The 57397-nt window shown below is 59.6% G+C and carries 53 protein-coding genes; 22 read left to right on the top strand and 31 right to left on the bottom strand.

The window, feature by feature from the left end:
* Nucleotides 1–149: 149 nt before the first annotated feature.
* The 3 genes from J3361_RS06955 to J3361_RS06945 form a co-directional block, all read right to left on the bottom strand.
* Nucleotides 150–707: an L-threonylcarbamoyladenylate synthase gene (locus tag J3361_RS06955; RefSeq protein ID WP_014335849.1), complete on the bottom strand. Its 558-nt coding sequence runs from the start codon at nt 705–707 to the stop codon at nt 150–152.
* 61 nt (nt 708–768) lie between these two features.
* A complete protein-coding gene (gene dprA / locus J3361_RS06950; RefSeq protein WP_207963506.1) occupies nt 769–1863 on the bottom strand; it encodes a DNA-processing protein DprA in 1095 nt (364 codons plus the stop codon).
* Between the two features lie 80 nt (nt 1864–1943).
* Entirely contained in the window at nt 1944–2969 is a 1026-nt protein-coding gene (locus tag J3361_RS06945; protein WP_207963505.1) for a LysM domain-containing protein, read from the bottom strand.
* A gap of 156 nt (nt 2970–3125) precedes the next feature.
* Here J3361_RS06945 and def point away from each other — a divergent pair, with 156 nt between their 5' ends.
* The 5 genes from def to J3361_RS06920 all read left to right on the top strand — a co-directional run bounded on the left by def (nt 3126) and on the right by J3361_RS06920 (nt 7856).
* Complete coding sequence (gene def / locus J3361_RS06940; protein ID WP_030138961.1) at nt 3126–3632, top strand: peptide deformylase; 507 nt, start codon at nt 3126–3128, stop codon at nt 3630–3632.
* A 71-nt stretch (nt 3633–3703) separates the two neighbouring features.
* Nucleotides 3704–4663 (top strand): methionyl-tRNA formyltransferase, encoded by a 960-nt coding sequence (gene fmt / locus J3361_RS06935; protein ID WP_207963504.1) that lies wholly within the window; start codon nt 3704–3706, stop codon nt 4661–4663.
* Nucleotides 4660–5970, top strand: a complete 1311-nt coding sequence (rsmB, locus tag J3361_RS06930) for a 16S rRNA (cytosine(967)-C(5))-methyltransferase RsmB (RefSeq protein ID WP_207963503.1) — start codon at nt 4660–4662, stop codon at nt 5968–5970. The genes fmt and rsmB overlap by 4 nt, the downstream gene beginning before the upstream one ends.
* A gap of 24 nt (nt 5971–5994) precedes the next feature.
* Nucleotides 5995–7368, top strand: coding sequence for a Trk system potassium transporter TrkA (gene trkA / locus J3361_RS06925; RefSeq protein ID WP_207963502.1), 1374 nt, complete (start codon nt 5995–5997; stop codon nt 7366–7368).
* A 176-nt stretch (nt 7369–7544) separates the two neighbouring features.
* A complete protein-coding gene (locus tag J3361_RS06920; RefSeq protein ID WP_207963501.1) occupies nt 7545–7856 on the top strand; it encodes a tetratricopeptide repeat protein in 312 nt (103 codons plus the stop codon).
* A 544-nt stretch (nt 7857–8400) separates the two neighbouring features.
* Here the strand turns inward: J3361_RS06920 and J3361_RS06915 are convergent.
* From J3361_RS06915 to J3361_RS06905, 3 genes are all read right to left on the bottom strand, one after another.
* Nucleotides 8401–8895, bottom strand: a complete 495-nt coding sequence (locus tag J3361_RS06915; RefSeq protein WP_207963500.1) for a hypothetical protein — start codon at nt 8893–8895, stop codon at nt 8401–8403.
* A 42-nt stretch (nt 8896–8937) separates the two neighbouring features.
* Nucleotides 8938–9564, bottom strand: coding sequence for a hypothetical protein (locus tag J3361_RS06910; protein WP_207963498.1), 627 nt, complete (start codon nt 9562–9564; stop codon nt 8938–8940).
* 183 nt (nt 9565–9747) lie between these two features.
* The gene (locus tag J3361_RS06905; protein ID WP_207963496.1) at nt 9748–11478 is read right to left on the bottom strand and encodes a DUF6119 family protein; all 1731 of its coding nucleotides are present in this window, start codon (nt 11476–11478) and stop codon (nt 9748–9750) included.
* Nucleotides 11479–11885: 407 nt separating this feature from the next.
* Here J3361_RS06905 and J3361_RS06900 point away from each other — a divergent pair, with 407 nt between their 5' ends.
* Nucleotides 11886–12830 carry an HNH endonuclease gene (locus J3361_RS06900; RefSeq protein ID WP_207963494.1) on the top strand — a complete coding sequence of 315 codons (945 nt, stop codon included), beginning with the start codon at nt 11886–11888 and terminating at the stop codon, nt 12828–12830.
* A gap of 131 nt (nt 12831–12961) precedes the next feature.
* Here J3361_RS06900 and J3361_RS06895 read toward each other — a convergent pair whose 3' ends face one another.
* From J3361_RS06895 to J3361_RS06885, 3 genes are all read right to left on the bottom strand, one after another.
* Nucleotides 12962–14266, bottom strand: coding sequence for a hypothetical protein (locus J3361_RS06895; RefSeq protein WP_207963492.1), 1305 nt, complete (start codon nt 14264–14266; stop codon nt 12962–12964).
* 203 nt (nt 14267–14469) lie between these two features.
* A complete protein-coding gene (locus tag J3361_RS06890; protein ID WP_207963490.1) occupies nt 14470–14832 on the bottom strand; it encodes a DUF6124 family protein in 363 nt (120 codons plus the stop codon).
* A gap of 596 nt (nt 14833–15428) precedes the next feature.
* On the bottom strand, nt 15429–15695 hold the full coding sequence (locus J3361_RS06885) for a DUF2790 domain-containing protein (protein WP_207963489.1): 267 nt from the start codon (nt 15693–15695) through the stop codon (nt 15429–15431).
* A gap of 255 nt (nt 15696–15950) precedes the next feature.
* On the opposite strand from J3361_RS06885, the gene J3361_RS06880 reads away from it, so the two are divergent.
* The 5 genes from J3361_RS06880 to J3361_RS06860 all read left to right on the top strand — a co-directional run bounded on the left by J3361_RS06880 (nt 15951) and on the right by J3361_RS06860 (nt 22513).
* Nucleotides 15951–16691 (top strand): response regulator, encoded by a 741-nt coding sequence (locus J3361_RS06880; RefSeq protein WP_018600898.1) that lies wholly within the window; start codon nt 15951–15953, stop codon nt 16689–16691.
* Nucleotides 16688–18001: an ATP-binding protein gene (locus J3361_RS06875; RefSeq protein WP_207963488.1), complete on the top strand. Its 1314-nt coding sequence runs from the start codon at nt 16688–16690 to the stop codon at nt 17999–18001. Before J3361_RS06880 ends, J3361_RS06875 begins: the two co-directional genes overlap by 4 nt.
* 186 nt (nt 18002–18187) lie before the next feature.
* Entirely contained in the window at nt 18188–19048 is an 861-nt protein-coding gene (locus J3361_RS06870) for an alpha/beta hydrolase (RefSeq protein ID WP_207963487.1), read from the top strand.
* A 43-nt stretch (nt 19049–19091) separates the two neighbouring features.
* Nucleotides 19092–19904 (top strand): alpha/beta hydrolase, encoded by an 813-nt coding sequence (locus J3361_RS06865; protein WP_207963486.1) that lies wholly within the window; start codon nt 19092–19094, stop codon nt 19902–19904.
* 416 nt (nt 19905–20320) lie between these two features.
* Complete coding sequence (locus J3361_RS06860) at nt 20321–22513, top strand: TonB-dependent siderophore receptor (RefSeq protein ID WP_207963485.1); 2193 nt, start codon at nt 20321–20323, stop codon at nt 22511–22513.
* An 893-nt stretch (nt 22514–23406) separates the two neighbouring features.
* Here the strand turns inward: J3361_RS06860 and J3361_RS06855 are convergent.
* From J3361_RS06855 to J3361_RS06835, 5 genes are read right to left on the bottom strand one after another with little or no spacing between them, the layout of a single operon-like run.
* Nucleotides 23407–24042 (bottom strand): SCO family protein, encoded by a 636-nt coding sequence (locus J3361_RS06855; RefSeq protein ID WP_207963484.1) that lies wholly within the window; start codon nt 24040–24042, stop codon nt 23407–23409.
* Nucleotides 24039–24938 carry a heme o synthase gene (gene cyoE / locus J3361_RS06850; RefSeq protein WP_207963482.1) on the bottom strand — a complete coding sequence of 300 codons (900 nt, stop codon included), beginning with the start codon at nt 24936–24938 and terminating at the stop codon, nt 24039–24041. The genes J3361_RS06855 and cyoE overlap by 4 nt, the downstream gene beginning before the upstream one ends.
* Nucleotides 24926–26005 (bottom strand): COX15/CtaA family protein, encoded by a 1080-nt coding sequence (locus J3361_RS06845; RefSeq protein ID WP_207963480.1) that lies wholly within the window; start codon nt 26003–26005, stop codon nt 24926–24928. Before J3361_RS06845 ends, cyoE begins: the two co-directional genes overlap by 13 nt.
* 10 nt (nt 26006–26015) lie before the next feature.
* Nucleotides 26016–26609 (bottom strand): hypothetical protein, encoded by a 594-nt coding sequence (locus J3361_RS06840; RefSeq protein ID WP_207963478.1) that lies wholly within the window; start codon nt 26607–26609, stop codon nt 26016–26018.
* A complete protein-coding gene (locus J3361_RS06835) occupies nt 26575–27312 on the bottom strand; it encodes an SURF1 family protein (RefSeq protein ID WP_207963476.1) in 738 nt (245 codons plus the stop codon). The genes J3361_RS06840 and J3361_RS06835 overlap by 35 nt, the downstream gene beginning before the upstream one ends.
* 70 nt (nt 27313–27382) lie before the next feature.
* On the opposite strand from J3361_RS06835, the gene J3361_RS06830 reads away from it, so the two are divergent.
* Entirely contained in the window at nt 27383–27586 is a 204-nt protein-coding gene (locus J3361_RS06830) for a twin transmembrane helix small protein (protein WP_207963474.1), read from the top strand.
* Nucleotides 27587–27609: 23 nt separating this feature from the next.
* Here the strand turns inward: J3361_RS06830 and J3361_RS06825 are convergent, their stop codons facing one another.
* The 4 genes from J3361_RS06825 to coxB form a co-directional block, all read right to left on the bottom strand.
* Nucleotides 27610–28497 (bottom strand): cytochrome c oxidase subunit 3, encoded by an 888-nt coding sequence (locus J3361_RS06825; RefSeq protein ID WP_207963472.1) that lies wholly within the window; start codon nt 28495–28497, stop codon nt 27610–27612.
* Nucleotides 28498–28521: 24 nt separating this feature from the next.
* Nucleotides 28522–29073, bottom strand: coding sequence for a cytochrome c oxidase assembly protein (locus tag J3361_RS06820; protein WP_207963471.1), 552 nt, complete (start codon nt 29071–29073; stop codon nt 28522–28524).
* Between the two features lie 117 nt (nt 29074–29190).
* Nucleotides 29191–30783, bottom strand: coding sequence for a cytochrome c oxidase subunit I (gene ctaD, locus J3361_RS06815; RefSeq protein ID WP_092167716.1), 1593 nt, complete (start codon nt 30781–30783; stop codon nt 29191–29193).
* Nucleotides 30784–30865: 82 nt separating this feature from the next.
* Nucleotides 30866–31993 carry a cytochrome c oxidase subunit II gene (gene coxB / locus J3361_RS06810; RefSeq protein ID WP_186708276.1) on the bottom strand — a complete coding sequence of 376 codons (1128 nt, stop codon included), beginning with the start codon at nt 31991–31993 and terminating at the stop codon, nt 30866–30868.
* A gap of 372 nt (nt 31994–32365) precedes the next feature.
* Here coxB and J3361_RS06805 point away from each other — a divergent pair, with 372 nt between their 5' ends.
* Nucleotides 32366–33016: a hypothetical protein gene (locus J3361_RS06805; protein ID WP_207963470.1), complete on the top strand. Its 651-nt coding sequence runs from the start codon at nt 32366–32368 to the stop codon at nt 33014–33016.
* Between the two features lie 123 nt (nt 33017–33139).
* Here J3361_RS06805 and J3361_RS06800 read toward each other — a convergent pair whose 3' ends face one another.
* From J3361_RS06800 to J3361_RS06790, 3 genes are all read right to left on the bottom strand, one after another.
* Nucleotides 33140–34669: a SulP family inorganic anion transporter gene (locus J3361_RS06800; RefSeq protein WP_207963469.1), complete on the bottom strand. Its 1530-nt coding sequence runs from the start codon at nt 34667–34669 to the stop codon at nt 33140–33142.
* A gap of 88 nt (nt 34670–34757) precedes the next feature.
* Entirely contained in the window at nt 34758–35489 is a 732-nt protein-coding gene (locus J3361_RS06795) for a carbonic anhydrase (protein ID WP_207963468.1), read from the bottom strand.
* Nucleotides 35490–35688: 199 nt separating this feature from the next.
* Nucleotides 35689–36747 (bottom strand): PA0069 family radical SAM protein, encoded by a 1059-nt coding sequence (locus tag J3361_RS06790; RefSeq protein ID WP_207963467.1) that lies wholly within the window; start codon nt 36745–36747, stop codon nt 35689–35691.
* A 181-nt stretch (nt 36748–36928) separates the two neighbouring features.
* Here J3361_RS06790 and J3361_RS06785 point away from each other — a divergent pair, with 181 nt between their 5' ends.
* Nucleotides 36929–37609, top strand: coding sequence for a tyrosine-protein phosphatase (locus tag J3361_RS06785; protein ID WP_207963466.1), 681 nt, complete (start codon nt 36929–36931; stop codon nt 37607–37609).
* Here the strand turns inward: J3361_RS06785 and J3361_RS06780 are convergent.
* The 3 genes from J3361_RS06780 to prlC form a co-directional block, all read right to left on the bottom strand.
* Nucleotides 37585–39600 (bottom strand): M3 family metallopeptidase, encoded by a 2016-nt coding sequence (locus J3361_RS06780; protein WP_207963465.1) that lies wholly within the window; start codon nt 39598–39600, stop codon nt 37585–37587. The genes J3361_RS06785 and J3361_RS06780 overlap by 25 nt on opposite strands.
* 116 nt (nt 39601–39716) lie before the next feature.
* Nucleotides 39717–39995, bottom strand: coding sequence for a YheV family putative zinc ribbon protein (locus J3361_RS06775; protein ID WP_047230061.1), 279 nt, complete (start codon nt 39993–39995; stop codon nt 39717–39719).
* Complete coding sequence (prlC, locus tag J3361_RS06770; protein ID WP_207963464.1) at nt 39992–42070, bottom strand: oligopeptidase A; 2079 nt, start codon at nt 42068–42070, stop codon at nt 39992–39994. The genes J3361_RS06775 and prlC overlap by 4 nt, the downstream gene beginning before the upstream one ends.
* Nucleotides 42071–42142: 72 nt before the next feature.
* On the opposite strand from prlC, the gene J3361_RS06765 reads away from it, so the two are divergent.
* Complete coding sequence (locus J3361_RS06765) at nt 42143–42688, top strand: gamma carbonic anhydrase family protein (RefSeq protein ID WP_207963462.1); 546 nt, start codon at nt 42143–42145, stop codon at nt 42686–42688.
* Nucleotides 42689–42849: 161 nt separating this feature from the next.
* Nucleotides 42850–43500: an HAD family hydrolase gene (locus J3361_RS06760; protein WP_207963460.1), complete on the top strand. Its 651-nt coding sequence runs from the start codon at nt 42850–42852 to the stop codon at nt 43498–43500.
* 211 nt (nt 43501–43711) lie between these two features.
* On the opposite strand, the gene J3361_RS06755 is transcribed toward J3361_RS06760, so the two are convergent.
* The 5 genes from J3361_RS06755 to aspA all read right to left on the bottom strand — a co-directional run bounded on the left by J3361_RS06755 (nt 43712) and on the right by aspA (nt 50002).
* A complete protein-coding gene (locus J3361_RS06755; RefSeq protein WP_207963459.1) occupies nt 43712–44170 on the bottom strand; it encodes a transposase in 459 nt (152 codons plus the stop codon).
* Between the two features lie 122 nt (nt 44171–44292).
* Nucleotides 44293–45285 (bottom strand): AraC family transcriptional regulator, encoded by a 993-nt coding sequence (locus tag J3361_RS06750; RefSeq protein ID WP_207963457.1) that lies wholly within the window; start codon nt 45283–45285, stop codon nt 44293–44295.
* Nucleotides 45286–45500: 215 nt separating this feature from the next.
* Nucleotides 45501–46505 (bottom strand): asparaginase, encoded by a 1005-nt coding sequence (locus J3361_RS06745; RefSeq protein WP_207963455.1) that lies wholly within the window; start codon nt 46503–46505, stop codon nt 45501–45503.
* Between the two features lie 132 nt (nt 46506–46637).
* Nucleotides 46638–48089 (bottom strand): alanine/glycine:cation symporter family protein, encoded by a 1452-nt coding sequence (locus J3361_RS06740; RefSeq protein ID WP_207963453.1) that lies wholly within the window; start codon nt 48087–48089, stop codon nt 46638–46640.
* Between the two features lie 488 nt (nt 48090–48577).
* Complete coding sequence (gene aspA / locus J3361_RS06735) at nt 48578–50002, bottom strand: aspartate ammonia-lyase (RefSeq protein ID WP_207963451.1); 1425 nt, start codon at nt 50000–50002, stop codon at nt 48578–48580.
* 178 nt (nt 50003–50180) lie between these two features.
* On the opposite strand from aspA, the gene J3361_RS06730 reads away from it, so the two are divergent.
* The 5 genes from J3361_RS06730 (at nt 50181) to J3361_RS06710 (ending at nt 53996) form a co-directional block, all read left to right on the top strand.
* Nucleotides 50181–51098 carry a LysR substrate-binding domain-containing protein gene (locus J3361_RS06730; RefSeq protein WP_207963448.1) on the top strand — a complete coding sequence of 306 codons (918 nt, stop codon included), beginning with the start codon at nt 50181–50183 and terminating at the stop codon, nt 51096–51098.
* A gap of 335 nt (nt 51099–51433) precedes the next feature.
* Nucleotides 51434–51925 carry a 5-(carboxyamino)imidazole ribonucleotide mutase gene (gene purE / locus J3361_RS06725; protein ID WP_003196369.1) on the top strand — a complete coding sequence of 164 codons (492 nt, stop codon included), beginning with the start codon at nt 51434–51436 and terminating at the stop codon, nt 51923–51925.
* 12 nt (nt 51926–51937) lie between these two features.
* The gene (locus J3361_RS06720) at nt 51938–53023 is read left to right on the top strand and encodes a 5-(carboxyamino)imidazole ribonucleotide synthase (protein WP_207963446.1); all 1086 of its coding nucleotides are present in this window, start codon (nt 51938–51940) and stop codon (nt 53021–53023) included.
* Between the two features lie 102 nt (nt 53024–53125).
* Nucleotides 53126–53371 carry a GlsB/YeaQ/YmgE family stress response membrane protein gene (locus J3361_RS06715; protein WP_003196372.1) on the top strand — a complete coding sequence of 82 codons (246 nt, stop codon included), beginning with the start codon at nt 53126–53128 and terminating at the stop codon, nt 53369–53371.
* Nucleotides 53372–53459: 88 nt separating this feature from the next.
* The gene (locus J3361_RS06710; RefSeq protein ID WP_207963444.1) at nt 53460–53996 is read left to right on the top strand and encodes a DUF3299 domain-containing protein; all 537 of its coding nucleotides are present in this window, start codon (nt 53460–53462) and stop codon (nt 53994–53996) included.
* Nucleotides 53997–54132: 136 nt separating this feature from the next.
* Here J3361_RS06710 and J3361_RS06705 read toward each other — a convergent pair whose 3' ends face one another.
* Together J3361_RS06705 and J3361_RS06700 are read right to left on the bottom strand one after the other, a co-directional pair.
* A complete protein-coding gene (locus tag J3361_RS06705) occupies nt 54133–55032 on the bottom strand; it encodes a D-hexose-6-phosphate mutarotase (protein WP_207963442.1) in 900 nt (299 codons plus the stop codon).
* A gap of 57 nt (nt 55033–55089) precedes the next feature.
* Nucleotides 55090–55494 carry an acyl-CoA thioesterase gene (locus tag J3361_RS06700; protein WP_003177184.1) on the bottom strand — a complete coding sequence of 135 codons (405 nt, stop codon included), beginning with the start codon at nt 55492–55494 and terminating at the stop codon, nt 55090–55092.
* 375 nt (nt 55495–55869) lie between these two features.
* On the opposite strand from J3361_RS06700, the gene J3361_RS06695 reads away from it, so the two are divergent.
* Nucleotides 55870–57168, top strand: a complete 1299-nt coding sequence (locus J3361_RS06695) for an MFS transporter (protein WP_207963440.1) — start codon at nt 55870–55872, stop codon at nt 57166–57168.
* The last annotated feature ends 229 nt before the right edge of the window (nt 57169–57397 follow it).

The raw sequence follows: 57397 nt of genomic DNA, 5'->3' as shown, positions 1-57397 counted from the left end.
TTTCCCTGGCCGCCGCAAATCCCCTGTGGGAGCGAGCCTGCTCGCGATAGCGGTGTATCAGCCAACATCAATGCCAACTGACCTGACGCCTTCGCGAGCAAGCCCGCTCCCACAGTGGTTTATGCAAGATGCAGAGTCTGTGTTCGGGCTCAGTCCGGCCGCACGACCTTGCCGGTCGCCAGGTCGCGAATCACGCTGGGGTTTTTGCGTCCGCCCAGGTTGCCGCCCAGCACCAGGTCGATCTGTCCGCGGAAATACTGCTCGACGCGAATCCGCGTGCGCGCCGCCGGGCGTCCTTGGGGATTGGCCGAGGTGGACACCAGCGGCCCGACCAACGAGCACAAGTCGCGCACCGTGGGGTGATCGCTGACCCGCAGCGCGACGGTGTCGTGCACGCCAGTGATCCACTCCGGCAGCAGGTTCTGGTGCGGCACCAGCCAGGTGTTGGGCCCTGGCCAGGTACTGGCCATGCGGTCCATCCAGGTTTCGGGGAAGTCTTCGAACAGAAAGTCGAACTGGTGGATGTTATCTGCCACCAGGATCAGGCCTTTGTCCGGCAGCCGCGACTTGATCGCCAGCAGGCGCTCCACCGCCTCCTCGTTCCACGGGTCACAACCCAGGCCCCAGACCGCTTCGGTTGGATAGGCAATCACCGCCCCGGCGCGAATTTCTCGCGCGGCTTGTTGCACACGCCAACTGTTGACCATGAAAGATTCTCCCGCAACGCAATTAAGGCTGTGGGCAGTTTACCGATCTTCCCCATAAAACCTAGCGCGCAAACCAGCGTCCATTGTCACAGGTGGCGCGGCCCTCCATCTCCAGCTCAGTCAACGCCGCCAGCACCTTGGGCAAACCCCAGCCACTGGCGTCGGCCAACGCCTCGCTGCTCTGCGGCGCGGCATGCAGCAGGCGCAGCAGCGGATGGGTCACAGGCACAGGTTCCGCAGCCAGTGGCAGTCGTTGCCAACCGCGCAACGCTTCGAGAATGTGCTCGACAGTTTCCACCAGCGCCGCCCCGTCGCGGATCAGTTGATGACAGCCCCGGGCCCCAGGATGATGGATCGAGCCAGGAATGGCGTACACCTCGCGACCCTGTTCCGCCGCCAGCCGGGCGGTGATCAGCGAACCGCTGGCGACACTGGCCTCCACCACCAGCACCCCCAGGGACAAACCGCTGATGATCCGGTTGCGCCGTGGAAAATTGCTGGCGTTGGGCGCTGCGTCCAGCGGGAACTCCGAAACCACCGCGCTGCCCTGGGCAATCATCGCGTCCGCCAGCCGACGATTGCGCTGTGGATAAAAATTTTCCAGGCCAGTGCCGAGCACGCCGACGGTGCATCCGCCAACGTCCAGCGCCGCCTGATGGGCCGCCGCATCGATGCCCAACGCCAGGCCACTGGTGATGACAAAACCAGCGCCGGCCAGGCTTCTGGAAAACGCCGCCGCCGTGTCCATTCCGGGACGCGATGCCCGGCGACTGCCGACCATCGCCAACTGCGGTTTTTCCAGGATCGAGGGGTCGCCCGCGACGAACAACAGCGGCGGTGCGTCGCTGATCTGCGCCAGCAGCGCCGGGTAGTCAGGCTGGTCCCACATCAGCAAATGCTGGGCCGGACCCGCTAGCCAGGCCAATGCGTGGGCGGCGCCGTCGCGTATCTCCGGGGCGCGTCGGGCCTCGGCGCACGCGGCCGGCAACCCCAGCGCCCGCCAGGCGCTGGCCGGTGCGCTGATGGCTTTGGACGCTGAGCCAAAGGCCTCCATCAAGGTCATGAAACGTTTAGGGCCCAGCTCCGGCAAGCGATGCAAGCGCAGACGGGCCTCCAGTTCCGCAGGCGGAACCGAAGCAGATTCAGGCAATGGCATGTGATCAATCCTTGATCATTATCGTCCCGTTGAAACGGGAACAAGCTGTGGATAACTCTGTTGGTAACTTGTGAGACCCGTTACGGATTGCGCACCTTGTCGAGGATCGCCAGCGACCGCGAGGCATACAGCACCAAGCCGTAACTGAGTTTGTCGTAGGTGCGGAACACCATCAGCAGGCCGGCCCGTTCATCGGGGATTTTCACCGGCTCGCCGGTGATGCGGTCGCGCACCGTTTCGCCGGTCTTCATCACCGCCAGCACGTTGCCTTCCACCAGCCCGTCGCGGCGGCCCTTGTTCAGGGTGACCACGTCCAGCGCGCCGATCTGCGTCACGCCACGGGGTACATCGAGGATTAGCCCCTGGATGTCCGATTTCGGCGCGCTGGGCATGAAGGTCGAGTTGATCGAGCGCTCTTCGCCGCTGAACAGCCGATCACCTAGGCGCACTTCCTGGGTGGTGCGTTGCAGGGCCAGGGTGGTGACATCGCCCTCGGTGGCGACCACTTCGCCGCCGCCGATGTCGTCGGCGTTGATGCCCAGGAACTCCTTGGTCTCGGGGTCGGTGTAGACCTTGCCCTGGCGGAAGATGCCGTACGCCGTCTGGCTCTCATCGAACGCACCACGAGCGAAAACCCGGTCCCCCATGCCACTGAGCACCCGCTCGGCATTGCCGGCGACGACGTAGGGCGCCTTGTTGAAATCTTCCGCCGTGTCGACGATGCGGTTGCTCAGCAGAAAACTGTTGATGGCTTGCAGCGGAATGCTCGGGATGGCGTCGGCCACCGGCGAACTGCGAATGCGCGGCGACAGCTTGATGGTGCCCCGCGAGGCGCCGCGATTGAGGGTCAGGCGCGGCTGGCCGTTGACGTAGACCAGCGACAGGGTGTCGCCCGGATAGATCAGATTGGGGTTTTCGATCTGCGGGTTGGCCTGCCACAGCTCCGGCCATTTCCACGGCTCGCGCAGGTATTTGCCGGAAATGTCCCACAGTGTGTCCCCCGTCATCACCGTGTATTGCTGGGGAAAACCTTCCCGAAGTTGCACTTGCCCGTGCGCGATACCGGCCGAGGCCAGGAGCAGCAGGGCGAGTAGTGATTTCCTCATGCGGTGAATCCCTTTATTATGTGCGTTCGCGTAAAACGCCAGAGCCCCCGTGGCTCGCTCTGTTCAAAAGAGCAACGTTTTACAACGGTAGCCTGCATCCCAAGACACGCCAGGCGAGCCACCCGACTTTACCTCACACGTGCATTTATCAAGCTTATGGCCATTTTGAACATTCTCGAATTTCCGGACCCGCGCCTGCGCACTATCGCCAAACCGGTGGCCGTAGTGGACGACGAAGTGCGTCAGCTGGTCGATGACATGTTTGAAACAATGTATGAGGCGCCCGGCATCGGCCTCGCCGCGACCCAGGTCAACGTGCACAAGCGTATCGTCGTCATGGACCTCTCCGAAGACCGCAGCGAGCCCCGGGTGTTCATCAACCCCGAGTTCGAAACCCTGACCGACGAGATGGACCAGTACCAGGAAGGCTGCCTGTCGGTGCCGGGCTTCTACGAAAACGTCGACCGTCCGCAGAAGGTCAAGATCAAGGCCCTGGACCGTGACGGCCAGCCTTACGAGCTGATCGCCGAAGGCCTGCTGGCGGTGTGCATCCAGCACGAATGCGACCACCTCAACGGCAAGTTGTTCGTCGATTACCTGTCTAATCTCAAGCGTGACCGGATCAAGAAAAAACTGGAGAAGATCCATCGCCAGAACGCTTGATGCCCCTCTTCAAAGGCTTGCTGCGGCAAGCCTTTTTCTTTTTGCGACTGCTTTGTAATTGAGAGTTTTCCATGACTGAGCCACTGCGCATCGTCTTTGCCGGCACTCCCGAGTTTGCCGCCGAACACCTCAAGGCCCTGCTGGCCAGCCCCCATGAAATCGTCGCGGTCTACACCCAGCCGGACCGTCCGGCCGGTCGCGGACAGAAACTGATGCCCAGCCCGGTCAAACAACTCGCACTGGAAAATGGTTTGCCGGTGTTGCAGCCGCCGACCCTGCGCGACGCGCAAGCCCAAGCTGAACTGGCGGCGCTGAAGCCGGACTTGATGGTGGTGGTCGCCTACGGCCTGATCCTGCCGCAAGTGGTGCTCGATATCCCGCGCCTGGGTTGCATCAACAGCCACGCCTCGCTGCTGCCGCGCTGGCGCGGCGCGGCGCCGATCCAACGTGCGGTGGAAGCCGGCGATGCCGAGAGCGGCGTGACCGTGATGCGCATGGAAGCCGGCCTGGACACCGGGCCGATGCTGCTCAAGGCCAGCACCCCCATCAGCGCCGAAGACACCGGCGGCAGCCTGCACGACCGCCTCGCGCTGATCGGCCCGCCAACGGTGGTCCAGGCCATTGCCGGCCTGGCCGCCGGCACGCTGCAAGGCGAAGTACAGGACGACAGCCTCGCCACCTACGCGCACAAACTGAACAAGGACGAAGCCCGCATCGACTGGAGCCGCCCAGCCGTCGAGCTGGAGCGCCTGGTGCGGGCCTTCAACCCTTGGCCGATCTGCCACAGCACCTTGAACGGTGAAGCCCTGAAAGTCTTGGCTGCCAACTTGGCCGAAGGGAAGGGCGCACCGGGAGAAATCCTCAGCGCCAGCAAGGACGGCCTCATCGTCGCCTGTGGCGAGCAGGCCCTGTGCCTGACGCGCCTGCAATTGCCCGGCGGCAAGGCGCTGAACTTCAGCGACCTGTTCAACAGCCGTCGTGAGAAGTTCGCCGTCGGCACCGTCCTCGGCCAAGCGGCGGACGCCTCATGAACCCGCGTCTGGCCGCCGCCAAGGCACTTGCCGCCGTCCTCAGCGGCAAAGCTTCGCTGAACAGTTCCCTGCCGACCCAACTGGACAAGGTCGAAGACCGTGATCGCGGCTTCACCCAGGACCTGGCGTTCGGCACCGCCCGTTGGCAGCCGCGCCTCTCGGCCCTGGCGGCGAAGCTGTTGCAGAAGCCGTTCAAGGCCGCCGATACCGACGTCGAAGCGCTGCTGCTGGTGGGTCTCTACCAACTGCTCTACACCCGCGTCCCGGCCCACGCCGCCATCGGCGAAACCGTGGGCTGCGCCGACAAGCTGAAAAAACCTTGGGCCAAGGCCCTGATCAACGCCGTGTTGCGCCGCGCCCAACGGGAAAGCGAAACCCTGCTGGCCGAACTGGAACACGACCCGGTGGTACGCACCGCCCATCCGCGCTGGTTGCAGAAGTCCCTCAAGGCCTTCTGGCCCGAGCAATGGGAAGCCATCTGCGCCGCCAACAACGCCCATCCGCCGATGATCCTGCGGGTCAATCGCCGCCACCACACCCGCGATGCCTACCTGGCGTTGCTTGGCGAGGCGGGCATCCCGGCCATCCCGTGCCAGTACAGCCGCGACGGCATCATCCTGGAAACCCCGGGCGATGTGCGCGCGCTGCCGGGCTTCGCCGAAGGCTGGATCAGCGTCCAGGACGAAGCCGCCCAATTGGCCGCCGACCTGCTGGAGCTGGCGCCCGGCCAACGGGTGCTGGACGCCTGCTGCGCGCCGGGCGGCAAGACTTGTCACATCCTCGAGGCTGAGCCGAAACTGGCCGGCGTCGTGGCGGTGGACCTGGAAGCCAAGCGCCTGGTGCGGGTGAAGGAAAACCTCGAACGCCTGGGCCTGGACGCCGAGTTGTTTGCCGCCGACGGTCGCGACATGGCTGCGTGGTGGGACGGCAAGCCGTTCCAGCGCATCCTCCTCGACGCCCCATGCTCGGCCACTGGGGTGATCCGCCGCCATCCGGACATCAAGCTCACCCGCCAGCCGGACGACATCGCCGCATTGGCCGTGTTGCAAGGCGAACTGCTCGATGCCCTGTGGCAGACCCTGGACGTGGGCGGCATGCTGCTCTACGCCACCTGCTCGACCTTGCCGACGGAAAACACCGAAGTGATCGAAGCCTTCCTCGCCCGCACGCCGGGCGCCCGGGAGCTGGACATCGCCACCCAGGCCGGCCTCAAGCAGCCTCACGGCCGCCAGTTGCTGGCCCAGGAAGGCGGCCACGACGGGTTCTATTACGCCAAGCTGATCAAAATCGCCGCCGCACGCGGTTAAAACCGATTCGATAGGAGTGAATGGATGAAAATCATCATCCTGGGTGCAGGGCAGGTCGGCGGTTCGCTGGCGGAACACCTGGCCAGCGAGGCCAACGACATCACCGTGGTCGACACCGACAGCGAACGCCTGCGCGACCTCGGCGACCGTCTCGACATCCGCACCGTGCAAGGGCGCGGTTCCTTGCCGACGGTATTGCGCCAGGCCGGCGCCGATGACGCCGACATGCTCGTGGCGGTGACCAACAGCGACGAAACCAACATGGTCGCCTGCCAGGTCGCCCACACGCTGTTCCACACCCCGACCAAAATCGCCCGGGTGCGCGAAGCGTCCTACCTGACCCGCGCCGACCTCTTCGACAACGAAGCGATCCCGGTGGACGTGCTGATCAGCCCCGAGCAGGTGGTGACCAACTACATCAAGCGCCTGATCGAACACCCCGGCGCCTTGCAGGTGATCGACTTCGCCGAGGGCAAGGCGCAACTGGTAGCGGTCAAGGCCTACTACGGCGGCCCGCTGGTGGGCCAGCAACTGCGCCAGTTGCGCGAGCACATGCCCAATGTCGAGACCCGCGTCGCTGCGATTTTCCGCCGTGACCGGCCGATCCTGCCCCAGGGCGACACGGTGATCGAAGCCGACGACGAAGTCTTCTTCATCGCCGCCAAGGCGAACATTCGCGCCGTCATGAGCGAAATGCGCCGCCTCGACGAGAACTACAAACGCATCGTCATCGCCGGCGGCGGCCAGATCGGCGAACGCCTGGCCGAAGCCATCGAAAGCCGTTACCAGGTCAAGATCATCGAGATGAACCCGGCACGCTGCCGCTACCTCTCCGACACCCTCGACAGCACCGTGGTGCTGCAAGGCAGCGCCTCGGACCGCGACCTGCTGCTGGAAGAAAACATCGCCGACGCCGACATCTTCCTGGCCCTGACCAACGACGACGAAGCCAACATCATGTCCTCGCTGCTGGCCAAGCGCCTGGGCGCGAAAAAGGTCATGACCATCATCAACAACCCGGCCTACGTCGACCTGATCCAGGGCGGCGACATCGACATCGCCATCAGCCCGCAACTGGCCACCATCGGCACCTTGCTCGCCCACGTGCGTCGCGGCGACATCGTCAGCGTCCACTCCCTGCGCCGCGGCGCGGCCGAAGCCATCGAAGCCATCGCCCACGGCGACGCCAAATCCAGCAAAGTCATCGGCAAAGCCATCCGCGACATCGGCCTACCGCCCGGCACCACCATCGGCGCGATCATCCGCGACGAAGAAGTCCTCATTGCCCACGACGACACCGTCATCCAGACCGGCGACCATGTGATCCTGTTCCTGGTGGACAAGAAGCACATTCGCGATGTCGAGAAGCTGTTCCATGTGGGGTTGAGTTTCTTCTGATCCTGGATGTGCAGTGACAGGGGGGCCTCATCGCGAGCAGGCTCGCTCCCACAAGGGTTCGCTGTCGTTCACAAAAATTGTGATCAACCGAGATCCACTGTGGGAGCGAGCCTGCTCGCGATAGCCATCTAACTCCCAAAAGATCCATCACTGACACAACCGATAAGGACGCCCCCATGCTCGACTCCCTGGAAAAAATGCTCACCAAGGGCATGGACAACGCCCTACTGCGCTTCGGCCTGGGCAAGGGCTACCTCGACCTAGGCGAATTCCCCCAAGCCGCCGAACACCTCCAACGCTGCGTCGAATTCGACCCCAAATACTCAGCCGCCTGGAAACTCCTGGGCAAGGCCCACCAAGGCCAAGGCGACGCCGCTGCAGCCCGCCAAGCCTGGGAACAAGGCCTGGAAGCCGCCCGAGCCCACGGCGACAAACAAGCCGAAAAAGAAATGACCGTGTTCCTCAAGAAGCTGGATCGCCATCCCTGACTTCACACAAAACTGCTTTTGTGGCGAGGGAGCTTGCTCCCGCTTGAGTGCGCAGCACTCACAAAAAATCCCCCCCAATCCACTGCCAATCCGCCAAAAGCTCAGCCAGCGCAAAATCTGTGGGAGCAAAGCTTGCTCGCGATAGCGATAGACCAGCCAAAACAGTTGTCGACTGACTTGCCCCAATCGCGAGCAAGCTTTGCTCCCACAGGGTTTGCAGCTGAACTGACCGGCATTCCCCACTCCCCGGTCCAGTAAAATGAAATGATCTGAACCCAATCCGCTCGTTGTAGTGATGTATTGGTCAGCATCGAGGCGCAGGTCAGCGGCGGCATCGGCCCCCAACGCGCCCTCTCGATACTGATCACCAAGACCTGACTGGAAACACACATGTCCGAAATTACCCAAACGATCATTGCCTTGGTGCTGTTCTTTCTGCTTGATCGATTCCTCAAGCCGTATCTGTAATCTCGGGCAGATACGGCTGCAGTTTTTGCCGCCCGGCGATTGAAGTACGTGATGGCTGGCCGCGTTGACGTATGCCCTATTTGCTTAGCCAGCCCAGAAGAGCACCTAGTGCCACGCCAAGCAAGCTAAATAGAGGTGACGATAACCAGCGATGCTCTCTGTTTTGCTCCAGTGCTCTTGTATGTAAATTTATCGCAGTATTAATTAAAACGGAAATGTCCGTGCTATTAAGTGGGGCCCTGGATATTTGCGAAAGCTCGATGCTGCTTAAATCGCTATATTCGTCAGGTGATAACTCTCGCTGTTCCACTACAGAGTATCTCCGGCGGTAACTTCTACGCCAAGCTAAAGAGGCTTTCACTCCGGCTGTGTCGAGTCTGAAAAATTCAGGGTGTTCTACACAGACTTTCCTCCAGTGCTCGGCTTTACTTTTGTCTCCACTGATTCGTATAGCCCAGTTTTCAAAGTCTAGTTTGTAGTAGCCGTAGCTTCCCATAACCTGAATCGCTGCAATTACATCGCCTAGGCGATTATTGTCATAAAGATAAGGTGTTTTTGTCTTAGTAACCATACGGCACTCCTTGCGGTGGGGCTAACGCTTGTTAAGGAGTGATCATTCAGGATGTGGAAAGGTCCAATCTCGCACTTCGACGTTTCGCTTTTTGGGCGCTATATCTTTTATGTTTGAATAAAGATCAGGCTTAATATTGTATTGACCATTAACTATGGTGTGGCAATGTATGTCGGCTTTTTTTCCATGATTAGCTATCCAGTTTTCTGCATGTAGATGTGCGAATTTGATACTGTCCATCAAATCGGATAGTGTGTGGTCTGTCTCTACGCTTAATCTAATAACGACTGTTGGGTGGCCCGCCGATCTGCATATAATGCTGCGGTATTCGATGGGTTCCGTTCGATTCAATCGTATATTTTTTCGAGCTTTGCTGATGAGGCGCTTTATACTTTCCTTAAACTTTTCCTCAAAGAGCTCATCTAGAATATGATCGCCTGCCCAGCCAGTTACGAAAAAAATCAAACCAATAATTGCAGTTGAAATTCCAGCGTCAGCGGTGACTTTAATTTCAAATTTCAACTCGGATCTATTAGCTACTATATCGTCAGCTTCTTCAATTCCTGCGTCTTTTAGATATGTTGATAAATTTTCATCAAAAGCGTCAAGGAATCTAATAAGTTGATTTGACTGCCCTCCAAAAATAAATCTATAGCTAAGATTGTTCATGTGTAATCCTTACGTATGAGGAATAGTTAATTTAGAACTATACATCGATCCAGCGGGGGGAGCGAACATGGTAAGCCAGGGAAAGACCGCGGTTATGAGACCCTCCGATTATAGGTAAACCGAAATCATGGTATGTCCCCCAATCTCTGCCTAGATGCCTGCCATGCTATTTACATAAGATTTTTAATGGGAGATAGCCTTAACATAATTTTTCTTAATGACCGGAATAAACCGTATTATCACATCGTGAAATTTACACGTATTACGCAAGTGATCATGCATTAATTTTAATTCATATTGAGCCATCAATGGTATTTCGGTTTTAACGGGCGTAGCTACGCGCTCATCGTATAGTAGCCAGAGGCAAACAACATAGTCTTTGCCATGTATATCCGCTATATCGGATTTTATGTAGTTTAAATAATCTGTTTTTTTTGTGCTAACAGATAAGGTTATATGGTTCCTGATTTCGCCTAGGAAAAGTTGATCATTGATGAAGGCGTGGCAATAGAATTGGGCCTGTGAAAATAAATAATTTGTTGATGAGGCGTTTTTGTATGGTTTGCAATGAATAATCCTAATTTTACTATCATTCGTTAGATCTAGGACGTCACAAAATTCTTTGTCTTTACGCCCAGAGCCGATTTGAAGCTTTGCTTGGTCAAACAATACGCAAGAGGGGCGTATTTCGCAGATTTTTTTGTTAAATATGCTCTCTCTATTCTGCATTTTTACATCGTCACTAATATCTATCCCCTTATAGATTTCTTCGCAAGCCTCTTCGTGGAGCGTTGTTTTAGTAAAGTTGGTTATTTCGGTGTAGAAGTCGCCATCTACTTCCAGCCATTTTCCAGCGCTTAATACAAAATATTTATCCCCTAGGCTCTGCTCAAAAGATAGGCAATTGTACAATGGCCACTTTTTATACCCAAGCACTTGATCTTCTTCATATGAGTACGCATAAATATGTTTTGATTTAAGTTTCGCGGTGGTTATTTTTTCAGCGCCCACATGGTCGAATATTTGACGGATTTCTAGGTATGCATAAGTTTTATCATCATTTTTCTTATTGTTTGAGTAGGCGAAGCCATAGTCCGAGTCAATCAGGACCTCTGGTATCCCAAGGCTAATGTTGTCCGTATTTTTCAAGCGAAGCTGGGTGACTAAATGCTCGTCTAGCGCGTTGCTGTCTGACTCCGTTGCCTCGTCGAAGTGCTTGTAATTGGGGAATAACTTAGTGTATCCCTTGCTTGCATAAGCCAACAAAAAATCTTCACAATGGTCGATCAACACCTGCCAGTTCAGCTTCTCTTTTCCAATGATCTTGATTGTTAAATTGTTTCGACCCTGAAGGGTTATATTTTTGTGATCTTTCATGTGAGCCGAGATGTATCTCAGGTCTTCAGCTTCACTAAGTCCAAAAGCGAAAGAGTCAATTGGTTTATTTACCTGTCTGTCAATATGTGTTGGTGTTATTGCGTGGCTCTCACTTTTTGTCTGGCGTATTTCTTCGTTGCCACACATATTCATAGCTGTTTTTATTCCAAAGTCCGGCTCAAAAGCATCGCGATCAAGATAACTTACGGCACTTCGCCCAAAAGTTGCAGCAAACACTCGACTCTTTACGGTTAACAATAAAATCCCGTTTGGATTTTTGCTTTTTGAACTGAAAAGTGGCGCTCCATCCGCAGGGAGCTTTTCATTAATAAAGTTTAGCCACGGTGGGTTTGACTTTGTGGTTGTAGTTTCAAAGTATATAAATTGACAGTCCGTCTCATCTATTGAGAATTTATATTCCCTCGCAGATAAATTTTTTAAAACGTCTTTTTTTTGATCAAATATGGAGTCGACTTTTTTATTTTCTCTTGCGAGAAAAAATGATATTTGTGCGATTTCAACTCCCTGTTCGCTCATGGCGCTCCCTCGGGTTAGTCACGCATTATCCAATAGCTAAGCAGGATTATTGCTTATGTCAATAAATGACCCTTGGTTTTATGGGGGTACGGAAATTTGCTGGGCAGGGGACGGACTCCTAGTCTCACCGTCGTATCTGCCGACGATTGCCCGTCGCGAGGGGCTGAAACCGACCCATAGCTGTCATTGTTGTATGAAGGTAACGAAGTTACTTCGATTTTCGATGTTTGCAGGGGCGAAACCGGGGACAGACCATGATTTGGGCTCACCTGTAATCGGACTGTCTCATAATCGTGGTCTGTCCCGTATCCTCCCAACAATTTGTGGTTATGGACACCAGCCATGGCGGTACGTACCGTCACTAGATCGTTCGTTACTCATTCACTCCCGAGCCAGAGAGGCCTGTTTTGTCCAGACCCGCTATTCCAGCTGAAATCCGTCGTGCTGTCCTAGTTGAGGCCGGCCATCGTTGCGCAATCCCCCGCTGTAACCAGACGGAGCTTGATGTCCACCACATCGTGCCATGGGAAACCTGTAGAAAACATGAGTACTCCAATCTGATCGCGCTCTGCCCGCTCTGTCACCGCCGTGTCCATAACGGTGACATCGACCGCAAGGCTCTGCATATCTACAAGGAAAATTTGGCTAAGGAATTTGGCAAGCACGACAACGGCACCTTTCAGGCCGAGGTTGTTGAGTACAAGCGCCGACTGAATGAAGTAAACGATGGTGCTCCGGGGTTCACATTTCAGTTCGACTTTCCGGATTTTCCGAGCCCGGTCGAGCGCATCGTATCCCGGAATATTGAAGCGTGGGGCCTAGAGCTCCTTTCGGATTTTCAGGGTACTCAGGAGCATTGGGACAAGCACCCTGAGGAGCTTGATGGCACGCTCATGAACATCAAGGCGGACCTGTCCGGTCACTACCGAATCATACGGAGGGACGAGAAGGTCATTAGTATCAGATACAGCATTGATACCTATTACACCGGCGCGGCCCATGGGCGGCGAGGCACGCGCGTACTCAACTACACACTAAAGCCGTTTCTCCCAATAACTCTTGAATATCTTCTTGGTGATCTCAGTCGTCTTCCTCTGCTCGCAGAGCTAGTCCGTCAGAGGCTCAGTGAAACTGGACGCTATGACTTAGAATGGCTTACTTCAGGGACAGAGCCCGAACCAGAAAACTTCTCGTTGTTTAACATCGAACAGCACGGCCTTACATTCACTTTTCCCGAGTACAAAATCGCCTGCTATGCAGAGGGAGAACAAAGGATATTCGTCGACTTATATTCAATATCGAGCATTTGCGAACCGCGTGCACTTGAAGCCATCAAAGGGTTGGATTCTTAGGCGATGAAGGTTCTTGGGACTTGGCTGCATGAAGCGGACTGAAAAGAGGACAGAATTATTAGCCGGAATTAATCTGTCCTTTTTTCTGTTTCAAAAAATATATTTATTTAATAAACCAATAATGAATCGACCTATTTTATCCAATGTGCATAAGCTGCGGCTGCTTTTGCAGGTACCGTTGAAACATCTATCAGCTGGACTAGGGATTTATATCTATTAGCGCACGTAGCACTCCCTTTAAGTCGCTCGCTCAAGATACCTTTCTTCGACGGAAGGTTAAGCATTATCTCGACCTCAGCAGGCGAAAACCCTTTTATTATCTTGTAAAAATGCGGCAGCGCTGCGTTTGAAACTCCATAATAATTACCGGCGGCACAAGTAACCACGGTTTCAACAAGTTCATCTTTAACCGTGTCAGGAATGGCTACTTGCTCCGATAACTGCAACAGCCTCTCAGCAAACGGTGGCTCGTTGTAGAAGTTATCGAATGACTGATGCACGGCAAAAAGTCGCTTGCATGCATTTGAAATTAAAGAATGAACCTCATGCTCTCCGAGTAGAGCAAGCATTCCCAGTTTCTCAAAGAATTGCTGTGATGCCTTGTGCCGCTTTTCATCGCCTTTAGCTATATAATCATGGTGGCGATTGATTAAGTCTGAACGTGCTTTCGGTGTAAAGTGAGGCGCGAATTCAGCAGCAACTGAGAGAGCGTTGACGCGGCTTTCCTCATTGCTGGCAGGGTCGCTGTATATCCCATGCAGAGAACCAAAAATTAGATATTGTTGGGCTTCATGCGTCTGCCCAATCCGGTGAACCCACTGATCCTTCTGCTCGCCGGAGAACTTTCCCCCCTTGATTGCAGCCATAAATGCAGCGAGGTTTACACCAATCGGGTTGTGCTCGTTGCCTAAGGCATACTTCGCACATCTATTTGCAAATCCGATAAACTCGTGATCATCAATTTTCCCAACGACGGGATGCGCTGCTGAAAAATTGTTTCGGATGTCTCGACACTGGTCTAGAAAAAAATAGCCGTCCTCCGTAATCAAGTTCAATTTTAAACAAAGGTTAAGGAGTTCCGCATCCTTTAAATCCAGCAATGCTTGCTCATCGAACGCTGTTTTGCTAGTGATTTGCTCAACCACGTTCAGACCGAAGCGCTTGACCTTTTCGCGCAATTCAATTATTGAGCAGTTCCACACATAATTGATTGCGCTGTCAAAAAGTCCGGAGGCGACAGCAACACACATTCGAGCCATCCCTTCGGTTCGAAGTACAGGCGGGATTTTTTTTAAGATTCCTGGAAGATTAAGCCACGCGGTCTCAATTTCACTTGGAGAGGCAAGAATATCTCGAGGAACACCTAAGGCTTTTGTTAACTGATCAAGCACGGGCAGCGTATGCGCCGCAATCGCTGGTAGGTTTACGTCTGTCATCTCAAATGCCTTCCCTTTCGTAGCGATGAGTAATTTCTATCTTTAATCTTGGGCAACGCTACTATTTTGCCATCTGAGTGTCTACGGACGCGTCGGTGTTTGCTTACTTCTGTCAGGCGCCAAAGCCTGCTTTTGGCCGTTTTCGGGGAGGCAAAAAGAAACCCGACGAAAAACGCCGGGTTTCTCCATCGGCAAACCTTTACCTACTGCCGCGGCTCCACGTTATCCAACACCCGATTCGCCAACAACGAACTCAGCTCAATCAACTGCTGAATCCCCTGCGCCACATGACGCCTCGATCCCTCCAGATCAAACGCCAAATCACTCACCATCGCATCAGCCGAAGCCAGTGTCTCAGTGAGGTTGGCAAGCAAGCATTCGTTATCGAGGCCTTTCACGACGGCGTACAGCTGCCCCGGTTTGGGGTCGTCTTGGGATTTATCCGGTTTCGGTAGCAAGTAGTGATCGAGCACCCGTTTGGTGGTTTCGTCTTGCTGCTTGGCTTTGGATTTTGCGGATTTGGAAGTGGAATCTGCTTCTGGCGGATTCGGAGTTATTTTGAACATAGGTATGTCTTCTCAGTTAGGCCGCAACCATTTCGCTACTAAACGATAGGGTGGCGGCTGTGCGCAGGTTAGTAGACCGGTGACATACCTAAAACCGGCGCGCCCGAGGGCGCCATGCGCACAGCCACCATCGAGTGCAGGCGAATGCCTAACTGATGAGACTCATGCAGCCGATATGTCATCTGGGCTACTAAACCCGACCACTGATGGGCAGTGGCAGGAAGACAATAGAACCCCGGGACAAGGCGCACAAGCGGGCGGATTCTGGCGTAGTTGTAGGCAAAGGCGCAAGGATGCGTAGCTTGATAGCGGGTGTAGGGGAGGGCTGTAGGACAGAGGTTTTTTTGGCGATTTGGGTGGGGTGTTCTGTGCTGGAACTGGCGTGATTTCATCGCGAGCAGGCTCGCTCCCACAGGGTTTTGTGTTGCACACAGTATTTGTGAACACCACCGAAAAAGTGTGGGAGCGGGCTTGCTCGCGAAGGCGTTGGCGCATTCAAAATTGATGCAAGCTGATCCACCGTATTCGCGAGCAAGCCCGCTCCCACAAGGGATTTGCGGTGGCCAGGGAAATCGAACTCACCCCTGAGCCACGCCTCAGCTCCCTTCATTGTTACAGCTGGCCGCGTGCTTGAGATACGTCAGGGCTTTCTCCTCACCCATCGAATCAAGATAGGTAATCTGCGCATTCACCAACCCGCAGGTCTGGCCGCCGTCTTCAGTCAGCGAGATCACTTTGTCGATGTCCAGGTGCGTGCCGTAGGAATAGCTTTCGCTGGCTGCTTTGTCTTGGGCCAATGCGGGCAATGCGCTGGCGCTCAGGGCGGTGATCAGGCAAGCGGTAGCGATGGTTTTCAGGTTCATGGTTGTTTCCCTTCAATGAGTTGGATGGCGCACATTAAAGGCTCGTGAGGTATCTCGGCTGTGTCGAAAAACGCCGCGATTTGATGCGTTACGTATCTGAGGTGAATTGCGATACAGATCGATACAATCCCCCCTGTTTTTGCTTGGCTCTGGCTTGATTGAAGGCTGGATAAGCTGAACGCACGGTGCGTCGCCAACCGGCAACACGGCATCGTCACACTGCGCAATCGATGCGCGCATTTCGGAGAGCAGGGCATGGAACATGTCGATCACGTATTGATCGTGGATGATGATCGGGAAATCAGGGAGCTGGTCGGCAATTACCTGGTGAAGAATGGCCTGCGCACCACCGTGGTAGCGGATGGTCGGCAGATGCGGGCCTTTCTCGAAGCCAATCAGGTGGACCTGATCGTGCTCGACATCATGATGCCGGGGGATGACGGGCTGCTGTTGTGCCGCGAGCTGCGCGCCGGCAAGCATAAGGCGACGCCCGTGCTGATGCTGACGGCGCGCAGCGACGAGACCGACCGCATCATCGGCCTGGAAATGGGCGCCGACGATTATCTGGCCAAGCCCTTCGCGGCCCGGGAGCTGCTGGCGCGCATCAACGCGGTGCTGCGGCGCACTCGCATGCTGCCGCCCAACTTTGTGGTCAGCGAAAGCGGCCGGATGCTGAAGTTCGGCCGCTGGCGCCTCGACACCACCGCTCGCCATCTGCTCGATGAAGACGACACGCTGGTCTCGCTGAGCGGCGCCGAGTACCGGCTGCTGCGGGTCTTTCTCGATCATCCTCAGCGGGTACTGAGCCGCGACCAGTTGCTCAATCTGACGCAGGGCCGTGACGCGGATATCTTCGACCGTTCCATTGATCTGCTGGTCAGCCGCGTGCGTCAGCGCTTGCTGGATGACGCTCGCGAACCGCTCTACTTGAAGACGGTGCGCAATGAAGGCTACGTCTTTACCTTTGCAGTCGAAATGCTTGAGGAGCAGGCATGAAACTCCCGTTGCAATGGCCTCGCACGCTGGCCTCGCGGCTGTGGCTGGTGTTCCTGGTCGGCTTGATACTCGCCCAGGCCCTGACGTTCGCAGCCCAGTACTACGAACGCTACGAAAGCACCAAGACGGCGATGTTGGGCAACTTCGAGCATGATACGGCGACCTCCATCGCCATCCTCGACCGTCTGCCTGCCGATGAGCGCCTGGCATGGACCAAGCGCCTGCAGCGGCGCAACTATGATTATTTGCTGCGAGAACATGATCCCGGCATTCCGCTCACTTCCAACGATCTAGCGGCGACGGCGGCGCAATCCCTGCAAGTTTCGCTGGGCAGCAACTATGACCTGACCATTGTCGAGATCCCGGGCCCACGCCAGCATTTCCAAGCCCAGGTGCGACTGGCGGACGGCAGCCCGGTGACCATCGATGTGCGTCCCTCGGTCAGGCCGTTGTCGCCCTGGCTGCCCTTTGTCCTGTTCGGTCAGTTGCTGTTGATGATCGGCTGCACCTGGCTGGCCGTGCGCATCGCCATACGCCCCCTGAGCCGCCTGGCCGAGGCGGTCGAGAACCTCGACCCGAACGCCCATCCGGTGCCGTTGGATGAAACCGGTCCACGGGAAGTGGCCTACGCCGCCCGCGCCTTCAACAGCATGCAGGCGCGTATCGCCGCTTACCTGAAAGAGCGCATGCAGTTGCTGGCGGCCATTTCCCATGACTTGCAGACGCCCATCACGCGCATGAAGCTGCGCGCAGAGTTCATGGACGACTCGGTTGAGAAAGACAAGCTGGGCAACGACCTGAACGAAATCGAGCACCTGGTGCGCGAGGGTGTCGCTTATGCGCGAAGCGTCCATGGGGCGACGGAGACCAGTTGCCGCATCAGCCTGGATTCTTTTCTCGACAGTCTGGTGTGCGATTACCAGGACACCGGCCGCGAGGTCAGCCTGCGCGGCCAGAACGGCGCGATCATCGAGACAAGGCCCCATGCGCTGCGGCGTATTCTGGTGAATCTGGTGGATAACGCGCTGAAGTACGCCGGCACCGCCGAGGTGGAAATCGGCGGCAATGCGAGTACCGGCGTTTCCATCAGCGTGCTTGACCGAGGGCCGGGCATTCCTGAGGAGATCCTGGCCGAGGTGGTCAAGCCGTTCTATCGGGTGGAAAGCTCACGCAATCGCAGCTCTGGCGGCACCGGCCTGGGCCTTGCCATCGCTCAGCAGTTGACCGTCGCGATTGGTGGAACGCTGAGCCTGCGCAACCGCGACGGCGGCGGGCTTTGCGTGACCCTCGACTTCGGCGTCGATCAGTAGGCCGCTACTGCTGGATCAGTGGCATGCATTTGTAAGCCACTGTATCCAGCGCATCTACGTACTCAAAAGAACGTATAACGGCCGGGTGTCGAACATTTCCGGTATACATGCCCTTGCAAGAATGCTCCCCATCAACTCGCCATCGGATCCCCCGAATGGCGAGCCATGACCTAAGGAGATCTTGCCATGAATACCCAGTCCTCCCGCGCTCAAGCAGCCAGCTACATCACCACCCCGGACGGCGTACAGCTCTATTACAAGGACTGGGGTCCGAAAGATGGGCCAGTTGTCACCTTCAGCCACGGCTGGCCGCTGAACTCGGATAGCTGGGAATCGCAGATGCTGTTCCTGGCCGAGCAAGGCTATCGGGTCATCGCCCACGACCGCCGCGGTCATGGCCGGTCCAGCCAGCCGTGGGAAGGCAACGACATGGATCACTATGCCGATGACCTGGCCGCTGTGATCAACGCCCTGGACCTTAACGACGTCACCCTGGTGGGGTTCTCGACCGGGGGTGGGGAAATCACCCGCTACATCGGCCGCCACGGCACCGACCGGGTGAAGAAGGCCGCCCTGATCAGCGCCGTTCCGCCGATGATGCTCCAGACCGAAGACTACCCAGACGGCCTGCCGATCGAGGTGTTCGACGGCCTGCGCAAGGCCTCGCTGGACAACCGCTCGCAGCTGTATCGCGACATCGCGTCCGGCCCGTTCTTCGGTTTCAACCGCGACGGCGCGAAAATCTCCCAGGGGCTGATCGATTCGTTCTGGGTGCAGGGCATGCAGGCGGGTCACAAGAACACCTATGACTGCATCGCGGCGTTCTCGGCGACAGACTTCCGCGCCGACCTGGCCAAGTTCGACGTGCCGACACTGATCGTACATGGCGACGACGACCAGATCGTCCCGATTGACGCCTCCGCCCATGCCGCCGCCGAGCTTGTGCAGGACGCCGAGTTGATCGTCTATCCGGGTGCGCCCCACGGCCTGACCGACACCCACAAGGACCGCCTCAACCAGGATCTGTTGGACTTCCTGGCCAAGTGAACCCATCGCTGCAGCGTCACCCCACTAATCAATGAAAAAAGGAATGATCATGCTCACTATCAAATCGCTGTTGGCCGTTACCATCACCGCTGCGCTGGCACTGACATCCGTTCAAAACGCAACCGCCGCGCAACCCGACGCCACCAAGCCCACCATCGTGCTGGTGCATGGCGCCTTCGCCGAATCGTCCAGCTGGAATGGCGTTGCCGCCCAGTTGCTGACCCAGGGTTATCCGGTTGTTGCCGCGGCCAACCCGCTGCGCGGCGTGAAGCAGGACGCCGATTACGTCGCCGATATCGTCGAGCAAACCGCTGGCCCGGTGATCCTGGTGGGGCATTCTTACGGCGGCGCGGTGATAACCAACGCCGTGCATAACAACCCCAAGGTCAAGGCGCTCGTCTATGTCGCAGCCTTCGCGCCGGACAAAGGCGAAACCGCCATCGAACTGTCCGGTCGCTACCCTGGCGGCACCCTTGGCCCGACCTTGGCGGCTCCGGTGCAGTTGGACGACGGCAATAAGGATCTCTACATCCAGCAGGACAAATTCGGCCAACAATTTGCCGCCGACGTTCCAGCGGCTGATTCCGCGCTGATGGCTGCTACACAACGCCCCATCAGCGAGGCGGCCTTGAAGGAAGCGTCTGGCGAACCGGCCTGGAAAACACTGCCGTCCTGGTTCATCTACGGCTCGGCGGACAAAAACATCCCCGAGGCGGCCCTGAAGTTCATGGCCGAACGCGCTGGCTCGAAAAAGACTGTCACCGTTCAAGGGGCTTCCCATGTGGTGATGACGTCCAACCCGGGGAAAGTTGCAGAGCTGATCGTTGAAGCGGCGCAGGCCAGTTCCAAGGGCTGATCATGTGAAGCGGGGCGACTGACCCTCATCCGTTGGCCTTCGAGAAGAATCAAAAACCCGGCACAGGTGGCCGGGTTTTCTCGTTGCGGCATCAATAGCTCCCCTCGCCACGGGCGGTGTCTGGGCTGGCGTCATCGCGAGCAAGCTCGCTCCCACAGGGAATCGGAGCTGTTGCAGATACTGTGTTCACCGCCGCCCAGTGTGGGAGCGAGCTTGCTCGCGAAGAGGGTGGCACATTCAATATTGAAGCAAGCTGACCCGCCGCTTTTGCGAGCAAGCCCCCCACAGGGGCTGTCTGGGCTGACTAAACCGCTTTCCAAATCTCTTATGGCAACGTGCCCTCTGCTATAGATAATCTATCTGCGAATCATTAGCATTGGCGGAATTGGCTCTCCGTTTCCGCAGGTACTCACTCCATGCTATTTCCATCTCGCCTTACGTTGCTTGCTGCATGCTGCTCGGTCAGTTTTCTTACCCAGGCGGCAGAGCCTATTGAATTGGGCGTGACCGCCGTTACTGCCGATGCGATCAAATCCAATTCCAACACGCTACCCACGCCCTATGCGGGTGGTCAGGTGGCGAGGGGAGGCCAGATGGGGGTGTTGGGCAATCAGGACAACATGGATGTCCCGTTTGTGATGACCAGTTACACCTCGCAGCTGATTGAAGATCAGCAAGCGGAAGACGTGGGTGACGTGCTGCTCAATGATCCGTCGGTGCGTCAATCCTATGGGTTTGGTAACCAGTCCCAAGTGTTCGTGATCCGAGGCCTGCCGCTTAATAGCGACGACATTTCCTACAACGGGCTGTATGGAGTTTTACCCCGTCAGATCCTGTCGACGGATGCGATTGAGCGTGTCGAGGTATTCAAAGGCCCCAACGCATTTATCAACGGTGTCAGTCCGACGGGCTCGGGTCTTGGGGGCGGCGTCAACTTGCAGCCCAAACGCGCGCAGGACGTCCCGACGCGTCGCTATACCCAGGACATCAGCACCGATGGCCGCATTGGCGAGCATTTGGATATCGGGCAGCGATTCGGCGAGGACAATCGGTTTGGCGCCAGGTTGAACCTGAGCCAGCGCGAAGGTGAAACAGCGATCGATAACCAGGATCAGCGCACCAAGTTGTTCGTGGCGGGCTTGGACTATCGAGGTGACGACTTCCGCATTTCCACCGATTTCGGCTACCAGAAACAGCGTGTCAATGGACTGCGTAACTCGGTGAATATCGGCAGCGCCACCCGCATCCCCACGGCTCCGCACGCTAGTCACAATTTTGGCCAGGACTGGACTTACTCCGAAACCGAAGACACCTTCGGCATGGTTCGTGGCGATTGGGATTTGAACGAAAACTGGACCGCCTACTTGGCGGGCGGTGTAAAACACACCCGAGAAACCGGGGTGTACGCCACACCGACACTGGTCGGCAATAACGGTGTCGCGACGATCGGTGGCTCGGAAATTCCTCACAATGAAGACAACACATCGTTCAGTGGCGGGTTGAACGGGCGCTTCAACACGGGCCCTGTTTCCCACCAGGTTGCGATCGGCGGCTCAACGATCTGGACCGAGCAGGAAAACGCCTACACGTTCTATCGTTCCGTGACCGGCAACAGCAATATTTACGACACCCCGAAGCTTCCCAAGCCGACCGTGGTGTCCAGCACTGGCGGTGAAATGGGCGATCCCGGGGTGACCGGCAAAACCCGCAACCGCAGTCTGGCGATCTCCGACACGTTGGGCTTGTTCGATGACAAGTTGCTGGTCACTTATGGTGTCCGTCGTCAGCAGTTGCGTGTCGAAAACTACAAGTACGATGGCACCACCTCAAACGGTGTCGCCAATCCAGCAAACGATGGCAGCCGCAGCACGCTCTACGATGAAGCCGTTACCACGCCGGTCTATGGCATCGTCTACAAACCTGTGGAGAGCGTTTCGCTCTATGCCAACCGAATCGAAGGCCTTGCAAAAGGGCCAGTGGCGTCGGGTACAGGCATCACCAACCTGGGCCAAGCCTTTCCTCCTGGCCGCACAAAACAGTTGGAAGCGGGCATCAAGCTGGACATGCAGACCTTCGGTGCCAACGTGGGTGTTTTCCGCATCGAGAAACCGTCCGATGGTTACGTCGACAACGCGCAGAACCTCTATGTGCGCGATGGTGAGCAGGTCAACAAGGGGCTGGAGATCAGCGTTTTCGGCGAGCCCATCGAGGGTCTCCGGTTGATGGCCGGTGGCACCCGCATGACGTCTGAACTCAAAAAAACCGCTGGCGGCCTCAACGATGGCAATCACGCCATTGGCGTGCCGACGTTCCAGCTCAATGCCAGCGTGGATTGGGATGTCCCGGGTATCGAAGGCGCCGCGCTCAGCGCGAGGATGTTGCGCACGGGCGGGCAGTACGCGGATCAGGCTAACAACCTGAGCTTGCCAACCTGGAACCGTTTCGACGCGGGCGCACGTTATAAGATGAAATTCGTAGAGAAAGACCTGACGTTGCGCGTCAACGTGGAGAACATTACCGATAAGAACTACTGGGCCTCGGCGAACGGCGGCTACCTTTCGCAGGGGGATCCGCGGTTGGTGAAATTCTCGGGGACTGTTGATTTCTGATCAGACGCGGAACGAGAAGCGTCCTTGGACACATCCGTGGGAGCAAAGCTTGCTCGCGATAGCGGTAGACCAGCCCAAACCCGTTATCGACAGACGTGCCCCAATCGCGAGCAAGCTCGCTCCCACAGTGGGTGGCGTTGGGCTGGATATTCGGCTCGACACTAACCCCTGTGGCGAGGGAGTCCCCGCCGCGTCGCCGACGCTGCGCTGTCGCGCAGGGAACAGGTCTTGTGGCGAGGGGATTTATCCCCGTTGGGCTGCGCAGCGGCCCCCAACCAGACAACTCGGTGTGCCAGCAAGATCGAGGTCGTTGCTTTTGGGGCTGCTGCGCAGCCCAGCGGGGATAAATCCCCTCGCCACACGGGAATAGCGGTCCAACTGAGTCACATTCAGCTTGTTTAAAAGTACTTTAAAAACATGGGGTTGTAATTTGTTCCATGAGAGCTTGCTCCCGCTTGAGTGCGCAGCGCTCACAAAACAGCCCACCTACCAGTCCACTGCCAATCCGCTAAAAGCTCAGACAGCGCAAAATCCGTGGGAGCAAAGCTTGCTCGCGATAGCGGTAGACCAGCCAAACCCGTTGTCGACAGACCTGCCCCAATCGCGAGTAAGCTTTGCTCCCACAGTGGGTGGCGTTGGGCTGGATGCTCGGCTCGACACTAACCCTGTGGCGAGGGAGCTTGCTCCCACAGATTTCGGCATTTATTCAGGCAAACCGCGTCGTCCGGTTTTGGACTGCTGCGCTGTCGAGCGGGAGCAAGCTCCCTCGCCATGGGGGCTGGGCTGGCGTCATCGCGAGCAGGCTCGCTCCCACAAGGGATCGGGGTGTTGCAGACACTGTATTCCCACTGGATGCCCCCAGGCTGCAGAGAACAGGTGGCCTCGCCTTGGCCTTATTTACGCTTGAGCATCTCCGGCAACTGCGCCACCAACTTCTGGTTATTCAACGGCGCACGAATAAACCCACGCTGAGTACCGTCCGGGCCAATCACGGCGAGGTTGCCGCTGTGGTCAACCGTGTAGTTGGGCTTGCTGGTGTCCGCCGGGATAAACGGAATGCTCACCGCATTCGCCAGTTTCTGCAGGTCTTCCACCGAGGCAGCGGTCAGGCCTTTGAACTGCGGATCGAAGTACCCCAGGTACTGCTTGAGCTGCTTGGGCGTGTCGCGGTTCGGGTCGACGCTCACCAACACGATCTGCAACTTATCCACCGCCTCGGGCGGTAGTTCGCTTTTGATCTGGCGCAGTTGGGCGAGGGTGGTCGGGCAGATGTCAGGGCAGAAGGTGTAGCCGAAGAACAGCAAGCTCCATTTGTCTTTCAGCCCATCCATCACCACGGGCTGGCCGTCCTGGTCGGTCATTTTCACGTCCGGCAGGTTACGGCTCTGGGGCAGCAGGATGATGCCGGCGTCGATCAAGGCCGTCGGGTCACCCTGGCCTTTGCTGGACAGCACCTTGTTGATGGTCAGGCCGAGGATCACTGCGATCACGGCCGCGAGGATGAAGACGGTTTTCTGGGTTCGAGTCATAGGCTCAACAGTAAGTAGTGATCTACAAGCAGGGCGATGAACAGCAGGAACAAGTACCAGATAGAGTACTTGAAGGTGTTGATCGCCGCGTGCGGCCGACTGCCACGGTACAACACCACGGCCCATTGCAGGAACCGGGCGCCCAGCACCAGGGCACAAATCAGGTAGAGCATTCCGCTCATCTGGATCACGAACGGCATCAGGCTCACCGCCAGCAGCACCAGGGTGTATAGCAGGATATGAATCTTGGTGTAGTGCTCGCCGTGGGTCACCGGCAGCATCGGGATGTCGGCCTTGGCGTATTCCTCTTTGCGGTGAATCGCCAGGGCCCAGAAATGTGGCGGGGTCCAGGCGAAGATGATCAGCACCAGCAGCAGCGGTTCGGCGCTGACATGGCCGGTGGCCGCGACCCAGCCCAGCAGCGGCGGCGCGGCGCCGGCGAGGCCGCCGATGACGATGTTTTGGGGTGTGGCGCGCTTGAGGAAGCCGGTATAGATCACGGCGTAACCCAGCAGCGAAGCGAGGGTCAGCCAGGCGGTCAGCGGATTGGTGAACACCAGCAGCATGGCCTGGCCGGCCACCGCCAGCGCCAGGGCGAAGGTCAGTGCGGCGGCCGGCGAGACCCGGCCCTCGGCCAAGGGCCGCTTGTGGGTGCGGGCCATCACCGCGTCGATGCGCCGGTCCACCACGTGGTTGACCGCCGCCGCGCCGCCAGCACACAGGGCGATGCCGAGGTTGCCGAACACCAGGACTGTCCACGGCACGCCGGCACGGGTGGCGAGAAACATGCCGACCAGCGAGGTGATCAGCATCAGCACCACCACTTTCGGCTTGGTCAGCTCCAGGTAATCGCGCCAGATCGCTTGGCTGTGGCGTTCACCGGTCAAGGTTGCCATGGCATCTCTCCTTTTATTGTTATAGGGCTGACGCTGTGTTTATGCGGGTTGAAGCGCCAGCGCAGCGGGACCTGATGCTTGACCCGGACCAGGCTGGTCCGGGCGTGATAGTTGACCAATACCAGGGTCAGCAGCAGCGCGGCGCCCCCGGCGTTATGGGCCACGGCCACCGGCAGCGGCAGATGAAACACGACGTTGCTTATACCTAGCGTAATTTGCGCGGCCAGGGCGGCGAGGACCAGCCCCGCCAGTCGAGTCATGCCCACCCGTTTCAATTGCCAGGCCAACCCCAACAACACCACGGTCACCAGCAACGCGCCGATGCGGTGGGTTACGTGAATGGCGGTACGAGCGTCGCTGTCCAGTTGCCCGCCCAGGTAGTTCGGGCCGATGTGCTGGGTCAGGTGAAAGCCATTGGCGAAATCGGCGGGCGGCATCCATTCGCCGTGGCAGGTCGGGAAATCGATGCAGGCCACGGCGGCGTAGTTGGAACTGACCCAGCCGCCCAAGGCTATCTGGCCGATCACCAACAGCAGCCCGGCGGTGGCCCAATGTTGCAGGCGCTTGGGCACGGTCAGCGCGGGTAATACGCCAGACAATCTCAGCGTCAGCAGGAACAGCAGGCTCAACGTCGCGAACCCGCCCAGCAAATGCCCGGTGACCACCTGTGGCCAGAGCTTGAGGGTCACGGTCCACATGCCGAACGCTGCCTGGGCGAAGACCACGGCCAGCAGGAACAGCGGCAATTTCAAAGGCTGGCCGGGGCGGCGACGGTTCATCCAGGCTCGGGCGGCCAGCGCGGTAATCATCAGCCCCAGGGCCCCGGCAAAGTAGCGATGGACCATCTCGTTCCAGCCTTTGTGGGCCTCCACCGGGGTGTCGGGGAAATGCAACTCGGCATGGGCCAGTTGGGCTTCGCTCTTGGGCACGCTGATGAAGCCGTAGCAACCGGGCCAGTCCGGGCAACCGAGGCCGGCGTGGGTGAGCCGGGTGTAGGCGCCCAACAGGACGACGATCAGTGCCAGCAGCGTGGCAAACAGCGCGAGGCGAAATCCAGGTTTGGCCATGTCGATGCCCTCATCCGATGTTCGACAGTTTCAGCAGGTGGCGCAGGTCGTTGAGCAGGTCCTTGCCCTTGACCCTGGCGTCATAGCGCAGCACCAGGTTGCTGTGGGGATCGATGATCCACAGTTGCGCACCGCCGGAGCCCTGGGCGCCTTTCTGATAGGCCGGCAGGTCCAGTGGATAACGTTGCAGTTGTGGGTATTCGCGCTGCAGTTGGGCGTCGTACTCGGCATCCAGCGGTTGTGCGATGGCCAGGGCATGGCTGGCGCGGCCGGCTTCGCGTCCCAGGCCGATCTGCACCTGACGGGCCAGGTACACCAGTTGCCGGCAATCCACCGAGCACTCCTGCGGCGCGGTGACCAGGATCTGCCAGCGTTGCTCATCGGCTTGTACGCCAATCTCGGCGCGGGTCTGGCCGTTGCCGATCAGCTCACCGTGGTAGCTGCGGCTGTCGGGCACCCAGAACTGGAACTTGTACATGCCGGTGGCGAGGATCATCGGGCCGATCACTCCGAGCACGATCAGCAGCAATTGCACGCGGCCCTTGCGCCGGTTGGGCGCCACGGGGGCCTCAGACGTGTTGGTTGGATTCATGGTGCTTCCCATGGTGTCTCCCTGCGTTGTGCCATCCGAGATAAAGGAACAGGCCGAACAGCGCCGCCGCCATGGCGAACCACTGCACGGCATAGCCGAGGTGTTTTTCTGGGCCCATGGCGACTACGGGCCAATCGGTCCGGTAGGCGCCAGGGCCGCTTTGTTGGCGTAATTCGTAGGCGAAGCCGTTGCGGTCGAGGTCGGCCCAGAGCTTGTCCGGCTCGATGGCGGTGACCAGTCGCGGCCAGGGGGCGCCGGCCGGGTCGGCGTGAAGTTGGAAGGTGGCGCCGGGTGCGACGTAGACCCAGGCCTGAAGGCTCACGGGTTGTTCCGGGGTGTTGAAGGCGGGCGGGATGCGCCGGTCTGGCCAGGGCAGCCAGCCGCGATTGACCAGCAGCCAAAGCCCGGTGCGGTGGTCGAGGAACGGTTGCAGCAACTCGACGCCGACCTTGCCGTCGTGTTGGCGGTTGTCCAGCAGGATGCTGTGCTCGGCGTCGAACTGGCCTTGCAGCGTGACCGGTCGAAAGGCCGGGTCGGCGATGTGCGCCAGTTCGGCGCTGTCCATCGGCGCCGCCACGCGGCGCTCGGCGTAGGTGTCCATGAGCACACGCTTCTGTTCGCCCCGGCTCAGTTGCCAGAACCCCAGGCACACCATCACCGGCACCAGCACGGCCACCACCAATGACGGCACGAGGCCCGGCCGGAAGCCGTTCATGGCGTCGCCCGAAAGCTGTCGAACGGGATAGCTATACTCACGTGCATCGCGTCCCCCCGGAGTGTCCCTAATGCTTAAAGCAGCCATCGCCCTGATGCTGATCGCCACAATTGCCAGCCTGTTCAGCGGCCTGTTTTTTCTGGTCAAGGACGACAGCAGTTCCAATCGCCTGGTCATTGCCCTGGCGGTTCGTGTCGCCTTGGCCGCCGTCACCGTCGGCTTGATCGCCTGGGGCTTTTTCAGCGGCCAGTTGGTGTCGCATGCTCCTTGGTAAAAGCCGCCCTGTTAACGGCTGCCTCAGAGGATGTAGACAAAGAAGAACAAGCCGATCCACACCACATCGACGAAGTGCCAATACCAGCTCGCGGCCTCGAAGCCGAACTGGTGCTCGTTGTCGAAATGCCCGCGCATGACGCGCATCAGCATCACGAACAAGATGATCGTGCCGATGGTGACGTGGGCGCCGTGGAAGCCCGTGAGCATGAAGAACGTCGCGCCGTAGATCCCCGAACCCAACGTCAGGCCCAGCTCTTTATAGGCGTGGATGTATTCCTCGGCCTGGAAGCCCAGGAAGGCGCAACCCAGCAGCACGGTGATCGCCAGCCAGATTTTCAACGCGCCACGATGGCCTTTTTTCAGGGCATGGTGGGCGATGGTCACGGTGACGCTGGAGCTGACCAGCAGGATGGTGTTGAGCAGCGGCAAGCCCCAAGGGCTGATCACATCCTTGGGCGGTGGGAAGAGCTTGGGATCGGGGTTGTTCAACAACGGCCAGACGTATTCGAAGTTCGGCCAGAGCATTTCCGACAAGCCCTTGCTGCCTTCGCCGGCCAACCCCGGCGCGGAGATCGTGCGCACGTAGAACAGCGCGCCGAAGAAGGCGATGAAGAACATCACTTCGGAAAAGATGAACCAGCTCATGCCCCAGCGGAACGAGCGGTCGAGCTGGGCGCTGTACAGCCCGGCGCGGCTTTCCTTGATGACCGCGCCGAACCAGCCGAACAGCATGTAGGCCACCAGCAGGCCGCCAACGAAAAAGATCAGCGGGCCATGGGATTCCGGGCGCGCCGCCTTCAGGTCGTTGAACCAGGTCGCCAGCCCATACACCGTGACGAACATCCCGACCGTGGCGATGATCGGCCATTTGCTCTGGGCCGGAACGTAATAGTGTTCGTGAGTTGCCATTTATTGTTCTCCTTATCGGGCACGCTATCGGTCAGTGTTTAGAGCCACCGGTGGATGACGAGCGGTGATGTCGAACAGCGTGTAGGACAGCGTCAGATGCTTCACTTCCTTGGGCATGTCCCGGTCGACGATGAAGCGCATGGGCATCTCGATGCGTTCGCCGGGTTGCAGCACTTGCTGGGTAAAACAAAAACATTCGGTCTTGTGGAAATACGCCGCCGCGTTGCTCGGCGAGATGCTTGGCACCGCCTGGGCGCTCATCGGCCGGTCGGTGGGGTTGTGGGCGACGAACACCATCTCGTTGACCGCCCCGGGCTTGACCACCAGCTCATCGCCCTTGGGGTAGAAGTCCCAGACCATGTCCACCGAATTGGTCGACAGGAACTGCACGCGTACCTGGCGTGATTCATCGACGACCTGCTCGCCTTCGTACTGCCCGCCGGTCTTGCCGTTGATACCAAACGCCTTGCACATCACGTCGTAGATCGGCACCAGGGCAAACCCGAAGATGAACATGGCCACCACCACCAGTAGCAGGCGGGTGACCAGTTTCTTCAGCGAGATCGAGTCAGCCATGGATGCAGCTCCTTGCACCGAACCCTGTGGGAGCGGGCTTGCTCGCGATGGCGGTATGTCTGACACACCGAGTCGCATCTATCGCGAGCAGGCTCGCTCCCACAAAAGCTGCGGTGTTCATTTCACTTCCGGCGGCGTAGTAAACGTGTGATACGGCGCTGGCGACGGCACGCTCCACTCCAACCCTTCGGCCCCATCCCACGGTTTGGCCGGTGCCGGCTCACCGCCGCGGATGGTCTTGATCACGATGAACAGGAAGAAGATCTGCGTGGTGCCGAACATGAACGCGCCGATGGACGAGACCATGTTGAAGTCGGCGAACTGCAGGTTGTAGTCGGGAATCCGCCGGGGCATGCCCGCCAGGCCGACGAAGTGCATCGGGAAGAACGCCAGGTTCATGCCGATGAACGACAGCCAGAAGTGCAGCTTGCCGAGGGTTTCGTCGTACATGTGGCCGGTCCATTTCGGCAGCCAGTAGTAGGCCGAGGCGAAGATCCCGAAGATCGCGCCGGGCACCAGCACGTAGTGGAAGTGCGCGACCACGAAGTAGGTGTCCTGGTACTGGAAGTCCGCCGGGGCGATGGCCAGCATCAGCCCGGAGAAACCGCCGATGGAAAACAGGATCACGAACGCCACGGCAAACAGCATCGGTGTCTCGAAGGTCAGCGAGCCTTGCCACATGGTGCTGGCCCAGTTGAACACCTTCACCCCGGTGGGCACGGCGATCAGCAGGGTGGCGTACATGAAGAACAGCTCGCCCACCAGCGGGATGCCGACCACGAACATGTGGTGCGCCCAGACGATGAACGACAGGAACGCAATGGCCGCCGTGGCGTAGACCATCGAGGTGTAGCCGAACAGCGGCTTGCGCGAGAACGCCGGGATGATCGAGCTGACGGCTCCGAAGGCCGGCAGGATCATGATGTACACCTCGGGGTGGCCGAAGAACCAGAACACATGCTGGAACAGCACCGGGTCACCGCCGCCGGCGGCACTGAAGAAGCTGGTGCCGAAGTGGATGTCCATCAGCATCATCGTCACGCAGCCGGCCAGCACCGGCATCACTGCGATCAGCAGGAATGCGGTGATCAGCCAGGTCCAGACGAACAGCGGCATTTTCATCAGGGTCATGCCGGGGGCGCGCAGGTTGAGGATGGTGGCGACCACGTTGATCGCCCCCATGATCGAGCTGATGCCCATCAGGTGGATGGCGAAGATGAAGAACGTCACGCTTTCCGGCGCATAGGTGGTGGACAGTGGCGCATAGAAGGTCCAGCCGAAGTTCGGCCCGCCCCCCGGGGTGAACAGCGTCGAGACCAACATCAGGAACGCCGCCGGCAACAGCCAGAAACTGAAGTTGTTCATGCGCGGCAGGGCCATGTCCGGCGCGCCGATCATCAACGGGATCATCCAGTTGGCCAGGCCGACGAAGGCCGGCATCACCGCGCCGAAGACCATCACCAGGCCGTGCATGGTGGTCATCTGGTTGAAGAATTCCGGCTGGACGATCTGCAGGCCGGGCTGGAACAGCTCGGCGCGGATCACCATGGCGAACGAGCCGCCCAACAGGAACATCGAGAAGGCGAACCACAGGTACAACGTGCCGATGTCCTTGTGGTTGGTGGTCAGTACCCAGCGCATCAGGCCCTTGGCGGGGCCGTGGGCGTGGTCGGCGCCGGCATGACCGTGGTCATCGATCACAGCACTCATGTCCTGTCTCCTTCGAACGAGTGGGCTGGACGGCTCGGGGCGCTGAGCCCCGACCGGTTGCGGGAACAAGCGTCAGGCCGGCTCATTGGCTTTCTGCCTGTTTGAGTTCCAGCACTTCTTTAGGCGTCACCATGTCGCCCTTGTTGTTGCCCCAGGCGTTGCGTTCATAGGTCACGACCGCGGCGATATCGACTTCCGACAATTGTTTGCCGAACGCGGCCATGGAGGTGCCGGGTTTGCCGTGGAAGACGATGTTCAGGTGATCCTTGATCGGTCCGGTGGCGATCTTCGAGCCCTTGAGCGCCGGGAACATCGGTGGCAAGCCCTGGCCTTCGGCCTGGTGACAAGCCACGCAGGTGGTGTGGTAGACCTTGTCGCCACGCTCGACGAGCTCTTCGCGGGTCCATTCCTTGCTGGTAAGCTCTTTGAGCTGCGCGGCTTCGGCCTTGCGTTCGCCCAGCCACTTCTCGTAGTCGGGCTTGCTCTTGACCTCCACCACGATCGGCATGAAGCCATGGTCCTTGCCGCACAGCTCGGCGCATTGGCCACGGTACAGGCCGGGCTTGTCGACGCGGGTCCAGGCTTCGTTGACGAACCCCGGAATGGCATCGCGCTTGACCGCGAAGGCCGGCACCCACCAGGAGTGGATCACGTCGGCGGAGGTCACCAAAAAGCGCACCTTGGCATCGACCGGCAGCACCAGCGGCTTGTCGACCTCCAGCAGGTAATGCTCGCCCTTGGCGCTCTGGTTATGGATCTGTTCGGCGGGGGTCGCCAGGTTGCTGAAGAACTCGACGTCCTGGCCCAGGTATTTGTAGTGCCATTTCCACTGGTAGCCGGTGACCTGGATGTCGATCTCCGACTCACTGGAGTCGTACATCTTGATCAGGGTCGCGGTGGCAGGAATCGCCATCAGCACCAGGATCAGGAAGGGCACGATGGTCCAGAGGATTTCGACGCGGGTATTTTCGTGAAAGTGCGCGGCATTCTGGCCGGTTGAGCGGCGGTGCATCATCATCGACCAGAACATGGCGCCGAAGACGATGATGCCGATGACCACACAGATCCAGAAAATGGTCATGTGCAGGTCGAACACTGCGTTGCTGATCTGTGTCGCTCCAGGCGCCATATTCACAGTCCAGGCCGCTTGTGCCTGACTGAAAATCGACCACAACAGGAGGCCCATCCATACGTGTGGATGTCGCGTCATTGCGGGTTCCCCTTATCGTTCTTGTTATCCCGTAGGCGTAAAGCCTGCGGCAAGGGATCGGCTATTCAGACTGCTTAATTGACTCGCCGCGCCTTGCTGCACATGCAATCGGGTGTCATCAGCTAACTCCATTCCAAACCGAGTATAGACAGCACCTGAAACCTCGCAACGCGATGGCGTAAATCGTTTGAAACAGCCGGGGCTTGCGCTAGAGCCCACGAATGGAGAAGGATGCGAACTGAGTGATGGCAAACCGATATAACCGTGACGCAGCAAGGAAGAGGCAGTTATGAAAAATAGGTCTTAGGAGTGTTTTTGCGCCAGCTAAGTTATGTCTTCCCTATTTCATTGCCTTTGTTTCCTGGAGTTGTCATGAACACCGCCGCATTGCGCGAGCAGATCCAAAAAGCCCAACAACACGAAGCCGAGACCGGCCAATTGACCCGTCAGCTTGAAGCCCAGCTGCCCCATTTGCACCGTGCCATTCAACTGCCGGACGCGAACGCCAATGACGTCTTGGCGCGTTTCGTCAGCGCCTACATCGATGAAGTGCCGGACCTGCTGGACGCGGCCAACGAAGTCGCCAAAGAGGCGGGTATCGAGTCGCAGATCAAACCGGTACTGAAGATTGCCGAACAGTACTTCCTTCAGCCGCCGACCATTATGGCCGGGCATGTCGGGCTCGATAGCCTGCTGGACGAAGCCTACCTGGCGCACCGGTTTGTGGAAGAGGTGAATGACCTTTACATCAAGCATTTCGGCCAGCCACTGATCCCCTTGGACATGACGGTCGCCAACCTGATCGCCCACCAGTTGATCGGTGAGGAGTTCGCCAACCAGCTCGACGAAGTGGTGCATCACACGTTCGATGAGATGCTCAACGACGAAACGTTTGCATTGGAGTCGGTGGAAGCCTACCGCGAGAAGCTCAGCAGCCCTGAGACCGGTGCAGCCTGGAAGCGCTGGCCGTGCATGTCCCGCCGCTTGGGCGTGGGCCTGGAGCTGGACCAGCCGGCGGCTTGATCCATCAGGAAAGCATGAAACGCTTGTGGGAGCGGGCTTGCTCGCGAAAGCGGTTGGACATTCAACATCTATGTCGACTGATCCACCGCAATCGCGAGCAGGCTCGCTCCCACAGGGGCATGGTTAACCGGTCGCTGCACCAACCCCTACGGTCGTGCGCAACCGCCCTTCCAATCGACGCTTGAGCCCGCGGGATTCGATCAGCAGCTTCGAACCCTTGCTGGCATTCGCCCGGCCCCATTCTTCCAGCAGCTCCAGGCACGAGTGATCAATGTAGCTCAGGTTATTGAGCGGCACGTGCACGGTCGCGCCTGTCGGAATGGTGCCCAGCACCTGGGTCAGCGCCGGCACCTTGAGAAAAGTGGCCGCCCCGACCAGGCGCAGTTCCATCTCGCCTTCCTGAGGCAAGTCGATCAGGCTGATTTTCAGGCGCGAGGCTTTCCAGGCCAGTTTCACCAGGGTCAGGCCGAAGCCGATCAGCACGCCGGTCAGCAGGTCGGTGAAGATGATCGCCAGCGCCGTCGCGGCGTAGGTGAACATCGGCATCCGGCCATAACGGCCCAGGCTTCTAAACGCCTTGAGGTCCACCAGTTTGAAACCGGTGTACACCAACACGCCCGCCAGGCTCGCCACCGGAATGCTTTGCAGCACGCTGGACAGCAACAGCACGAACAGCAGCAACCACAGGCCATGGAAAATCGTCGACATCCGCGTGGTGGCCCCGGCCTGGACGTTGGCGGAACTGCGCACGATCACCCCGGTCATCGGCAGGGCGCCGAGCAGGCCGCAGAGCATGTTGCCGATACCTTGGGCGGACAGTTCACGGTCGAAATCGGCGCGCTCGCCGCTGTGCATGCGGTCCACGGCGGCGGCCGAGAGCAAGGTTTCAGCGCTGGCGATGAAGGCGACGGCGAACGCGGCGATCAGCAGCGAGGGGTCGGCCAGGTTCAGCAGATCGGCCGGGCGCAGCCAGTCGATGGCCTCGGCCATATTCTCTGGCACTTCCACTCGCTTGACCTGCAAGGCCAACAACAGGCTGGCAACCGTTGCCAGGCCAACGCCGAGCAAGGCACCGGGAACGAAGCGCAGACTGTGAGGACGAAATTTTTCCCACAGCCACATCATGGCAATCGTCGAAAGACCGAGCAGGCCAGCCTGCCAGCCGAACGACGGTAAAGCCTGGGCCACTGCCGCGGGGAATGCCGCCAGATTGTCCAGCCCCGACGGCTTGGGCGCCGCGTCGAGCATCACATGGACCTGGGACAAAATGATCAGCACGCCGATACCCGCGAGCATCCCGTAAACCACGGCAGGCGCGGTGACCCGGAACCAGCAACCCAGGCGAAAGCGCCCGGCCAACAGTTGCAGCAGGCCGGCCAGCAGCAGGATCGGCCCGAGCATCGCCACGCCATGCTGGCGCACCAATTCAAAGACCAACACCGCCAACCCGGCGGCCGGGCCGCTGACTTGAAGCTTCGAGCCAGCCAGAAAACCCACCACCAGACCGCCGATGATCCCGGTAATCAGACCCTTGGCCGGCGGCAAGCCGGACGCGATGGCAATGCCCATGCACAAGGGCAGCGCCACCAGGAACACAACCACCGAAGCCAATAGCTCCCGTGGCAGAACAGCTTTTAATTGAGCAGCACGCATGGCGACTCTCCCGAAGTTTTCTTCAGGCATGGCGAGGCCCTACCGCGCGAATGGCGGCAAGGCTTGAACCACACAAGTTTAGGAGTGGTTAGAAGCGCGCTTTGGGCGTCGCCACCGGTATCGGATGGCTGCCATCGAGCGGCAGGAAACGTCCCTGGTCCGCGTCAAAGGCTTTGATCTCGCTGGTCTCGATGTTGTACACCCAGCCATGGATGAACAACTGACCGCTGGCCATGCGCGACGCGACCGAGGGATGCGTTCGCAAATGCTGCAACTGCGCGATCACGTTCTCTTCGGTGAGGACGGGCATGGTCTGTTTTTCGTCGCCGCACGGACAGTTGTCGTGGACCATGGTCTTGGCCACTTCGGCGTGGCGCAGCCAGGCTTTTACCGTGGGCATTTTTTCCAGGGTGTCCGGGTTCAGCACGGCACGCATGGCGCCGCAGTCGGAATGGCCACAGACAATGATGTGCTGCACCCCGAGGGCCAGCACGGCGTATTCGATGGCGGTGGAGACGCCGCCGTTCATCTGCCCATAAGGAGGAACGACGTTGCCAACGTTACGGGTTACGAACAGGTCGCCGGGGGAACTATGGGTGATCAGCTCGGGCACGATGCGCGAATCGGCGCAGGTGATGAACATCGCCCGGGGTGCTTGGGCGGTGGCGAGTTTCTTGAAGAGTTCTTCCTGTTGCGGAAAGATCTCGTGATGGAAATGCAAAAAGCCGTCAACAATATGCTGCAGCGCTGCATCGGCGGTTTCCGCCACGGGTTGGGCTGAAGCCGACGCAGCCAACGGCTGATTATCCTTGTCACTCATGATTCATCCTCTTTTGACGGTATGACGCCAGTGGCTAAAACATCCAGGTCGACATCTGCGACCCGTCAGTCACTCGCTGAACAAGGTAGCGGCCGAAACTTAACTCAAACTGAAATCGAAGGCTCTAGGACAACGATTCCAGGGGTGGCGAAACACTGGCGCAGCTCATATCCAGTGGCCTTTCCAGGGTCAACTTTAATCAAATCAACGACATCTGTCGGCCCGGCGGACAGAAGGCAGCGCAATCGAGATTGTATCTGTCGCGTCGCTCCAGTCCCAGGCGCTTGAGTGCCTTGGCGAAGCGCTGGGCCAGCAGGTCGGCGAACGGGCCTTCGCCGCGCATTCGCGCACCGAAGCGGCTGTCATACAGCTCGCCACCGCGGCTCTGGCGCACCAGGCTCAGTACATGGGCGGCGCGTTGCGGGTAGTGCGCCTGCAACCATTGCTCGAACAGCGGCGCGACTTCCAGCGGCAGGCGCAGCATCACGTAGGCGGCATTCTGCGCGCCGGCGGCGTGGGCTTCGGTCAGCAGGCTCTCGATCTCGCTGTCGTTGATCATCGGGATCAGCGGTGCGCAGAGCACGCCCACGTTGATGCCTGCCTCACGCATGACCTTGATCGCCCGCAGCCGCGCCTTGGGCGCCGCCGCCCGGGGTTCGAGAATGCGCTTGAGCTCATCGTCCAGGGTGGTGAGGCTGATCATCACGTGCACCAGGCGTTGCTGTGCCAGTTCGGTCAGCAGGTCCAGATCGCGCAGGATCAGCGAGCCCTTGGTGACGATGGTCACCGGATGCCGATAACGCAGCAGCACCTCGAGGATCCGCCGGGTTATCCGTTGTTCCCGTTCGATCGGCTGATAGGGGTCGGTGTTGGAGCCCAGTGCGATCGGCGCGCATTGATAGCCGCGCCGGGACAATTGCTCCTCCAGCACGTCGGTGGCATTGGTCTTGGCGATCAGCTTCGTCTCGAAATCCAGCCCTGGCGACAGGTCCCAATAGGCATGGCTGGGCCGTGCGTAGCAGTAGATGCAACCGTGTTCGCAACCTCGGTACGGGTTGATCGAGCGGTCGAATGGGATATCGGACGAGGTGTTGCGGGTAATGATGGTTTTCGCCGTTTCGATGCGCACTTCGGTGCCCTGGGTCGGCGGGACTTCCTGATACCAGCCGTCATCTTCGGCCACCGAGCGATTCGGGGCGAAGCGGTTGTGCGGGTTGGTCGCGGTGCCGCGGCCGCGCGGTGGAAGGGAGGCAGGCATGGGAATACTCCGAAAGCTGTATGTGCGTACAGTATTCGCTGTGTTCGATTAAGGCCAGTGCCATTCAGCAGCCCAACCACCGGATCAGCGTTCACAACGCTTTGACGTTCTCCTCACAGCCTTTTAACCGCAGCGAACCGACACTGAGTTTCTCGTAGGTCTTATTGTCGGTCGTCCGTGCATGCTCAAGCTCTGTTCCCATTCGTTGTTGTGCCTGGCCTTGCTTGCCGGCCTGGCCGAGGCGCCCGCCCAAGCGGCCGACTTCCCTGAGGCGAGACCCGCTGAATGGGCGCAACCGGTGGAAAAGGACTACAACCTCTACCAGATGTCTCCGACGCTCTACCGCAGCTCCCTGCCGGACGGCGCGGCGGTGCCCTTGCTGACGAAGCTTCGGATCGGCACGGTCATCACGTTCCTGCCGGAATCGGACCAGCGTTGGCTGTCCACCCCCGGCATCGAGCAAGTGCAGTTGCCCTACCGCACCAATCATGTCGATGACAGCGACATACTCAGGGCCCTGCGCGCGGTCCAGGCGGCCGAAGCCAAGGGGCCGGTGCTGATGCACTGCAAGCACGGCTCGGACCGCACCGGGTTGGTGGCCGCCATGTACCGGGTGGTGGTCCAGGGCTGGAGCAAAGAGGACGCGCTGAACGAAATGACCGAAGGCGGCTTCGGTGACAGTCATCACTTCAAGGACGGGGTGCGCTACATGATGCAGGCCGATGTCGACAAACTCCGCGTGGCGTTGGCGAACGGCGATTGCAGCACCAGCGTGTTTGCGTTGTGCTCGTTGAAGAGCTGGGTCAATTCAACGGCCACGGCGCGGCACCTCGACCCTCAGGTCCTTTCACCTGCACGATGATCGGTCGCCTGCAGGAAGGCGGAGATGGATTCGGACAACGGTCGTGAGTCGCCCGCCTCGTATATCGTTTCGCGCAACGCCTTCCCAGTGGTCCTATCGAACAATCCATTACGCTCGAAGCGCTCGAACACCCGTTCGGCCAAATCTTGCGACCAGATGTAGGCATAGAGCCCGGCGCCATAACCGGTGACCATGTAATCCAGGCCGTTGGGCCAGCGTTCGTTGGCGGATGCTGGCAAATGCCCGACTTGTGCGCTGACCTGGTTGAACACTTGCTGGGCGGTGCGTCCGTCGCCGTGGCTGCGGTGCAACTCCATGTCGAATAAGGCGTCGCGAAGCGACCAGGCGTTCGCCCAGCTGGTTTGAGTGCTGAGGTACATCAACAACTGATCGGCAATAGGTTCCGGCAGGGGCGCTCCGGTCTGGTGATGCCTGGCTATACGGAGCAGGCATTGCCTGGAGAGGCACCAGCGCTCCAGCAGGTTTCCGGCAAACTCGGCGGCGTCCCGGGAAAGTTCGGAGATGCCCGAAATGTCGCGATAGTCGGCCCGACTCAGTACTTGGTGCAAACAATGGCCGAACTCATGAAACAGGATGCGCAGGTGTTGGTGATCCAGCAACACCGGTTTCGAACCGGAGCCGCGCGGCAGCCAGGCATGCAACGTCGCGACGGGGTAGCGCGGTCGGCCCTCGGCCGTGATGCGGCGGTTTCGCAGAGGGGAGGTGTGGGGGTAACCGTTCAGTTTTCCGTTTTCAAATGGATCGAAATAAATATAGCCAAGGGTCTCGCCCCGCTCGCGGACTTCAAACAGACGAACCTGTGCATGCCAAGCGGACAGCTCCTGACGTTCGGTGAAATCAATGCCGAACAGATCGTGCGCGATCAGCAGCATCTGGGAAAAGGTTGAGTTCAGCTCAAACCAGGCGCTGGCCGTCTGTTCTGAGACGCCTGTCGTTTGTCGCCGTAGTTTTTCCGCCAGGTACTGGTAATCCCAAGGCCAGAGTTCGCTGAAGCCTTCCTGCGCAGCGAAGGTCTTTAACTGTTCAGCTTCCTGCTTGAATAGCTTTTGTTGTCGCCCAAGTTTTTCCATCAGGAATGACATGACCTGCTCTGGCGACTGCGCTTGCTCCGGCTCAATCGCCAGTTGGGCATAATTCGAATAGCCCAGCAGCAGGGCGGTTTGATGGCGGTCCCTGAGCAGTTGCTGCAGGACTTCGCCATTGTCGAAGAGGCCTGCATTTGGCCCTTGATCCGACGCTCGAATGCTATAGGCCGTGTAGATTTGCTCGCGCAGAACGCGATCGTCAGCATAACGAGTGACAATGCGAAACGATTCGTCCGTCAGCCTCAACAACCACCCTGTACGACCTTTTTCACGTGCGTGCTCGGCCATTTGCTGTTTGAAATACGGCGGCAAACCCCGCAATCGAGCCTCATCCTCGAACGTTTGGCTCCAGGCCTTGTTGGCTTCTTCCAAATGCTCCATGAACAACGTCTCGGCGCCACGGATACGCAGTTTCAGATCTTTCAAAGAGGCTTGTAGGTCGGGGGCGAGTGAGTTCTGGCGAAGCCGCCGCAGGATCTTAGCCAGCGTTCTTTTTCTCGCGGGTGAGAAATGCATGGCTATCTGGCTGTCAGCCAGGCGTTGGTAAAGCTGGAACAGCTCGGGGTTTTGCCTCAGGGAATGGCGAAAATCATTCAGTCGTTCTCGGCAATCGTTTGAAATCTGCTCCCAGACGTCTCCGCTCCAGGTGGAAGCCAGGCATTCCAGCACATAGCTGAAGCTTTTCAGCCGCCCATGGATTTCGTCCATGGCCAACACCAAGTCATCCCAGGTCGGATAGGGCGCTTGAGTCTTTATGATCTCGGCGACTTGAGCGCGGCTTTCGACGATGATCTGGTCGAGGGCGGGGGGAAAGTGTTCGGCTTGAATCTCTGAGAACGGCGGCAGGACATAGCGCTGCAGCAGGGGGTTATCAACGTGGCGCATGGAGACTTCCTATCAGGCTGGACGTGTCACGGCAGTCTGGAGAGGAAGAGGGTTGACGCTGTGGTACATATTTATCGCTTCCGGGCCGGGCGGCCCGGAAGGTGATGCCGAAAATGTCAGTCGGTTTTTTTCTTCAACTTGGGATTGGGGAAGAACTGCACCGCCTGGACCTTGGCGTCCGGTACCTTGAGCGCCGAGGTGTTGACCCGGGTGCCCAACTCCTTGGGCACCGACAGGCCTTGCTCGTTGAGCGTGTCGGAATAACCGCAGGCCACACATTCGCGGTGCGGCACGCCGTCTTCGTTCCACATCATCAACTTGTCCGGCTCGCTGCAGGCCGGGCAGACCGCCCCGGCGATAAAGCGTCGTTTGGTAATCACAGGCCCCTCACTCATGCTGCCGCGTCCTCGGTCAGGCCGCTATGGCGCAAGAGTGCGTCAATCGACGGCTCACGGCCACGGAAGTCGACGAACAGCACCATCGGTTCCTGGGAACCACCACGGGCCAGGATCGCCTCGCGGAAGGCGCGACCGGTGTCGGCGTTGAGCACGCCATCTTCTTCGAATTTGGAGAAGGCGTCGGCCGAGAGCACTTCGGCCCATTTGTAGCTGTAGTAACCCGCCGCATACCCACCGGCAAAGATGTGGGCGAAGCTGTTGGGGAAGCGGTTGTAGGCCGGCGGACGCATGACGGAGACCTCGTCACGCACGCCTTCGAGCACTTGTAGCACGCTGCGGCCATCGCCGTGGGTGGCGTGCAGCTCGAAGTCGAACAGCGAGAACTCCAACTGACGGACCATCATCAGGCCGGACTGGAAGTTTTTCGCCGCGAGCATTTTTTCCAGCAGGTCCTGGGGCAGCGGCTCACCGGTTTCGTAGTGGCCGGAAATCAGCGCCAGGCCTTCAGGTTCCCAGCACCAGTTCTCCATGAACTGGCTCGGCAGCTCGACGGCGTCCCAGGCCACGCCGTTGATGCCGGATACGCCGGCATGTTCGACGCGGGTCAGCAGGTGATGCAGGCCATGGCCGAATTCGTGGAACAGCGTGGTGACTTCGTCATGGGTCAGCAGCGCTGGCTTGCCGCTGTCGGCTGGAGTGAAGTTGCACACCAGGTTGGCGACCGGGCTTTGCAGTTCGCCGTCGAAGGTGCGACGACGATCACGGGCGCCGTCCATCCAGGCGCCGCCACGCTTGTTGGCGCGGGCATAGAGGTCGAAGAAGAAGCGGCCGACGTGCTGGCCGTTTTCCTTGATCTCGAACAGGCGAACGTCCGGGTGCCAGCTGTCGAAACCTTTCAGTTCAGCGATTTCGATGCCGTACAGACGTTGCACGATGGTGAACAGGCCGCCCAGCACCTTGTCGATCGGGAAGTAGGCGCGCAGGGCTTCCTGGGCCACGCTGTAACGCTGCTGGCGCAGTTTTTCACCGTAGAAACCGCTGTCCCAGCTTTGCAGGTCGGGGCAGCCTTGTTCGGCGGCGAAGGCCTTGAGCTGTTCCAGGTCCAGGGCGGCGAACGGTTTGCTGCGCTTGGCCAGGTCGCGCAGGAAGCTGAGGACCTGATCGCTGGATTCGGCCATCTTGGTCGCCAGGCTCAACTCGGCGAAGTTGGCAAAACCGAGCAGTTGAGCCAGTTCCTGGCGCAGGTCGAGGATCTGTTCCATCACCGGGCCGTTGTCATTCTGGCCGGCATTTGGGCCTTGGTCCGAGGCGCGGGTGCAATAGGCGGCGTAGACTTCTTCGCGCAGGGCGCGGTCTTCGGCGTAGGTCATCACCGCGTAGTAGCTAGGGAATTCCAGGTTGATCAGCCAGCCGTCCAGCTCCTTGGCCTGGGCTGCGGCGGCCATTTGCGCCTTGGCCGAGTCGGTCAGGCCGGCGAGGGCGGCTTCGTCTGTGACGTGCTTGGTCCAGGCCTGGGTCGCGTCCAGCAGTTGGTTGGAGAAGCGGCTGCCCAGCTCGGACAGTTTGCTTTGAACCTCGGCGTAGCGCTTCTGCTGCTCGGGCGGCAGGTCGATGCCCGACAGGCGGAAATCCCGAAGGGAATGTTCAAGGATGGTTTTCTGCGCCACGTCGAAGCCGGCTGCTTCCGGGCTGTTCGCCAGGGCTTCGAAGGCCTGGAACAGTTCACGGTTCTGGCCCAGCTCGGTGGAGTAGGCACTCAGCGCCGGCAGGCAGGCCTCGTAGGCCTCGCGCAGTTCCGGGCTGTTGCGCACGGCGTTCAAATGGCTGACCGGGCTCCAGGCCGCGCCGAGACGATCATTGAGCTCGTCCATCGCCAACACCAGGCCGGCCCAGGTAGGCTGTTGGGCTTGGGTCTTGAGGATTTCGGCGATGGCCGCACGGTTGTCAGCCAGGATCTGCTCGATGGCCGGTTGCACGTGCTCGGCACGGATCGCCGAGAATGGCGGCAGGTCATAGGGCTGCAAAAGAGGGTTGTTCACGCTCACGGTCGACACCTTGGCTGGAAGAAACATCGGCCCATCTTAATTACAATCGGCGCTCACCGCAGCTAGCAGCGCCTATCACCGGATAAGAGAGAGCCTATCGTGACCCTTCGCACGTACCAGAACCACAGCCCGCGGCTTGCCCGTGGGGCTTTTGTCGACAGCACCGCGGTGGTGATCGGCGACGTCGAAATCGGCGAAGACAGCTCCGTCTGGCCGCTGACGGTCATTCGCGGCGACATGCACCGCATCCGTATCGGCGCGCGTACCAGCGTCCAGGATGGTTGCGTGCTGCACATCACCCACGCCGGGCCCTTCAATCCGGATGGCTTCCCGTTGCTGATCGGCGACGACGTGACCATCGCCCACAAGGTCATGCTCCATGGCTGCTCGGTGGGCAGCCGGATCCTGATCGGCATGGGCAGCATCGTCATGGATGGCGCGGTGGTCGAAGACGATGTGATCATCGGCGCCGGCAGCCTCGTACCGCCGGGCAAACGCCTGGAAAGCGGCTTTTTGTATGTGGGTAGCCCGGTGAAGCAGGCGCGGCCGCTGACCGACAAGGAACGTGCGTTCTTCACCTACAGCGCGGCGAACTACGTGAAGCTCAAGGACCTGCATCTGGCCGAAGGCTACGACCAGGCCTGAATCCCCCACCTAAGATGTCGAATGAACCATTGTGGCGAGGGAGCTTGCTCCCGCTGGGCCGGTCCGACGCTTCGGGCGCAGCAGACCCATTTTTTGTGAGCCCTTCGCGCTCAAGCGGGAGCAAGCTCCCTCGCCACGTGATGCCACTGCCAGGACCTGCCATGCACTACCAGACCGTACTCTTCGACCTCGACGGCACCCTCACCGACCCCCGCGAGGGCATCACCCGTTCGATCCAGTTCGCCTTGGCCAAGCTGGGCATCGACGAACCCGACCTGACCCGCCTCGAACATTTCATCGGCCCGCCGTTGTTGCAGGCGTTCATGCAGTTCTATGACTTCGACGAAGCGAAGGCCTGGGAGGCGGTGAATTTCTATCGCGAGCGGTTCAAGGTCACCGGCCTTTATGAGAACCGGGTCTTCGACGGCGTAATGCCGCTGCTGGAAACCTTGGGCGGCCAAGGGCGCCAGTTGTACATCGCCACCTCCAAGCCCTGGGTCTTCGCCCGGGAAATTGCCCGCCATTTCGACTTCGCCCGGCACTTCAAGGTGATCTACGGCAGCGAACTGGACGGCACCCGCACTGATAAAGTCGAACTGATCGCCCACCTGCTGGCCGAAGAAAGCCTCGACCCGGCCAGCACCCTGATGATCGGCGACCGCAAACACGACCTGATCGGCGCCCACAGCAATGGCCTGGATGCCGCGGCGGTCGGGTATGGGTTCGGCAGCCACGAAGAACTCAGCATCGAGGGCCCGGCGTACCACTTTCAGACGGTGGATGAGTTGCACCAGGCGTTTTTGCGGCGCTAGTTATATTGCCATCGCGGGCAAGCCTTGCTCCCACAGGTATTCCAAACGCTGATTTTGAGGGAGCAAGCCATGCCCCCATAGCATTCAAGAACGTCGCCCTGTGGGAGCAAGGCCTTGAGCGCTAGGGGGCATACTTAGAAGCAGCATCTGGAGTGCCTGTGGGAGCAAGGCTTGCCCGCGATGAGGCCATCATGGGCACAGCTGAATCGAATCAGACCCATATCGCGTCCCACAATGGATAATCGCCTATTTTTGTAACTAAACCGGCTCGCAGCGGATTTGCCACGATATATCGAGCAACTGTTTGCAAATCTTCCTCTTTTCGAATGGCCCGGTCGTGGAATCCTTCCTGCCAAAGCGATCCTTCCCGCTGCATCAATCGATTGAAGACAACCGTGGTCCGAGACTTCGTACGCGCTATCAGCTTGGAGAGTTCAATACCCTGCAATTCGATCAGCCAGTGGAAATGGTCCGGCATCACCACCCAAGCCATCGAATGTGCAAATTGCTCTTCCTGAGCTTTTCGGAACGCGTCAACCACTAGGCGCCCTGTCTCGAAGCGGTCAAAAAACGGCTCGCGGCCGCGGGTATTTACTGTCAATAAATAGATTTGTCCACACTGCGAATAACGCCCGGAACGCAACTGTTGGGAATGAGGCCGTGTCGTCACAAGTGATCATCCTTAATCTGTCCTTTAGTTCAAGGCTAGGACAGCAGGAGTAGATCCGACTGGGAATGTTGGAGCAGGATGTGTCTGGCCTGGCGCCATCGCGGGCAAGCCTTGCTCCCACATCAGGCCCTGAACTGGCTCGGCGCCACGCCGCTCCAGCGCACGAAGGCATGGCGGAAGCTGGCGGTTTCGCTGAAGCCCAGTTGTTCGGCGATTCGATGGATCGGCAATTGCTCCTCGCAGAGCATCTGCTTGGCTCGTTCGAAGCGCAGTTCGTCCAGCAGTTCCTGATAGCTGCAGCCCAGGTCCTTGAGGTGCCGGCGCAAGGTGCGCGCCGAGCAGTTCATCTGTTCGGCCAAGCCTTCCAGGCCGGGGGCTGCGTTCAGTTGGGCGTCGAGCAACTGGCGGATCCTTCCTAGCCAGGCCTGGCGTCCGGTGAATTCGGTGTTCTGCCGGCGGCAGCGTTCGGCCATGGCGTGATGGGTGATGGGGTCGGCCAGGGGCAAGGGTTGTTCGAGCCAGTGGCGGTCGAAGGCAAACGCGTTATCGACGCTGTCGAAGCGCACCGGGCAATCGAAGATTGCGGTGTAGCGCGCCTGGTAATCGGGCGCCGGATGTTCGAAACGCGCAGCGTGCAACGGCAGCACGTGACCAAGGAGGTCGTTGCAGATCACCTTCAGCGAAACCATGCAGAACTCGGCATTGAACACCGCCAGGGCCGGGTTCTCCCGATAGTCGCTGGCGCTGAACCAGATGTGTTCGCCATCGTCGTCCAGGTTCAGCTCGAAGAGTGTTCCCAATAGCGCCGGATAGCGCAGTGCCAGGCGCAAGGCGTCACCTAAGGTGGCACTGGTGAGCAGGGCATAGCCGAGCATGCCGTAGGACGAAACGTGCATGCGCAAGCCCAGCTCCAGGCCGATGTCGCGCTTGAGGGCCACGGCGTTGGCGCAGACCTGCATCTCCTGGTTGGTGGTGATGCGCGTATCGGCCCGGCTCAGGTCCGCGGCGCTGATGCCACTGCCGGCCAACAAGGCATCGCTGGACAGCCCCTCGTTTTTAAAGGTGCTCAGTACCAGCGAGACGGCGTTGAGGGTGGTGAGGTGGGAATGCAGCATGTCCGTTTCCAGCCTGGGGAAGGCTGGAGATGGAGCAAGTTATATGCCGGGTGAAAATCCAAGGTTCAACACAACCTCTAATGTGGGAATAAACCTGTGGGAGCAAAGCTTGCTCGCGAAGAACGATGACGCGACTTTACAGTTGATCTGTGTCGCCTGCATCGCGAGCAAGCTTTGCTCCCACAAGTGTCCCCTCCCACAGGTTGTGCAGTGTGTCAGCTCAGCTCGCCGCACAGGTCCAGCTCTACCAGCCGCCGAACCTCTTCCACCGGCAGCCCGGCGCCAATCAAGGCCTGCAACTTGCCGAACGCGGCCTCGCGGGTCATGCCACCACCGGACAGCACGCCGACGCCGCGCAAGCGACTGCCAGCTTCATACACATCCAGCTCCACGCCGCCTTCATGGCACTGCGTCACGGCCACGACCACCACGCCGCTGTCCCGTGCCCGCTCGAGGCTGGCGAGGAAGGCCGGGTTATCGCTCGGCCCGGTGCCGCTGCCGTAGCACTCCAGCACCAGGCCCTGGATACCGCTGCCCAGCAGGCCATCGAGGACCTGGGCGCTGATGCCGGGAAACAGCGGCAGCGCCGCGATGTTCGCCTGTTGTTTCGGCTGGTTGTAATTCAGCTGGGTTGGCAGAGAAGCAGCCGTGATGCCGCCACCCTGGCGTTCCAGGCGCTTGAACGGGTGGCGACCAAAGCTGCGCACTTTCGCGCATCGAGTCGGCGCCAGCAGCTCACCGTGGAAGTACAGGTGCACGCCCGGAGCCAGGCCCTGGCCGAGGGCGACCAGGGCGCCGCTGAGGTTTTCCCAGGCGTCGCTGTCGGTCACGCCGGCGGGCAGCATCGAGCCGGTGAAGCAGACCCGCGCATGCAGGCCCAGCAGTTGGAAGCTCATCGCGGCGGCGCTATAGGCCAGGGTATCGGTGCCGTGCAGGATCAATACGCTGTCGCAGCCCTGCACATCCACGGCGTCGACCACCGCTTCGCGCAGTTGTTGCCAATAGGCCGGGGTCATGTTGGCGCTGTCGATCAGCGGCGACATTTCCCGGAAGCGCCATTGCGGTATGACGAGTTCGGGTTGGCTGTGCAGGTAGTCGCGCATCCGCGCTTCGAAACCGGATGCCGGTGCCAGGCCGTGGGCGCTGGCCTGCATGCCGATGGTACCGCCGGTGTAGAGCACCATGACGTGCTGGGCGGCAGGGTAGGTCAAGGAATTCATGGTTGTTCTCCGAGGACGAAAACGGCGGCTTGGGTCAGCCGCCACAACATAAGGTCGAGCATGACGCCGACCTTACGCTGTGTCACGCCGGGCGCAGGGGATGCGCCCGGTTTTTTACGATCAGCCTGCGGCTCAGCGTTGCGCTGCGGCCACGCCAGCAGTCGCGGCGTCAGGTTTGGCAACCGGTGCCGACGGGGTGGCTGGCCATGCGTTGCGGTCCAGGTCCAGGTCCGGGAACTTGCTGGAGTCGAACACAGGCACCTTGATGCCGGCCGCACGCTGGTCATCGTAGTCACGCAGGATGCGCATGCCGACCTTGAACAGCAGGAACAGCGCGATCAGGTTCACGAACGCCAGCAGGGTCATGGTGATGTCGGCGAACGCGAACACGGTGCCGAGGTTTTCGATGGCGCCCCAGAAAATCAGGATCAGGACCAGCGCGCGGTAGCCGATCAGGACCTTGCGGTTTTCACCGATCATGAAGCGCAGGTTGTTCTCGCCCAGGTAGTAGTTGTAGAGGATCGAGGTGAACACGAACAACGACAGGGCCACGGAGATGAATATCCGGCCCCAGTCACCCACGACCGCCGCCAGGGAGTTCTGGGTCAGGGCAATGCCGTCGCCTTCGAAGCCTGGGGTATAGAAGCCCGACAGCAGGATCAGCAGCGCGGTGCAGGTGCAGATCAGGAACGTGTCCAGAAACACACTGAACGCCTGGACCACGCCCTGGGCGACCGGGTGCTCGACCGATGCGACGGCGGCAACGTTAGGCGCACTGCCCAGGCCGGCTTCGTTGGCGAACACGCCACGCTTGACGCCCATGACGATGGCGCTGCCGATCAGGCCGCCGAAGGCCTGGTCCAGACCGAAGGCGCTTCTGACGATGGTCGCCAGCATGTCGGGTACATGTTCGAACTGCAGCACGATCACGTAGAGGGTCACGCCGATGTACGCCAGGGTCTTGACCGGTACCAGCAGGTCGGCCACCTTGGCGATGCGCTTGATCCCGCCGATGAACACCAGGCCCAGCAGCACCGCCAGGCCCAGGCCGGTGTAGGTGGTGTCAAAGCCGAAGGCGTTGTTCAGGGAGTGGGTGACCGCGTGGGCTTGCAGGCCGTTGAAGGCGAAGCCGAAGGTCACCAGCAGCAGGAATGCCATGATCATGCCCAGCCAGCGTTTCTGCAGGCCATGCTGGATGTAATAGGACGGTCCGCCACGGTACTGGCCTTCGGAGTCGCAGCGCTTGTAGAGCTGGCCGAGGGAACATTCGAAGAAGCTGCTGGACATGCCGACCAGCGCGGTCACCCACATCCAGAACACCGCACCAGGACCACCGAGGGTCACGGCGATGCCGACACCGGCGATGTTGCCCGCGCCGACACGGCCAGCCAGGCTGAGCATCAGGGCCTGGAAGGAGCTGAGCTGGTCAGTGCTGCTTTTCAGGCTGTCACGGAACACCGCGAACATGTGGAAGAAGTGACGGAACTGGACGAAACGCGAGCGGATCGTGAAGTAGCCACCGAGCCCGACAATGAGCACGATCAGCACTTTCCCTGATAGGAAGTCGTTGATGACTTCGAGCATGAGTATTCCTCGCTGTTTTTTGTTTAAGCAAATGCTGGCCATTTGGAAACATCGTGTTACATCGGTCGGCGCGCGGCCTGACAGGTGAGGCGAAGTTTCGTCCCGGTCCATTTTCGCGGGTTTGTTATTAGTTCGGTTTTCGCATGTTTAAAGGTCTCGTTGCGGACGACCGCTCATGCGAAGAGGGGCGGCACTATACCTATCAGTGCGGTGCCCGTCTGCACAGTTGTGGTGCGTCCGACGAAGCGGACCCATTGAAACACCTGGCCTTCCGGTCAGGTTCTTGTGGGGAAGAGCCCGCTCGCGTTGGCGGGCGACGCGGTTTACAACGGGCAGCGCGTCGTCGTTTATCGCGAGCAGGTTCCTTCCCACAGATTCAGTCATCCTTGGCGGCTATCAATTAAAAAAAGGGCTTGGGGAAGATCCCCAAGCCCTCAAAAGGTGAGAGGTGTCTAGTCCCTCGACCTGGTGAGCGGTGGCCGTGTCGATCACGCTTTGAGCGGGACCAGACGCGGAGCAATCATGTTTTCCGGGCGCAGGATGTCGTCGAGCATGGCGTCGTCGAGCAAGCCTTCTTCGCGCACCAGTTCCAGCACGCCGCGGCCACTTTCCAGGGCAACACGGGCGATGCGGGTGGCGTTTTCATAGCCGATGTACGGGTTCAGGGCGGTGACCAGGCCGATCGAGTGCTCGACCAGCTCACGGCAGCGCGCTTCGTTGGCGGTGATGCCGACGATGCAGTGCTCGCGCAGCATGTCCATGGCCCGTTGCAGCAGGCGGATCGAGTCGAAGATCTTGAAGGCGATCAGCGGTTCCATCACGTTCAGTTGCAGTTGGCCGCCTTCGGCCGCGATGGTCAGGGCCAAGTCGTTGCCGATGATCTGGAACGCTACCTGGTTGACCGCTTCCGGGATCACCGGGTTGACCTTGCCGGGCATGATCGAGCTGCCTGGCTGGCGAGCCGGCAGGTTGATTTCGTTGATGCCGGTACGTGGGCCGCTGGACAGCAGGCGCAGGTCGTTGCAAATCTTCGACAGCTTGACCGCGGTGCGCTTGAGCATGCCGGAGAACAGCACGAAGGCGCCCATGTCGGAGGTGGCTTCGATCAGGTCGGCGGCCGGGACCAACGGCTGGCCGCTGATGGTCGCCAGGCGCTGTACGGCCAAGGCCTGGTAGCGCGGGTCGGCGTTAATGCCGGTGCCGATGGCGGTGCCACCCAGGTTCACTTCGGTGAGCAGTTCAGGCGCCAGGGTTTTCAGGCGCGCCAGGTCTTCGCTCAGGGTGGTGGCGAAGGCGCGGAATTCCTGGCCGAGGGTCATCGGCACGGCGTCCTGCAACTGGGTGCGGCCCATTTTCAGGACGTGGCTGAACTCTTCACCCTTGGCCGCGAAGGCCTGGATCAGGTTGTCGAGGCTGGCCAGCAAGGCGTCGTGACCCAACAGCAGACCCAGGCGGATCGCAGTCGGGTAGGCGTCGTTGGTGGACTGCGCCATGTTCACGTCGTTGTTGGGGTGCAGGTACTGGTACTCGCCTTTCTGGTGGCCCATGGCCTCCAGCGCGATGTTGGCGATGACTTCGTTGGCATTCATGTTGGTCGACGTGCCGGCGCCGCCCTGGATCATGTCCACCACGAATTCTTCGTGGAAATCACCGCGGATCAAACGTGCACAGGCTTCACTGATGGCAGCGTGCTTGGCTTCGCTGAGCTGGCCAAGTTCGCGGTTGGCGTCAGCGGCGGCCTGTTTGACCATTGCCAGGCCGACTACCAGCTTCGGGTAATGCGAGATCGGGACGCCGGAGAGACGGAAGTTGTTTACCGCTCGTAGGGTCTGGATGCCGTAATACGCTTGCGCCGGTACTTCGAGTACGCCAAGCAGGTCTTTTTCTGTGCGGAATGATGCAGCGGAGGACATGACGGAAATCATCTCGATATGGACCCGGTCTGTGCCGGAACGCTGTGGATCCTAGGCTCTGGAGAAAAATAGGGCCAATGCTGTTAAACACTGGCCTATGCATATTCGGCATAATGCCGGTGTGACGCCGACGGTACGGCGAACGTGTGACCTGTTTTGGTGCGTGTAGGGAGGCGTGATGAATCTTGAAAGCAAATGGCTTGAGGACTTCAGTGCCCTGGCCGCTACTCGCAGTTTTTCCCAGGCGGCCGAGCGGCGTTTCGTGACGCAGCCGGCGTTCAGCCGACGCATCCGCAGCCTTGAGGCAGCGCTCGGGCTGACCCTGGTCAACCGTTCGCGTACGCCCGTCGAGCTGACGGCGGCGGGGCAGTTGTTCCTGGTGACGGCGCGTACGGTGGTCGAGCAACTGGGCGAAGTGCTGCGCCATTTGCATCACTTGGAAGGCGGGCAGGGCGAAGTCATCCAAGTGGCTGCTGCCCACTCCCTGGCGCTGGGCTTCTTCCCGCGCTGGATCGCGCAACTGCGCAACGACGGGATGAACATCGCCACGCGCCTGGTGGCGACCAACGTCGGCGACGCCGTCCACGCTCTGCGTGAAGGCGGCTGCGATTTGATGCTGGCCTTCTACGACCCGGATTCAGCCATGCAGATGGACCCGGAAATCTTCCCATCGCTGCACCTCGGCCAGACCGAAATGCTTCCGGTGTGCGCTGCCGATGCCAACGGCAACCCGCTGTTCGACCTTGAAGGCGAGGCCAGCGTGCCGTTGCTGGCCTACAGCGCCGGGGCGTTCCTGGGGCGTTCGGTCAACCAGTTGCTGCGCCAGCGGGCGTTGCGGTTCACCACGATCTACGAGACGGCGATGGCCGACAGCCTGAAAAGCATGGCCCTGGAAGGCCTGGGCATCGCCTGGGTACCGCACCTGAGCGTACGCGCTGAACTGGCCCGGGGCGAACTGGTGATTTGCGGCGGCACGCAATGGCACGTGCCCCTGGAGATCCGCCTGTACCGCTGCGCCCTGGTGCGCAAGGCCAATGTGCGGTTGTTGTGGCGCAAGCTCGAGGGTGGCGTGGCGCAGGGTGCCGCGGGATCTTGAAACCAGCGCATAACCCCTTGTGGGAGCGGGCTTGCTCGCGAATGCGGTGTGCCAGTCGCCATCATCTGAGCTGACCCACCGCATTCGCGAGCAAGCCCGCTCCCACAAAGGCATTTGCGGTGATGGTTCGCTGACCTGCGAGTCAATAAAACCGCCGCTTCACCGCAAATGACAGATGGTCGGCGAAAGTGCGTTTAACGCACCATTTTCGGTATACTGCCCGGCCTTCGGTCGGTTCGCCCGGCCATCATTCGTACAACAAGCCACGCCGGTTTCCTGCGTGGCTTGTTGTTTTTTGACGCGCCTGCGGGCGCCCAGAGAAAAGAGGCACGACGATGAGTGCACTGGTTGGCGTGATCATGGGCTCCAAGTCCGATTGGTCCACCCTTAGCCACACCGCCGATATGCTGGAAAAGCTCGGCATTCCTTACGAGGTGAAAGTGGTCTCCGCCCACCGTACCCCGGACCTGCTGTTCCAGTACGCCGAAGAAGCCGAGGCGCGTGGCATCGAGGTGATCATCGCCGGTGCCGGCGGCGCGGCGCACTTGCCGGGCATGTGCGCGGCCAAGACCCACCTGCCTGTGCTGGGCGTGCCGGTCCAGTCGTCGATGCTCTCGGGCGTCGATTCGCTGCTGTCGATCGTGCAGATGCCGGCCGGCATCCCGGTCGCGACCCTGGCCATCGGCAAGGCCGGCGCGATCAACGCGGCCCTGCTGTCGGCGAGCATCCTGGGCGCCAAGCATCCACAATTTCATACCGTGCTGAAAAAATTCCGCGCTGAGCAGACAGACAGCGTCCTGGACAATCCAGACCCACGCATTGCCTGAGGTTGTTGACGAATGAAGATCGGTGTAATCGGTGGCGGCCAGTTGGGTCGCATGTTGGCCCTGGCAGGTACGCCGCTGGGGATGAACTTCGCTTTCCTGGACCCGGCGCCGGACGCCTGTGCCGCCGCGCTGGGTGAACACCTGCGGGCCGACTACGGCGACCAGGATCATCTGCGCCAATTGGCCGATGAAGTCGACCTGGTGACCTTCGAGTTCGAAAGCGTCCCGGCCGAAACCGTGGCCTTCCTGTCCCAGTTCGTCCCGGTCTACCCGAGCGCCGAAGCCTTGCGGATCGCCCGTGACCGCTGGTTCGAAAAGAACATGTTCAAGGACCTGGGCATCCCGACGCCGGCCTTCGCCGACATCCAGTCCCAGGCCGACCTGGACGCCGCAGTCGCGGCCATCGGCCTGCCCGCCGTGCTCAAGACCCGTACCCTGGGCTACGACGGCAAGGGCCAGAAAGTCCTGCGCAAGCCAGAAGATGTGGCCGGAACGTTCGCCGAGCTCGGCAGCGTGGCCTGCCTGCTGGAAGGTTTTGTGCCGTTCACAGGAGAAGTCTCGCTGATCGCCGTGCGTGCCCGCGACGGTGAAATCCGCTTCTACCCGCTGGTGCACAACACCCACAAGGACGGCATCCTCAAGCTGTCCGTCGCCAGCACCGATCACCCGTTGCAGGCCTTGGCCGAAGACTATTCCAGCCGGGTGCTCAAGCAGCTCGACTATGTCGGCGTGATGGCGTTCGAGTTCTTTGAAGTGGACGGCGGCCTCAAGGCCAACGAAATCGCACCGCGGGTCCACAACTCCGGGCACTGGACCACCGAAGGCGCCGAGTGCAGCCAGTTCGAAAACCACCTGCGGGCGGTGGCCGGGCTGCCGCTGGGGTCGACCGCCAAGATCGGCGAAAGCGCGATGCTCAACTTCATCGGCAAGGTCCCGGACAGCGAGAAAGTCCTGTCCATCGCAGACTGCCACCTGCATCACTATGGCAAGGCGTTCAAGGCCGGGCGCAAGGTCGGCCACGCCAATCTGCGCTGCGCCGATCGGGCCACGCTGGCCCAGCAGATCATCAAGGTCGAGACACTGATCGCCGAGCAATAATCTGCAACATCGGTGGAACCATTCGTCGGCTAATCTCTCTCATGGCTAAGTGCCAAAGTCTGTTCAGGCTTTGGCTTAGCGTCTCAACGAGAGGGGAATGCCATGGGAATCATCGGAACCATTTTTATCGGCTTGATCGTTGGCCTGCTGGCACGCTTCCTGAAACCGGGCGATGACAGCATGGGCTGGATCATGACCATCCTGCTCGGTATCGGCGGTTCGTTGGCAGCCACTTACGGCGGCCAGGCCCTGGGCATTTACCAGGCAGGCCAAGGTGCAGGCTTCATCGGTGCCCTGGTGGGCGCAGTGGTATTGCTGGTGATCTACGGCCTGATCAAAAGAAACTGATCAAACCTGATAAAGCCCTCTCTGCGCGGCGCACAGAGAGGGCTAAACTGCCCGGCGTTTCATTACCCACTCATTGCCGAGCCCTTTCATGCGCCGTCTAGTGTTGACCCTTCTTCTGCTGGGCAGTGGCCTGGCCCATGCGGCCGAGCTGCCGGAAACCGACTGGCTCGAATTGATGCCCAAGTCGGACCAGAAAGCCCTCGAGGCCATGCCCGACATCGACCACAACTCCCCGGAAGCCAACGGCACCTTCACTGAAAAAGGCGGCTTGAAGCAAAGCAAGGGCTTGCCGGCGGTGATGTATTCGACCAAGACTGTGGCCTCGATGAACGACAAGCACATCCGCATTGGCGGTTACCCGGTGCCGCTGGAAACCGATGCCAAGGGCCATAGCACATTGTTCTTCCTGGTGCCCTACCCGGGCGCCTGCATCCACGTCCCGCCACCGCCGCCTAACCAATTGGTGCTGGTGCGCTACCCCAAGGGCCTGAAGCTGGACGACATCTACACGCCGCTTTGGGTGACGGGCACGCTGAAGATCGAAAAGGTCGACAACGACCTGGCGAGCGCGGCGTATGCGCTGGAGGCGGAGAAGGTGCGGGTGGTGCAGGAGGCGGATTTGTAATAGGCCGCAGATATGGCGTAGATCCAAATGTGGGAGCGGGCTTGCTCGCGAAGGCGGCGTGTCAGTCAAATGAGTATCAACTGATACACCGCCTTCGCGAGCAAGCCCGCTCCCACAGTCGATTTTATGGTGTGGTTTAGAGCGGTTTGCTGCGGATACTCACACCCAGGGTATGGCTGGCCTGCGGCAACAACGTCACCACATCGTCCATCACATTCGCCGTCTCGATGCATAGCATGCGCTGCCAGCCATCGTCGGCCATGTCGCTGAAGGCCTTGGCGCGTTCGGTCCAGGGGTTCCAGATCACCGCCGAGCGCGAACCGCTGCTGGTCAGCTCGATCCGTCGTTGCCACTGCGGATCAACGATGCTGAGCGTCGGCGGGGTGTCGAGGTAGATACGGTCGGTCTCGCCGATGAAATGCAGGTCACCGGCCTGGGTGTGGGTATTCCAGTCGTCGAGGGTCTCGATGTAGTTCAAGCCATCGACGCCTTCGACCTGCACGTTGCGCACGTCGCTCACGGCGAAGTAGCTGTGCAGCGCCTGGCTGAGGTTGACGGTTTCGCTGCCACGGTTATGGCTGGTGAGGCGGATGTGCAGTTGCTCGTCCATCACGATGGTCAGCGTCAGGTCGACCTGGTGAGGCCAGCCCGCAAGGCCATTCTCGGGGTAGGGCAGCACGAATTCGATTTTCAGGCTTTCGCCTTCGGCCTCGATGCCCTTCAACTCCCAGTCCATCGCCCGTACCAGGCCATGGGCGGTGGCCGGGCCGTTGCTCACGCGCATGGCCTGCACGCTGTCGGGGTTGCGCGTCAGGTTGCCAAACCACGGCCAACACACCGGCACGCCCGCGCGAATGCTCTTGCCGGCCTGGAACGTGGCCTGGTCGTTGAGCCAGATCAGTGGCGGCTGGCCATCTACCTGATAACTGAGGATGTGCGCGCCTTGCTGGGCCACCAGCAACTCGGCCTGACCGTGGCGAATGCGCCAGGCGTTCAGTTCATCCAGTTTGACCGCGTCGACGTTGGGCGTAGGCATGCTGCAAATCTCGTTCGGTAACAGGGACTGCAATGGACCGCAAAACGGTCGCCGTGTTTAACGGGCGCGCGGCGGAACCGAGCGGGTACGCCCGCTGCCGTCGATGGCAACGAAGACGAATACCGCCTCGGTCACCTTGCGCCATTCACTGGACAGCGGGTCGTCACTCCAGACCTCGACCATCATCTGGATCGAGCTGCGGCCGATTTCCAGCGCCTGGGTATAGAACGACAACTGCGCACCCACCGCCACCGGCACCAGGAAGGCCATGCGATCGATCGCCACGGTGGCCACGCGTCCGCCGGCCACCTTGCTGGCCATGGCCGTGCCGGCCAAGTCCATCTGGGACACCAGCCAGCCGCCGAAAATATCGCCGAAGCCGTTGGTCTCCCGTGGGAGCGCGGTGATTTGCAGGGCCAGGTCGCCTTGCGGGATGGGATCTTCTTGTTCGAGCTCTATCATGCCGGGGGTGCCTCTGACCCGTAACGCTGTCTTGTGCTTCAGGTGAATAGCCGTCTTTGTAAAAAACGATTCAGCCCGAACATACTGCGTTCGTCACGTTTTTCGTAAAGGCGTGCCAAAGGGAAACTCTGCGAAACCGGCTGATCTTGTACTACATCACCAACGGCGTTTTCGCACAGCAACCCCTTACAGAGTACTGCAAGGTTGCGAGTATATCGGGCGATAGACGTCGAGACGACCACTCGGTTCTGATTTCGACTGTCAAATACGCGCCTCTATGTGCTTTTTCGAACAATTTGCTATCGTGCCGAACCTGCCCAGGCCCCAACCCGAGTTGCCAGGGTTGCAGAACCGACTATAAGAGAAGCCCTTGCCATGACCACTGCGCCTTCGAGCACGGCGACGCCCGCACAACCGGCACGTCCACTGACCCGCAACGATTACAAGACCCTGTCGCTTTCAGCCCTGGGTGGTGCGCTGGAGTTCTACGATTTCATCATTTTCGTGTTCTTTGCCACCGTGGTCGGCAAATTGTTCTTCCCGGCCGAAATGCCCGAGTGGCTGCGCCTGATGCAGACGTTCGGCATTTTTGCCGCCGGTTACCTGGCCCGGCCGCTGGGCGGGATCATCATGGCCCACTTCGGCGACCTGCTGGGGCGCAAGAAAATGTTCACCCTGAGCATCTTCATGATGGCCGTTCCGACCCTGATCATGGGGCTGTTGCCGACATATGCACAGATCGGCATGTGGGCACCGATCCTGCTGTTGCTGATGCGGGTGATCCAAGGCGCGGCCATCGGCGGGGAAGTGCCGGGCGCCTGGGTCTTCGTTTCCGAACACGTTCCGGCGCGCCACATCGGCTATGCCTGCGGCACGCTGACCTGCGGCCTGACGGCGGGGATCCTGTTGGGGTCGCTGGTGGCAACCGCGATCAACAGCATTTATACACCGGTGGAAGTGGCCGATTACGCCTGGCGGATCCCGTTCCTGCTGGGTGGCGTGTTCGGCTTGTTTTCGGTGTACCTGCGCCGTTGGCTGCACGAAACCCCGGTATTTGCCGAACTGCAACTGCGCAAGGCCCTGGCCGAGGAAGTACCGCTGCGGGCCGTGCTGCGTGATCATCGCGGCGCCATCGCCATTTCCATGCTGCTGACCTGGTTGCTGTCGGCCGGCGTCATCGTGGTCATCCTGATGACACCGACCGTACTGCAGACGGTGTACCACTTCAGCCCGACCGTTGCGTTGCAGGCCAACAGCCTGGCGATCGTATTCCTGAGTTTCGGTTGCATCGGGGCAGGTGTGCTGGCCGACCGTTTTGGTGCCGGGCGGGTGTTTGTCGTCGGCAGCGGTTTGCTGTTGATCACCTTCTGGACGTTCTACCACTGCCTGTTCGACCACCCCGAGTGGCTGTTCCCGCTGTATGCCCTGAGTGGCTTGCTGGTAGGCACCATCGGCGCGGTGCCTTATGTCATGGTCAATGCCTTTCCGGCCGTGGTGCGCTTCAGCGGCCTGTCGTTTTCCTACAACCTGGCCTACGCGATTTTTGGCGGGTTGACGCCGATGATCGTGACCCTGTTGCTGAAAGAGAGCTCAATGGGGCCGGCATATTATGTGGCGGCCATCTGTGGGATCGGGATTGTGGTGGGCGGGTATCTCTGGAAGAGGGGACGCTAAGCGGCTGCCTGCTTTACTTGAGGCGGGTGTGATTCATTGTGGCGAGCGAGCACCAGCGCCTCCCCGCGTTTCGGCGCTTTCAAAAACAGGCGGGGGTAGCTCTCACCCCGGCGCTGAGACACCTCTCCCCGCCCACAAGACCGCTTCTTATCTCATCTGCCGGCCCCCGCTCGACCCAAAAAAAGTTATGCCGCCTCTTCTTTCTTAAAAAAAAAAAAAAAACACATGG

Origin of the sequence: Pseudomonas sp. OA65 (assembly GCF_017498305.1) — a bacterium.
Lineage (GTDB): Bacteria > Pseudomonadota > Gammaproteobacteria > Pseudomonadales > Pseudomonadaceae > Aquipseudomonas > Aquipseudomonas zanjanensis.
Note: the sequence above shows the minus strand (reverse complement) of the source record. Positions and strands in the feature narration are given on the sequence as shown.

Coding starts and splice junctions, on each gene's coding strand:
- J3361_RS06800 (WP_207963469.1), bottom strand. CDS start 34,669: ATGCGTGCTGCTCAATTAAAAGCTGTTCTGCCACGGGAGCTATTGGCT.
- purE (WP_003196369.1), top strand. CDS start 51,434: ATGAGTGCACTGGTTGGCGTGATCATGGGCTCCAAGTCCGATTGGTCC.
- J3361_RS06710 (WP_207963444.1), top strand. CDS start 53,460: ATGCGCCGTCTAGTGTTGACCCTTCTTCTGCTGGGCAGTGGCCTGGCC.
- J3361_RS06945 (WP_207963505.1), bottom strand. CDS start 2,969: ATGAGGAAATCACTACTCGCCCTGCTGCTCCTGGCCTCGGCCGGTATC.
- J3361_RS06920 (WP_207963501.1), top strand. CDS start 7,545: ATGCTCGACTCCCTGGAAAAAATGCTCACCAAGGGCATGGACAACGCC.
- J3361_RS06760 (WP_207963460.1), top strand. CDS start 42,850: ATGCACTACCAGACCGTACTCTTCGACCTCGACGGCACCCTCACCGAC.
- J3361_RS06745 (WP_207963455.1), bottom strand. CDS start 46,505: ATGAATTCCTTGACCTACCCTGCCGCCCAGCACGTCATGGTGCTCTAC.
- J3361_RS06905 (WP_207963496.1), bottom strand. CDS start 11,478: ATGAGCGAACAGGGAGTTGAAATCGCACAAATATCATTTTTTCTCGCA.
- J3361_RS06820 (WP_207963471.1), bottom strand. CDS start 29,073: ATGGCTGACTCGATCTCGCTGAAGAAACTGGTCACCCGCCTGCTACTG.
- J3361_RS06915 (WP_207963500.1), bottom strand. CDS start 8,895: ATGGTTACTAAGACAAAAACACCTTATCTTTATGACAATAATCGCCTA.
- J3361_RS06805 (WP_207963470.1), top strand. CDS start 32,366: ATGAACACCGCCGCATTGCGCGAGCAGATCCAAAAAGCCCAACAACAC.
- J3361_RS06860 (WP_207963485.1), top strand. CDS start 20,321: ATGCTATTTCCATCTCGCCTTACGTTGCTTGCTGCATGCTGCTCGGTC.
- J3361_RS06750 (WP_207963457.1), bottom strand. CDS start 45,285: ATGCTGCATTCCCACCTCACCACCCTCAACGCCGTCTCGCTGGTACTG.
- cyoE (WP_207963482.1), bottom strand. CDS start 24,938: ATGGCAACCTTGACCGGTGAACGCCACAGCCAAGCGATCTGGCGCGAT.
- coxB (WP_186708276.1), bottom strand. CDS start 31,993: ATGACGCGACATCCACACGTATGGATGGGCCTCCTGTTGTGGTCGATT.
- J3361_RS06865 (WP_207963486.1), top strand. CDS start 19,092: ATGATCATGCTCACTATCAAATCGCTGTTGGCCGTTACCATCACCGCT.
- J3361_RS06870 (WP_207963487.1), top strand. CDS start 18,188: ATGAATACCCAGTCCTCCCGCGCTCAAGCAGCCAGCTACATCACCACC.
- ctaD (WP_092167716.1), bottom strand. CDS start 30,783: ATGAGTGCTGTGATCGATGACCACGGTCATGCCGGCGCCGACCACGCC.
- J3361_RS06830 (WP_207963474.1), top strand. CDS start 27,383: ATGCTTAAAGCAGCCATCGCCCTGATGCTGATCGCCACAATTGCCAGC.
- J3361_RS06785 (WP_207963466.1), top strand. CDS start 36,929: ATGCTCAAGCTCTGTTCCCATTCGTTGTTGTGCCTGGCCTTGCTTGCC.
- J3361_RS06895 (WP_207963492.1), bottom strand. CDS start 14,266: ATGACAGACGTAAACCTACCAGCGATTGCGGCGCATACGCTGCCCGTG.
- J3361_RS06875 (WP_207963488.1), top strand. CDS start 16,688: ATGAAACTCCCGTTGCAATGGCCTCGCACGCTGGCCTCGCGGCTGTGG.
- J3361_RS06740 (WP_207963453.1), bottom strand. CDS start 48,089: ATGCTCGAAGTCATCAACGACTTCCTATCAGGGAAAGTGCTGATCGTG.
- J3361_RS06840 (WP_207963478.1), bottom strand. CDS start 26,609: ATGGGAAGCACCATGAATCCAACCAACACGTCTGAGGCCCCCGTGGCG.
- J3361_RS06700 (WP_003177184.1), bottom strand. CDS start 55,494: ATGATAGAGCTCGAACAAGAAGATCCCATCCCGCAAGGCGACCTGGCC.
- J3361_RS06695 (WP_207963440.1), top strand. CDS start 55,870: ATGACCACTGCGCCTTCGAGCACGGCGACGCCCGCACAACCGGCACGT.
- J3361_RS06775 (WP_047230061.1), bottom strand. CDS start 39,995: ATGAGTGAGGGGCCTGTGATTACCAAACGACGCTTTATCGCCGGGGCG.
- J3361_RS06855 (WP_207963484.1), bottom strand. CDS start 24,042: ATGACTCGAACCCAGAAAACCGTCTTCATCCTCGCGGCCGTGATCGCA.
- J3361_RS06780 (WP_207963465.1), bottom strand. CDS start 39,600: ATGCGCCACGTTGATAACCCCCTGCTGCAGCGCTATGTCCTGCCGCCG.
- aspA (WP_207963451.1), bottom strand. CDS start 50,002: ATGTCCTCCGCTGCATCATTCCGCACAGAAAAAGACCTGCTTGGCGTA.
- J3361_RS06795 (WP_207963468.1), bottom strand. CDS start 35,489: ATGAGTGACAAGGATAATCAGCCGTTGGCTGCGTCGGCTTCAGCCCAA.
- J3361_RS06790 (WP_207963467.1), bottom strand. CDS start 36,747: ATGCCTGCCTCCCTTCCACCGCGCGGCCGCGGCACCGCGACCAACCCG.
- J3361_RS06715 (WP_003196372.1), top strand. CDS start 53,126: ATGGGAATCATCGGAACCATTTTTATCGGCTTGATCGTTGGCCTGCTG.
- rsmB (WP_207963503.1), top strand. CDS start 4,660: ATGAACCCGCGTCTGGCCGCCGCCAAGGCACTTGCCGCCGTCCTCAGC.
- J3361_RS06835 (WP_207963476.1), bottom strand. CDS start 27,312: ATGAACGGCTTCCGGCCGGGCCTCGTGCCGTCATTGGTGGTGGCCGTG.
- J3361_RS06825 (WP_207963472.1), bottom strand. CDS start 28,497: ATGGCAACTCACGAACACTATTACGTTCCGGCCCAGAGCAAATGGCCG.
- J3361_RS06845 (WP_207963480.1), bottom strand. CDS start 26,005: ATGGCCAAACCTGGATTTCGCCTCGCGCTGTTTGCCACGCTGCTGGCA.
- J3361_RS06880 (WP_018600898.1), top strand. CDS start 15,951: ATGGAACATGTCGATCACGTATTGATCGTGGATGATGATCGGGAAATC.
- trkA (WP_207963502.1), top strand. CDS start 5,995: ATGAAAATCATCATCCTGGGTGCAGGGCAGGTCGGCGGTTCGCTGGCG.
- J3361_RS06955 (WP_014335849.1), bottom strand. CDS start 707: ATGGTCAACAGTTGGCGTGTGCAACAAGCCGCGCGAGAAATTCGCGCC.
- J3361_RS06730 (WP_207963448.1), top strand. CDS start 50,181: ATGAATCTTGAAAGCAAATGGCTTGAGGACTTCAGTGCCCTGGCCGCT.
- def (WP_030138961.1), top strand. CDS start 3,126: ATGGCCATTTTGAACATTCTCGAATTTCCGGACCCGCGCCTGCGCACT.
- J3361_RS06885 (WP_207963489.1), bottom strand. CDS start 15,695: ATGAACCTGAAAACCATCGCTACCGCTTGCCTGATCACCGCCCTGAGC.
- dprA (WP_207963506.1), bottom strand. CDS start 1,863: ATGCCATTGCCTGAATCTGCTTCGGTTCCGCCTGCGGAACTGGAGGCC.
- J3361_RS06890 (WP_207963490.1), bottom strand. CDS start 14,832: ATGTTCAAAATAACTCCGAATCCGCCAGAAGCAGATTCCACTTCCAAA.
- J3361_RS06705 (WP_207963442.1), bottom strand. CDS start 55,032: ATGCCTACGCCCAACGTCGACGCGGTCAAACTGGATGAACTGAACGCC.
- prlC (WP_207963464.1), bottom strand. CDS start 42,070: ATGTTTCTTCCAGCCAAGGTGTCGACCGTGAGCGTGAACAACCCTCTT.
- J3361_RS06720 (WP_207963446.1), top strand. CDS start 51,938: ATGAAGATCGGTGTAATCGGTGGCGGCCAGTTGGGTCGCATGTTGGCC.
- J3361_RS06910 (WP_207963498.1), bottom strand. CDS start 9,564: ATGAACAATCTTAGCTATAGATTTATTTTTGGAGGGCAGTCAAATCAA.
- fmt (WP_207963504.1), top strand. CDS start 3,704: ATGACTGAGCCACTGCGCATCGTCTTTGCCGGCACTCCCGAGTTTGCC.